57 protein-coding genes and 1 pseudogene (1 of these 58 cut by a window edge) are annotated in these 54,465 nt (G+C 71.7%); 17 read left to right on the forward strand and 41 right to left on the reverse strand.

Translation table 11 applies throughout. The features are described 5' to 3' along the window. From PKE79_RS03595 to PKE79_RS03635, 9 genes are all read right to left on the reverse strand, one after another. On the reverse strand, window positions 1–264 hold the beginning of the coding sequence (locus tag PKE79_RS03595) for a GNAT family N-acetyltransferase (protein WP_271172294.1). The gene continues 1,038 nt to the left of window position 1, outside the view; the window shows 264 of its 1,302 coding nt (coding positions 1–264); it begins with the start codon at window positions 262–264; its stop codon lies off the left edge, out of view. A gap of 104 nt (window positions 265–368) precedes the next feature. After that, the gene (locus PKE79_RS03600; RefSeq protein ID WP_271172295.1) at window positions 369–1,460 is read right to left on the reverse strand and encodes an ABC transporter ATP-binding protein; all 1,092 of its coding nucleotides are present in this window, start codon (window positions 1,458–1,460) and stop codon (window positions 369–371) included. After that, window positions 1,457–2,257 (reverse strand): ABC transporter permease, encoded by an 801-nt coding sequence (locus PKE79_RS03605; RefSeq protein WP_271172296.1) that lies wholly within the window; start codon window positions 2,255–2,257, stop codon window positions 1,457–1,459. The genes PKE79_RS03600 and PKE79_RS03605 overlap by 4 nt, the downstream gene beginning before the upstream one ends. Next, window positions 2,254–3,174, reverse strand: coding sequence for an ABC transporter permease (locus tag PKE79_RS03610; RefSeq protein ID WP_374727722.1), 921 nt, complete (start codon window positions 3,172–3,174; stop codon window positions 2,254–2,256). Before PKE79_RS03610 ends, PKE79_RS03605 begins: the two co-directional genes overlap by 4 nt. Then, complete coding sequence (locus PKE79_RS03615) at window positions 3,171–4,298, reverse strand: ABC transporter substrate-binding protein (protein ID WP_271172297.1); 1,128 nt, start codon at window positions 4,296–4,298, stop codon at window positions 3,171–3,173. The genes PKE79_RS03610 and PKE79_RS03615 overlap by 4 nt, the downstream gene beginning before the upstream one ends. Before the next feature lie 162 nt (window positions 4,299–4,460). Continuing rightward, window positions 4,461–4,709, reverse strand: coding sequence for a hypothetical protein (locus PKE79_RS03620; protein WP_271172298.1), 249 nt, complete (start codon window positions 4,707–4,709; stop codon window positions 4,461–4,463). Then, window positions 4,709–5,896, reverse strand: a complete 1,188-nt coding sequence (locus PKE79_RS03625; protein ID WP_271172299.1) for an inorganic phosphate transporter — start codon at window positions 5,894–5,896, stop codon at window positions 4,709–4,711. Before PKE79_RS03625 ends, PKE79_RS03620 begins: the two co-directional genes overlap by 1 nt. A 57-nt stretch (window positions 5,897–5,953) precedes the next feature. Then, window positions 5,954–6,214, reverse strand: coding sequence for an anti-sigma factor family protein (locus PKE79_RS03630; RefSeq protein WP_271172300.1), 261 nt, complete (start codon window positions 6,212–6,214; stop codon window positions 5,954–5,956). Continuing rightward, window positions 6,211–6,810 (reverse strand): sigma-70 family RNA polymerase sigma factor, encoded by a 600-nt coding sequence (locus PKE79_RS03635; protein WP_271172301.1) that lies wholly within the window; start codon window positions 6,808–6,810, stop codon window positions 6,211–6,213. Before PKE79_RS03635 ends, PKE79_RS03630 begins: the two co-directional genes overlap by 4 nt. A gap of 123 nt (window positions 6,811–6,933) precedes the next feature. On the opposite strand from PKE79_RS03635, the gene aroA reads away from it, so the two are divergent. Further along, window positions 6,934–8,292: a 3-phosphoshikimate 1-carboxyvinyltransferase gene (gene aroA / locus PKE79_RS03640; RefSeq protein ID WP_271172302.1), complete on the forward strand. Its 1,359-nt coding sequence runs from the start codon at window positions 6,934–6,936 to the stop codon at window positions 8,290–8,292. Then, complete coding sequence (gene rsgA, locus PKE79_RS03645; protein WP_271172303.1) at window positions 8,289–9,332, forward strand: ribosome small subunit-dependent GTPase A; 1,044 nt, start codon at window positions 8,289–8,291, stop codon at window positions 9,330–9,332. The genes aroA and rsgA overlap by 4 nt, the downstream gene beginning before the upstream one ends. A gap of 8 nt (window positions 9,333–9,340) precedes the next feature. Here the strand turns inward: rsgA and PKE79_RS03650 are convergent, their stop codons facing one another. Together PKE79_RS03650 and PKE79_RS03655 are read right to left on the reverse strand one after the other, a co-directional pair. Beyond that, window positions 9,341–10,498: an SseB family protein gene (locus tag PKE79_RS03650; RefSeq protein ID WP_271172304.1), complete on the reverse strand. Its 1,158-nt coding sequence runs from the start codon at window positions 10,496–10,498 to the stop codon at window positions 9,341–9,343. A gap of 84 nt (window positions 10,499–10,582) precedes the next feature. Then, the gene (locus tag PKE79_RS03655; protein ID WP_271172305.1) at window positions 10,583–11,773 is read right to left on the reverse strand and encodes an MFS transporter; all 1,191 of its coding nucleotides are present in this window, start codon (window positions 11,771–11,773) and stop codon (window positions 10,583–10,585) included. 45 nt (window positions 11,774–11,818) lie between these two features. Between PKE79_RS03655 and PKE79_RS03660 the strand changes: the two genes are divergently transcribed. After that, the gene (locus PKE79_RS03660) at window positions 11,819–12,508 is read left to right on the forward strand and encodes a GntR family transcriptional regulator (protein ID WP_271172306.1); all 690 of its coding nucleotides are present in this window, start codon (window positions 11,819–11,821) and stop codon (window positions 12,506–12,508) included. Here the strand turns inward: PKE79_RS03660 and PKE79_RS03665 are convergent. Continuing rightward, window positions 12,505–14,883: an ATP-dependent helicase gene (locus tag PKE79_RS03665; RefSeq protein WP_271172307.1), complete on the reverse strand. Its 2,379-nt coding sequence runs from the start codon at window positions 14,881–14,883 to the stop codon at window positions 12,505–12,507. The genes PKE79_RS03660 and PKE79_RS03665 overlap by 4 nt on opposite strands. Before the next feature lie 138 nt (window positions 14,884–15,021). Here PKE79_RS03665 and PKE79_RS03670 point away from each other — a divergent pair, with 138 nt between their 5' ends. Both PKE79_RS03670 and PKE79_RS03675 read left to right on the forward strand, forming a co-directional pair. Continuing rightward, window positions 15,022–15,672, forward strand: a complete 651-nt coding sequence (locus tag PKE79_RS03670; protein WP_271172308.1) for a GntR family transcriptional regulator — start codon at window positions 15,022–15,024, stop codon at window positions 15,670–15,672. A gap of 62 nt (window positions 15,673–15,734) precedes the next feature. Continuing rightward, window positions 15,735–16,400 (forward strand): GntR family transcriptional regulator, encoded by a 666-nt coding sequence (locus PKE79_RS03675; protein WP_271172309.1) that lies wholly within the window; start codon window positions 15,735–15,737, stop codon window positions 16,398–16,400. On the opposite strand, the gene PKE79_RS03680 is transcribed toward PKE79_RS03675, so the two are convergent. Further along, the gene (locus tag PKE79_RS03680) at window positions 16,393–17,415 is read right to left on the reverse strand and encodes a glycerophosphodiester phosphodiesterase family protein (RefSeq protein WP_271172310.1); all 1,023 of its coding nucleotides are present in this window, start codon (window positions 17,413–17,415) and stop codon (window positions 16,393–16,395) included. The genes PKE79_RS03675 and PKE79_RS03680 overlap by 8 nt on opposite strands. A gap of 176 nt (window positions 17,416–17,591) precedes the next feature. Between PKE79_RS03680 and PKE79_RS03685 the strand changes: the two genes are divergently transcribed. The 6 genes from PKE79_RS03685 (at window position 17,592) to PKE79_RS03710 (ending at window position 23,628) form a co-directional block, all read left to right on the forward strand. After that, on the forward strand, window positions 17,592–18,503 hold the full coding sequence (locus PKE79_RS03685) for a Bax inhibitor-1/YccA family protein (RefSeq protein ID WP_271172311.1): 912 nt from the start codon (window positions 17,592–17,594) through the stop codon (window positions 18,501–18,503). A 136-nt stretch (window positions 18,504–18,639) separates the two neighbouring features. After that, window positions 18,640–19,554 carry a phosphodiester glycosidase family protein gene (locus PKE79_RS03690; RefSeq protein ID WP_271172312.1) on the forward strand — a complete coding sequence of 305 codons (915 nt, stop codon included), beginning with the start codon at window positions 18,640–18,642 and terminating at the stop codon, window positions 19,552–19,554. Then, window positions 19,551–20,621 (forward strand): glycosyltransferase, encoded by a 1,071-nt coding sequence (locus tag PKE79_RS03695; RefSeq protein WP_271172313.1) that lies wholly within the window; start codon window positions 19,551–19,553, stop codon window positions 20,619–20,621. Before PKE79_RS03690 ends, PKE79_RS03695 begins: the two co-directional genes overlap by 4 nt. A 61-nt stretch (window positions 20,622–20,682) precedes the next feature. Continuing rightward, window positions 20,683–21,273: a DUF4956 domain-containing protein gene (locus PKE79_RS03700; protein ID WP_271172314.1), complete on the forward strand. Its 591-nt coding sequence runs from the start codon at window positions 20,683–20,685 to the stop codon at window positions 21,271–21,273. Beyond that, window positions 21,270–22,037: a polyphosphate polymerase domain-containing protein gene (locus PKE79_RS03705; protein ID WP_271172315.1), complete on the forward strand. Its 768-nt coding sequence runs from the start codon at window positions 21,270–21,272 to the stop codon at window positions 22,035–22,037. Before PKE79_RS03700 ends, PKE79_RS03705 begins: the two co-directional genes overlap by 4 nt. A gap of 16 nt (window positions 22,038–22,053) precedes the next feature. Then, entirely contained in the window at window positions 22,054–23,628 is a 1,575-nt protein-coding gene (locus PKE79_RS03710) for a carbohydrate-binding domain-containing protein (RefSeq protein ID WP_271172316.1), read from the forward strand. Window positions 23,629–23,950: 322 nt separating this feature from the next. On the opposite strand, the gene PKE79_RS03715 is transcribed toward PKE79_RS03710, so the two are convergent. Then, a complete protein-coding gene (locus PKE79_RS03715) occupies window positions 23,951–24,832 on the reverse strand; it encodes a formate/nitrite transporter family protein (RefSeq protein WP_271172317.1) in 882 nt (293 codons plus the stop codon). 169 nt (window positions 24,833–25,001) lie between these two features. On the opposite strand from PKE79_RS03715, the gene PKE79_RS03720 reads away from it, so the two are divergent. The 3 genes from PKE79_RS03720 (at window position 25,002) to PKE79_RS03730 (ending at window position 26,706) form a co-directional block, all read left to right on the forward strand. Next, window positions 25,002–25,382 carry an MmcQ/YjbR family DNA-binding protein gene (locus PKE79_RS03720; protein ID WP_271172318.1) on the forward strand — a complete coding sequence of 127 codons (381 nt, stop codon included), beginning with the start codon at window positions 25,002–25,004 and terminating at the stop codon, window positions 25,380–25,382. 122 nt (window positions 25,383–25,504) lie between these two features. After that, the gene (locus PKE79_RS03725; RefSeq protein ID WP_271172319.1) at window positions 25,505–26,122 is read left to right on the forward strand and encodes a ClpP family protease; all 618 of its coding nucleotides are present in this window, start codon (window positions 25,505–25,507) and stop codon (window positions 26,120–26,122) included. After that, complete coding sequence (locus tag PKE79_RS03730) at window positions 26,119–26,706, forward strand: ClpP family protease (RefSeq protein ID WP_271172320.1); 588 nt, start codon at window positions 26,119–26,121, stop codon at window positions 26,704–26,706. The genes PKE79_RS03725 and PKE79_RS03730 overlap by 4 nt, the downstream gene beginning before the upstream one ends. A 50-nt stretch (window positions 26,707–26,756) precedes the next feature. Here the strand turns inward: PKE79_RS03730 and PKE79_RS03735 are convergent, their stop codons facing one another. From PKE79_RS03735 to PKE79_RS03745, 3 genes are all read right to left on the reverse strand, one after another. Next, window positions 26,757–27,086 (reverse strand): helix-turn-helix domain-containing protein, encoded by a 330-nt coding sequence (locus PKE79_RS03735; RefSeq protein ID WP_271172321.1) that lies wholly within the window; start codon window positions 27,084–27,086, stop codon window positions 26,757–26,759. Window positions 27,087–27,145: 59 nt separating this feature from the next. Beyond that, on the reverse strand, window positions 27,146–28,336 hold the full coding sequence (locus PKE79_RS03740) for an MFS transporter (RefSeq protein WP_271172435.1): 1,191 nt from the start codon (window positions 28,334–28,336) through the stop codon (window positions 27,146–27,148). Between the two features lie 361 nt (window positions 28,337–28,697). Further along, window positions 28,698–29,978, reverse strand: coding sequence for an alpha/beta fold hydrolase (locus PKE79_RS03745; protein ID WP_271172322.1), 1,281 nt, complete (start codon window positions 29,976–29,978; stop codon window positions 28,698–28,700). Between the two features lie 45 nt (window positions 29,979–30,023). Between PKE79_RS03745 and PKE79_RS03750 the strand changes: the two genes are divergently transcribed. Beyond that, window positions 30,024–30,725, forward strand: coding sequence for a phosphotransferase family protein (locus PKE79_RS03750; protein ID WP_271172323.1), 702 nt, complete (start codon window positions 30,024–30,026; stop codon window positions 30,723–30,725). 4 nt (window positions 30,726–30,729) lie between these two features. Here PKE79_RS03750 and PKE79_RS03755 read toward each other — a convergent pair whose 3' ends face one another. Continuing rightward, window positions 30,730–31,299, reverse strand: coding sequence for a TetR/AcrR family transcriptional regulator (locus PKE79_RS03755; RefSeq protein WP_271172324.1), 570 nt, complete (start codon window positions 31,297–31,299; stop codon window positions 30,730–30,732). A gap of 85 nt (window positions 31,300–31,384) precedes the next feature. Here PKE79_RS03755 and PKE79_RS03760 point away from each other — a divergent pair, with 85 nt between their 5' ends. After that, the gene (locus tag PKE79_RS03760) at window positions 31,385–31,957 is read left to right on the forward strand and encodes a dihydrofolate reductase family protein (protein ID WP_271172325.1); all 573 of its coding nucleotides are present in this window, start codon (window positions 31,385–31,387) and stop codon (window positions 31,955–31,957) included. A gap of 52 nt (window positions 31,958–32,009) precedes the next feature. On the opposite strand, the gene guaA is transcribed toward PKE79_RS03760, so the two are convergent. The 12 genes from guaA to groES form a co-directional block, all read right to left on the reverse strand. Then, a complete protein-coding gene (guaA, locus tag PKE79_RS03765) occupies window positions 32,010–33,587 on the reverse strand; it encodes a glutamine-hydrolyzing GMP synthase (protein ID WP_271172326.1) in 1,578 nt (525 codons plus the stop codon). Further along, a complete protein-coding gene (locus PKE79_RS03770; RefSeq protein WP_271172327.1) occupies window positions 33,584–34,102 on the reverse strand; it encodes a DUF3817 domain-containing protein in 519 nt (172 codons plus the stop codon). Before PKE79_RS03770 ends, guaA begins: the two co-directional genes overlap by 4 nt. Window positions 34,103–34,193: 91 nt before the next feature. Next, window positions 34,194–34,889, reverse strand: coding sequence for a nucleoside/nucleotide kinase family protein (locus tag PKE79_RS03775; RefSeq protein ID WP_271172328.1), 696 nt, complete (start codon window positions 34,887–34,889; stop codon window positions 34,194–34,196). A gap of 2 nt (window positions 34,890–34,891) precedes the next feature. Then, window positions 34,892–35,722, reverse strand: a complete 831-nt coding sequence (locus tag PKE79_RS03780) for an SURF1 family cytochrome oxidase biogenesis protein (protein ID WP_271172436.1) — start codon at window positions 35,720–35,722, stop codon at window positions 34,892–34,894. Between the two features lie 65 nt (window positions 35,723–35,787). Next, window positions 35,788–36,906: a GuaB3 family IMP dehydrogenase-related protein gene (locus PKE79_RS03785; protein WP_271172329.1), complete on the reverse strand. Its 1,119-nt coding sequence runs from the start codon at window positions 36,904–36,906 to the stop codon at window positions 35,788–35,790. 56 nt (window positions 36,907–36,962) lie between these two features. After that, entirely contained in the window at window positions 36,963–37,238 is a 276-nt protein-coding gene (locus PKE79_RS03790; protein ID WP_271172330.1) for a DUF2277 domain-containing protein, read from the reverse strand. 88 nt (window positions 37,239–37,326) lie between these two features. Next, entirely contained in the window at window positions 37,327–38,829 is a 1,503-nt protein-coding gene (gene guaB, locus PKE79_RS03795) for an IMP dehydrogenase (protein WP_271172331.1), read from the reverse strand. A gap of 129 nt (window positions 38,830–38,958) precedes the next feature. Further along, complete coding sequence (locus PKE79_RS03800; RefSeq protein WP_271172332.1) at window positions 38,959–39,813, reverse strand: metal ABC transporter permease; 855 nt, start codon at window positions 39,811–39,813, stop codon at window positions 38,959–38,961. Further along, window positions 39,810–40,535, reverse strand: coding sequence for a metal ABC transporter ATP-binding protein (locus PKE79_RS03805; RefSeq protein ID WP_271172333.1), 726 nt, complete (start codon window positions 40,533–40,535; stop codon window positions 39,810–39,812). The genes PKE79_RS03800 and PKE79_RS03805 overlap by 4 nt, the downstream gene beginning before the upstream one ends. After that, window positions 40,532–41,437 (reverse strand): metal ABC transporter substrate-binding protein, encoded by a 906-nt coding sequence (locus PKE79_RS03810; RefSeq protein ID WP_271172334.1) that lies wholly within the window; start codon window positions 41,435–41,437, stop codon window positions 40,532–40,534. Before PKE79_RS03810 ends, PKE79_RS03805 begins: the two co-directional genes overlap by 4 nt. 600 nt (window positions 41,438–42,037) lie before the next feature. Next, window positions 42,038–42,982 (reverse strand): EamA family transporter RarD, encoded by a 945-nt coding sequence (gene rarD, locus PKE79_RS03815; protein ID WP_271172335.1) that lies wholly within the window; start codon window positions 42,980–42,982, stop codon window positions 42,038–42,040. A 151-nt stretch (window positions 42,983–43,133) separates the two neighbouring features. Continuing rightward, window positions 43,134–43,430, reverse strand: a complete 297-nt coding sequence (gene groES, locus PKE79_RS03820; protein ID WP_039394204.1) for a co-chaperone GroES — start codon at window positions 43,428–43,430, stop codon at window positions 43,134–43,136. A 147-nt stretch (window positions 43,431–43,577) separates the two neighbouring features. Between groES and PKE79_RS03825 the strand changes: the two genes are divergently transcribed. Then, on the forward strand, window positions 43,578–44,765 hold the full coding sequence (locus tag PKE79_RS03825) for a THUMP-like domain-containing protein (RefSeq protein ID WP_271172336.1): 1,188 nt from the start codon (window positions 43,578–43,580) through the stop codon (window positions 44,763–44,765). Window positions 44,766–44,768: 3 nt separating this feature from the next. Here the strand turns inward: PKE79_RS03825 and PKE79_RS03830 are convergent, their stop codons facing one another. The 11 genes and pseudogenes from PKE79_RS03830 to coaA form a co-directional block, all read right to left on the reverse strand. After that, window positions 44,769–45,113: a hypothetical protein gene (locus PKE79_RS03830; protein WP_271172337.1), complete on the reverse strand. Its 345-nt coding sequence runs from the start codon at window positions 45,111–45,113 to the stop codon at window positions 44,769–44,771. After that, window positions 45,110–46,177 carry a tRNA (adenosine(37)-N6)-threonylcarbamoyltransferase complex transferase subunit TsaD gene (tsaD, locus tag PKE79_RS03835; RefSeq protein ID WP_271172338.1) on the reverse strand — a complete coding sequence of 356 codons (1,068 nt, stop codon included), beginning with the start codon at window positions 46,175–46,177 and terminating at the stop codon, window positions 45,110–45,112. The genes PKE79_RS03830 and tsaD overlap by 4 nt, the downstream gene beginning before the upstream one ends. After that, complete coding sequence (gene rimI, locus PKE79_RS03840) at window positions 46,174–46,671, reverse strand: ribosomal protein S18-alanine N-acetyltransferase (RefSeq protein WP_271172339.1); 498 nt, start codon at window positions 46,669–46,671, stop codon at window positions 46,174–46,176. The genes tsaD and rimI overlap by 4 nt, the downstream gene beginning before the upstream one ends. After that, entirely contained in the window at window positions 46,668–47,321 is a 654-nt protein-coding gene (gene tsaB, locus PKE79_RS03845) for a tRNA (adenosine(37)-N6)-threonylcarbamoyltransferase complex dimerization subunit type 1 TsaB (protein WP_271172340.1), read from the reverse strand. Before tsaB ends, rimI begins: the two co-directional genes overlap by 4 nt. A gap of 51 nt (window positions 47,322–47,372) precedes the next feature. Beyond that, window positions 47,373–47,840, reverse strand: a complete 468-nt coding sequence (locus tag PKE79_RS03850) for a GNAT family N-acetyltransferase (protein ID WP_271172341.1) — start codon at window positions 47,838–47,840, stop codon at window positions 47,373–47,375. Then, the gene (locus PKE79_RS03855) at window positions 47,837–49,333 is read right to left on the reverse strand and encodes an APC family permease (protein ID WP_271172342.1); all 1,497 of its coding nucleotides are present in this window, start codon (window positions 49,331–49,333) and stop codon (window positions 47,837–47,839) included. Before PKE79_RS03855 ends, PKE79_RS03850 begins: the two co-directional genes overlap by 4 nt. Continuing rightward, a complete protein-coding gene (gene tsaE / locus PKE79_RS03860; protein WP_271172343.1) occupies window positions 49,330–49,836 on the reverse strand; it encodes a tRNA (adenosine(37)-N6)-threonylcarbamoyltransferase complex ATPase subunit type 1 TsaE in 507 nt (168 codons plus the stop codon). Before tsaE ends, PKE79_RS03855 begins: the two co-directional genes overlap by 4 nt. After that, window positions 49,833–50,954, reverse strand: coding sequence for an alanine racemase (alr, locus tag PKE79_RS03865; RefSeq protein ID WP_271172344.1), 1,122 nt, complete (start codon window positions 50,952–50,954; stop codon window positions 49,833–49,835). The genes tsaE and alr overlap by 4 nt, the downstream gene beginning before the upstream one ends. A gap of 131 nt (window positions 50,955–51,085) precedes the next feature. Beyond that, window positions 51,086–51,439, reverse strand: a pseudogene (locus tag PKE79_RS03870) (holo-ACP synthase); the annotation flags it as partial. A gap of 43 nt (window positions 51,440–51,482) precedes the next feature. Continuing rightward, on the reverse strand, window positions 51,483–53,336 hold the full coding sequence (gene glmS, locus PKE79_RS03875; protein WP_271172345.1) for a glutamine--fructose-6-phosphate transaminase (isomerizing): 1,854 nt from the start codon (window positions 53,334–53,336) through the stop codon (window positions 51,483–51,485). 150 nt (window positions 53,337–53,486) lie between these two features. Beyond that, entirely contained in the window at window positions 53,487–54,431 is a 945-nt protein-coding gene (gene coaA / locus PKE79_RS03880) for a type I pantothenate kinase (protein ID WP_271172346.1), read from the reverse strand. Window positions 54,432–54,465 lie beyond the last annotated feature (34 nt).

The following is a 54,465-nucleotide window of genomic DNA, read 5'->3' on the forward strand; positions in this document are numbered from 1 at the left end:
GACCGTCGCGACCGGGATCTCCGGCTCGGCGATCGACGCGTCGAACACCGCCGTGTACCGGCGGTCGGCGAGCTGGGTGTGCTGCTCGGTGAGCGACTCGTCGTTCACCTCCGGGCCGAGGAATCCGCGCGACACAGCTTGGAGCGTGCGGCCCAGCGCGTCGCGGTCCGCCCCGTCGACGAGCCGGTAGTCGAGGCCGGCGGCGGCGAGGCGCGCGTGAGAGGTCGGGTCGGCGGGAACAGTGCGTGCGTCGATGGGGCTCACCGCACCAGCCTACGGGCGGGCACGGACGCCGGGTCCGAGCCGCCGCCCGCGGCGGCAGGCGCGGAGCGGCGCAGGATGGCCCGAGGCGCGTCGCCCGAAGAGGGTCAGGCCCCGCGCGGGCGCACGACGACGGGCACGGCGTCGACCGACAGCGTCACCCGCTCGCCCACCTCGAGCCGCTCGGACGCGGCGTGCTGCACGCGGACGAGCGCCGCCGAGCCGTCGGCCGTCTCCACCCGCACGACCGAGCGGCGCATGCTGCCGAGGAAGGTCGATTCGACGACCGTGCCGAGCACGCTCCCGCCCAGGCGCACGTTCTCGGGGCGCACGAACGCCTCGACCGACCCGTCCACGGCGTCGCCCAGGATGGGCGCCCGCGTGCCCAGAACCTCGACGAACCCGCTCCGGGCGACGGCGGGGACGATGGACGAGAGCCCGACGAACGCGGCGACGCCGGGCGTCGCGGGGTGCAGATAGAGATCTTCCGGCGTGCCGATCTGCTCGATGCGCCCCGCGTCCATGACCGCGATCCGGTCGGATACGGCGAGCGCCTCCTCCTGATCGTGGGTGACGAACACCGTCGTGATGCCGAGCCTCAGCTGCAGGGCACGGATCTCGTCTCGCAGCTGCACCCGCACCTTCGCGTCGAGTGCCGACAGCGGCTCGTCCAGCAGCAGCACGCGGGGCTCGGTCACGATGGCCCTCGCGAGGGCGACGCGCTGCTGCTGGCCACCCGACAGCTGGTGCGGATACCGGTCGGCGAGATGCTCGAGCCCCACGAGCCGCAGCGCGTCGAGCGCGCGCCTCGCGGCCTCGACCTTAGCGACGCGGCGCCGCTCGAGCCCGAAAGCCGCGTTCTGCTGCACCGTGAGGTGTGGGAAGAGCGAGTACGCCTGGAACACCATGCCGAGGTCGCGTCGATTGGTCGGGACGGTCGACACGTCGGCACCGTCGATGCGGACGACGCCGCTCGTCGCCTGCTCGAGCCCCGCCAGGATGCGCAGGAGCGTCGTCTTGCCGCAGCCGGATGGACCGAGCAGGGACAGGAACTCGCCGGGGCGGATGTCGAGGTCGACGCCGTGGAGAACGCGCGTCGACCCGAACTCCTTCACCACGCCCTGGAAGGCGACCGGGACGCCCTGCCCTCGGGCCGCGAGCAGCGCGTTCTCGTCGGTGTCGATCGCGTCGATGGTCATGCAGAGGTCCTTCCGGAGCGGGCGCGCCCCGCGCGCCCGATGACGATGAGCAGTGCGAACGCGAAGACGAGCGACAGCAGCGAGAGGATGACCGGCGCCCACGGGTCCTGCTTGCCGACCACGACGAGGGCGGTCTGGAGGTTCTGACGGCCGAGGATCGAGGCGATCGTGTACTCGCCGAGCACGACGGCGACGGAGATGAGCGACGCGGCGAGGAGCCCCGGCCGCAGGTTGGGCGCGATCACCCGGAGGAGGGTGGTCCCCCAGCCCGAGCCGAGTGTGCGCGACGCCTCGGACAGGGTCCGGAGGTCCACCGCGTCGATGGAGGCCTGGATCGCGCGGTAGGCGAACGGCAGGACCGTGATGCCGTAGGCGAACGCCAGCGTCCACACCCCCGTGCCGATCGCACGTCCGATGCTCTGGTAGATCGGAGCGAGTCCGACCACCACGACGATCGCAGGGATGGAGATCGGCAGCAGCACGACGAACTCGAAGAGCTGTCGCAGGCGGGGGAAGCGGAGGTTCACGAGCACGACGGTGGGCGCGACGAGCGCGAGCACGATGACGACGGTGACCGCGGCGAGGAGGAGCGAGTTGCCGAGTCCGGTCCAGATCGGACGATAGGTCCCCGCGTTCTCCGGGTCGAAGAGGGCGGTCCAGTGCACGAGCGAGTAGCCCGCGCCGTCGCGCAGGGAGTACTCGACCATCGACGCGATCGGGATGGCGAACACGGCGAGGAGCACGACGCCGATGATCCAGCGCGCCGCGGCACTCGGAGCGAAGGGCGGGGCGCTCATCGCCGCCACCTCGCCGCTCGGCGCTGGATCGCGGAGTAGCCCCACATGCAGGCGGACACGACGGCGATCATGCCGAGCGCGAGGGCGCCCGCGAGGTTCTCGCGGCCGAGGACCGTCTCGCTCGTGAGGGCCGCGCGGATCTGCAGGGGCACGATCTGCGCTCCCTGGCTGGCGAGCGCGGCCGCCGTCGCGTACGAGGAGAAGGCGTTGGCGAACAGCAGAAGCAGGCTCGCGAGGAACGCCGGCGACAGAACCGGGATGCCGATCCAGCGCCAGAAGCCGAAGCGCGTGCCCCCGAGGGTGAGGTTCGCCTCGGCCCAGGCCGGCTGCAGCGCGTTCATCGCGGGCATGAACGTGATGACCATGAGCGGCACCTGGAAGAAGAGGTACGTCGGGACGAGGCCGGGCAGGGCGTACAGCCAGTTGCCGCCCGCGTGGATGTCGACACCCGCGAGGTCGAGGATGAGCCGGGTGATGAGCCCCTGCGCGCCGAGTGTCGCGATGAACGCGAACGCGAGCATGACGCCGCCGAACTGCGCGAGCACGCTCGCCGCGGCGTCGACCGTCGTGCGCGTTCGCCCGCCCTCGGGCAGGCCGAGCATCGCGTAGCAGGCCAGCGCACCGAGGACGGCGCCGACGATCGCCGTGAGGGCGGACAGCCAGATCGAGTTGCCGAAGGTCCGCAGGATCGTCGGCTCGAGCAGGCCGGCGATGTTGTCGAGGGTGAGCGCTCCGTCGCTGTCGAGGAAGCCCGTCCCGATGGCGATCGCCGTCGGGAGGAGGAGGAACACGAGGACGTACGCCGCGAAGGGGACCAGGCCGAGCGCAGCCGGGTCGAACCGCCGGCGTCGAGGGGCGGACGGAGGGGGCGCCGACGCGACGGTGGACGCCCCCTCCGCGAGGACTGCGGTCGTCACTCGACGGCCGCGGCCCAGGTCTCGCCGAGGAGGGTGCCCGCGGCCTCCGACTGCTCCTCCGTCGGCACGACCGTCTCCTCGGGCGCCTCGGGCAGCGCGGCGTAGAGCTCTTCGTCGATCGTTCCCGCCGCGGCCATGGCCTCGGCGCGGACCGGGCGAGCGCCGCCCTTCAGCCACAGGTTCTGGACCTCGTCGCTGTAGAGGAACTCCTGCCACAGGCGCGCGGCGGCCGGGTGCGGCGCGTCGGCGTTGATCGCCTGGTTGTAGTACCCCGCGTAGCCGACGCCATCGAGGACGACCGTCTTCCAGTCGGGGTTCTCGGCGCTGTGCGCGGCGTTCAGGTAGTCCCAGTCGAACACGACGGGGGTCTCGCCCGAGGCCACGGTCGCGGAGGTGACATCGACCTTGAGGAGGTTGCCCGCCGCGTTGAGCTCCGAGAAGAAGTCGATGCCGGGCTGGAAGTCGTCGAGCGTGCCGCCCGACTGGACCGTCGCGAGGCCCACGGCGGCGAACGCCGCGCCGGCCTGCGTGGGGTCGCCGTTGATCGCGACGGAGCCGGCGAACTCCGAGCCGAGCAGGTCGTCGAGCGAGGTCGGCGCGTCGAACGACGACGCGTCGTACCCGATCGACATGTACCCGCCGTAGTCGCCGACGAAGAGGCCCTCCGGGTGCTTGAGCTCGTCGGGGATGTCGTCCCACGTCTGCACGCGGTACGGCGCGAACGCGTCGGTGTTCTGCAGAGCGACGGTGAGGCCGAGATCGAACACATCGGGTGCGGTGTCGAGCCCGGCGTTCGCCTCGGCGGCCTGGATCTCCTCGGCGCTCGAGACGTCGGGCGACTGCTCCTCGATCGCGATCTCGGGGTAGCGCTCGGCGAACAGGTCGAGGATCTCGCCGTAGTTCGCCCAGTCGCGCGGCAGGGCGATCACGTTGAGCGCGCCCTCCGCCTTCGCGGCTTCCTCGAGCGCCTCGAACGATCCGAAGTCCTCGACGCTCGTCGCGGACGCCGCATCGATGCCGTCGGACGCAGCGGCGTCGTCGGAGCCGGCAGGGGCGCAGCCCGCGAGCGCGAGCGACGTCGCGGCGAGAAGGCCGAGGGCGGCGAGGGCAGGGCGTGGTGACATGGGGACCTCCGGAAGGTGCGGCAGGGAAGCGCGCTCGGGTGCGCGCAGGCGCGACCGTACGGAGGCGGGATGACGCGACACGCTCGCGTCGGTGGCCGGAGGGATGCGCGGGGGTGACGTGCGCGTGAACGCGCGGGCTCAGCGGGATGGCTGCCGAGGGCCTCAGGCCCCGAACATCTGCTTCCCGAAGACGATGACGACGATCCCGAACAGGGCGGCGGCGATGCAGAGCCCGAAGCACGCCCACGCGCCGACGCGGGCACCCGAGAAGCCGCCGACTCCGGGTTCGGGGGCCGTGGCGAGGAGGCGGACCCCGAGCGCGAACAGCGCGGGGAGGCCGGCGCCGAGCAGGAGCCCGGCGACGAGCACCTGGCCGACGGAGCCGAGGATCGCGGAGACGTCGATGGCCATCAGCGCACCACCTTCACGACGCTCGTCACGTTCGACGTGTCGACCGTGACGCCGTCGTCCTTCCAGTCGTCGTTGACGTTGTGGTGCGACACCTCATTGTGCGTGGAGCGCCAGTACATGTAGCCGGACAGCCCGATGAGCAGGGCGAAGACGATGAGGACGCCGATGAGGCCGGGGAACGCAGAGCCGATCCACCAGCACACGCCGCCGACAGCGGCCGCGGCCGGCAGCGTGATGATCCATGCGATTCCCATCCGCCCCGCGAGCTTCCAGCGAACCTCGGCGCCCTTGCGCCCCAGCCCGGTGCCGAGGATGGATCCGGTCGCGACGTGCGTCGTCGACAGCGGGAGGCCGAGGTGGCTCGAGGTGAGGATGATCGCCGCGCTCGACGTCTCCGCGGCCATCCCCTGCGGCGCCGACAGCTCGACGAGGCCCTTTCCGAGCGTGCGGATGATGCGCCATCCGCCCAGGTAGGTTCCGAGCGCGATCGCGAGGGCGCACGTCAGCTTCACCCAGAACGGGACGTCGTCCTCGGGGTTCACCGCCCCGTATGCGATGAGCGCGAGGAAGATGACGCCCATCGTCTTCTGCGCGTCGTTGGTGCCGTGCGCGAGCGAGACGAGCGACGCCGAGCCGAGCTGGCCCCAGCGGAAGCCGCGCTCGGACTTCTCCGCCGGCACGCGGGCGGTGATGCGGTAGACGAGCACGGTGCCGACGCCCGCGATGAGGGCCGCGATGAGCGGCGACAGCACGGCGGGGATGAGCACCTTGCCGACGATGCCGGCCCACACGACGCCGTTCGCGCCGTTCACGATGCCCCAGACGAACGCCGAGCCGACGAGCCCGCCGAAGAGCGCGTGGCTCGACGACGACGGGAGGCCGAAGAGCCAGGTCACGAGATTCCAGATGATCGCGCCGACGAGGCCGCAGAAGACGATGAGCATCAGCTCCTCGCCCTGCGCCTGGTTCAGGTCGACGACGTCTCCGCCGACCGTCTTCGCGACCTCGATCGAGAGGAACGCGCCGACGAGGTTGAGCACGGCCGAGAGGGCGACGGCCGCCTTCGGTCTCAGAGCCCCGGTCGCGATGGACGTGGCCATCGCGTTGCCCGTGTCGTGGAACCCGTTGGTGAAGTCGAATGCCAGGGCGGTGACGACCACCAGCAGGAGGACGAAGAGCTCTTCCACGTCGTCTATTGTCCACCCCGAGACTGTGTGCTCGACGCCACGGTCTCAGGGGCGGTCTCAGACCGCTGTGTGGGCCGCCTGCGCCGCGCGCAGCTGGGCGAGGACGTGGTCGCGGAGCTCCTCGGGGGCGACCTCCTCGCGGCAGGAGCGCTGGATGGCCTCGGTGAGCGTGCGCTCGACGAGGACCTCGCCCTGGCAGCTCGGGCAGCTGTCGATGTGCTCCTTGATGTCGGAGTGCTCGGTCCGGCACAGCTCGATCGCGCCTCGGAGGTACGCCTCGAGGTCGCGCCGTGCTTTCTCGCAGCCGCAGTCGGTCATTTCTTCGCTCCTGTCTCGGCGGCCGAGATCCCGCGCTCGGCCGCATACTCGGTCAGCATCCCGCGCAGGAGCCGCCGGCCACGGTGCAGGCGGCTCATGACGGTGCCGATGGGGGTCTTCATGATGTCGGCGATCTCCTGGTAGGCGAAGCCCTCGACGTCGGCGAGGTACACCGCCATCCGGAAGTCGTCGGGGATGGACTGCAGAGCGTCCTTCACGACCGAGGCGGGCATGCGGTCGATCGCCTCGGCCTCGGCCGAGCGGCTGCTCATCGCGGTCGTCGACTCGGCGCCGCCGAGCTGCCAGTCCTCGAGGTCGTCGATCGTGCCCTGGTAGGGCTCGCGCTGCTTCTTCCGGTACGTGTTGATGTAGGTGTTCGTGAGGATGCGGTACAGCCACGCCTTGAGGTTGGTCCCCTGCGTGAACGACGACCACGACGCGAACGCCTTGACGAACGTCTCCTGGACGAGGTCCGCCGCATCCGGCGGGTTCCGGGTCATCCGCATCGCCGCGCCGTAGAGCTGGTCCATGAAGGGGAGCGCCTGCTCTTCGAACTGCGCGCGCGCGTCTGCCGGGGAGGGCTGTGCGTCGCTCATGATCGGCAAGTCTAGGCGCGCCGCGTCGGCGCCGCCGCAGGGCCCCGCGTCGACGTCCTCACGCGGATTCGCAAGGGTGGCGAACATCCGGCTCCTCTCGTGCATTCAGTAGGGTGGAACGCGATGACTGCCCGTGGGTATTCCCCCGACGGCCATGGCGCCGTGAACAGACCGCAGGGCGCGTACGAGGCGCCCGTCGCCGAGCGTGCGCTGGACGCGACCCTGGCCGTGCCCGGGTCGAAGTCGCTCACGAACCGCGAGCTCGTGCTCGCGGCCATCGCAGACGGGCCGAGCACCCTGCACCGGCCGCTGCACTCGGACGACTCCCGCCGGATGATCGAGGCGCTCACCCAGCTGGGTGTCGGGATCGAGGAGGTCGAGGGCGACAGCCCGTTCGGGCCCGACCTGCACGTGACCCCTGCCGCTCCCCTGCGCGGCGGCGGCACGGTCGACTCGGGCCAGGCCGGCACGGTGATGCGGTTCGTCGCCCCGCTCGCGGGCCTCGCCGACGGCGACGTGCTCGTGACCGCTCACGAGAGCGCGCTGCACCGGCCGATGGGCGAGATGATCAAGGCGCTGCGCGACCTCGGCGTCGACATCGACGACGAGGGGCGCTGGTCGCTCCCGTTCCGCGTGCACGGACACGGCCATCTGCGCGGCGGGGAGATCGACATCGACGCCTCGGCGTCGAGCCAGTTCGTCTCGGGCCTCCTGCTCGCCGCCCCGCGCTTCGACGTCGGCCTGCGCCTGCGACACGTCGGCGCCCGCCTGCCCAGCGTCCCGCACATCGACATGACGATCGAGTCGCTCGCGCGGCGCGGCGTGCTCGTCGAGCGGTCGGGCCACGGCGAGTGGATCGTGCCGGCCGGCCCCGTGCGCGCCAAGGACATCGCGATCGAGCCCGATCTGTCGAACGCCGCGCCGTTCCTCGCGGCCGCCATGATCGCGGGCGGCCACGTGACGGTGACCGGATGGCCCGTGCACTCGACCCAGCCGGGAGCGCACCTCACGGAGATCCTCGCGCACATGGGCGCGCGCGTGACGCGGCGCTCGGGTGCGCTCACGGTCTCCGCGGGCAAGGGCCTGCACGGCGTCGACCTCGACCTCTCGGCGGTGAGCGAGCTCACGCCGACGCTCGTCGGGCTCGCGGCGTATGCGGACGGACCGTCGACCTTCCGCGGGATCGCGCACATCCGCGGGCACGAGACCGATCGCCTGGCCGCGCTCGCCCAGAACCTCCGCGCGGTCGGCGGCGAGGCCGAGGAGCTTCCGGACGGCATCCGCGTGTTCCCGCGGCCCCTCCGCGCGGGCACGTGGCGCGCGTTCCACGACCACCGCATCGCGACCACGGGCGCGCTCATCGGGCTGCGCACCCCGGGTGTCGTCGTCGACGACATCGGCACGACGGCGAAGACGCTGCCGGAGTTCGCCCAGCTGTGGGAGGGCCTCGTCGGCACGAGGTCGAGGAGCACCTCGGCGTGAGCTGGCTCGGCGACTCCGACGACCTCGACGACGAGTTCGACGAGTCGGATGTCCGTGTGCGGCCGAACCCGAAGGCCAACCGGCCGCGCACGAAGCGGCGCCCCGCACACGAGGACGCCCGCATCGCGCGGGTGCTCGGCGTCGACCGCGGGCGCTACACCCTGCTCATCGACGAGGACGGCCCCGACGAGCACGAGGCGACGGCCGCCCGCGCGCGCGAGCTGCGCCGCACGCCGATCGTCACGGGCGACCGCGCGCGCGTCGTGGGCGACACGTCGGGCCGTGAGGGCACGCTCGGGCGCATCGTCGGCATCGAGGAGCGCACGTCGCTCCTGCGTCGCAGCGCCGACGACACCGACCAGGTCGAGCGGGTCGTCGTCGCGAACGCCGACCAGATGCTCGTCGTCGTGGCCGCGGCCGATCCCGAGCCGCGCCCGCGCCTCGTCGACCGCTACCTCGTGGCGGCCCTCGACGCCGGCATCCGGCCGCTCCTCGTCGTCACGAAGACCGACCTCGCCGACCCCGAGGGGTTCCTCGCGCACTTCGAGGGCCTTCCCGACCTGCGCGTCTTCCGCAGCGCGCGCGGCGAGACGCCGGTCGCCGAGATCGGAGCGGCGCTCGTGGGCCATTCGACGGTCTTCGTCGGGCACTCCGGCGTCGGCAAGTCGACGCTCGTGAACGCCCTCGTGCCCGGCGCCGGCCGCGCGACGGGGCATGTGAACGAGGTGACCGGCCGCGGCCGGCACACGTCGTCCTCCACGGTGTCGCTGCGATACGAGGGCCGACGGGGCAAGGGATGGGTGATCGACACCCCGGGCGTGCGCTCGTTCGGGCTCGGCCATGTCGACCCCGCGAACATCCTCCGGGCGTACCCCGATCTCGACGCCGTCGCCGAGGAGTGCCCGCGCGGGTGCACGCACCTGCCCGACGCGCCGGACTGCGCGCTTAACGAGGCGGTCGCGGAGCGCCGGCTGCCCGCGCCGCGCCTGGACTCGCTGCAGCGCCTGCTCGAGACGTTCGCGGCGCGCGCGGAGTACTGAGCCCGACCCTACTCCTCCTCGAGGGCGAGCACCGGGGCGAGCTCGTCGCGCGTGAGCGTGATGAGCGGCCCCGCCGGGTCGATGAGCACGCCGCCCAGCTCCTCGTGGTCGCGGAGCATCTTCGCGAGCTTGACGACCTTGATCGGGAGCGCCTTCTCGCCGCGGCCCTGCGCGACGACCTCGAGGGGGTGCGAGTGCAGCTGCACGAGGCGCGTGCCGTCGGCCAGGCGCGCCTCGGCGATCCCCATCTTCGTCTGGTCCTCCGCGAGCGAGCCGACCGCGACCCAGAGCGGCGGGGCCTCCGCGAGCAGCGCGGCGACCTTGTGCGGGGTGTCGGCCTCGCGCGGCGCCGTGAGCAGCGCCTTGAGGCGGAACTCCGGGTCGGCCTGGTTCATCGCCTGCTCGATGATGTCGCGCGGCAGCACCACGCGGTGCGGTGCGGAGTTGTTGTCGATGATGATGCCGCCGAAGTCGCCCTTGAGCAGCTGCGTGAGCAGCGCCGCGACGGGCTGCGCGACAGCCGACGTCTCCGTGTCGCCATCGCTCTGGACGGCGTCGCGCAGGGCCTTGCCCGAGCTGAACGCGACCATGAAGTTCTGGTCGCCCACGCGCGCGATGCCGAAGGTGACGGGCTTCCCCTCCGCGATCTGCTGGCGCGCATCGCCCTTCACCCGCAGGAAGACGTGGCCCTGCAGCATCTGCCGCAGCACGCCCATGACCTGCGGGCCGGTCGGCTTCTCCGGGAGCGCCGCGAGCGCGTCGCGCAGCAGCGCGTTGTCGCGCAGGCCCGGCACGGTCTCGAGCTGGGTGGGCGGAGCGGCGGGCGCCTTGGGCAGCTCGGGGCGCGTGGGCGGGGTCGGCTCGGGCGCCGGGCGGCGCGTGACGGACGGCCCGGGCTGAGCGGGCGCAGACGGCGCGGCCGGGGCGGGCGCGGGCTCGTCGGACGGCGGGGCGATCTCGGGCCCCGAGGGCGCTCCCACGCCGCGGAACGCGGAGAACGAGATGCCGACCTCGGGTGTCTGCTCGGCGAGAGCCTCCGGCTCGGCAGGAGCCTCCGGCTCGGCGGGAGCGTCGGCCGCCGCAGCGGCCCCCTCGCCTTCGACCGGGGTCGAAGCGGCCTCCTCCGTCGCGGGGTCGGTCTTCTTCTTCCTCGAGAACAGGCCCATGCGCCCAGCCTACGGGTCGCCGACGGGCCCTCCGGCCGCTTCGCACGCCCTGCCCAGGTTGCGCGGCGGCGCATCCGCCGTCGCTCAGGCGGCGTGCTCGTCGTGCCGCGGGATGAGCGGATAGGCCGCGAGCGGCACGAGCGCCGTGAGCGCGAAGGCGAGCGGGAAGCCGACGGCCGTGATGAGCGCGCCCATCACGGGGCCGACGGCGGATGCCGCGACGAACTGCCCCGTGTTCTGGATGCCGAGCGCCTTGCCCGACCACGCCGATCCAGCCGCCTCCGCGACCGAGGTGAACGCGAGGCCGTTGTCGGCGACCGTGACGCTCGTGGCGATGACGAGGACGACCGCCGCGGCGGCGCCCGCCTCGAGCGCCGCCACGAGGGCGAGCGCGGCCATGACGACGACGCCGCTCACCGCGACCCAGCGCAGGACGCGCATGCGGCTGCCGACCCGATCGCTCAGCGCGCCGACCGCGATCCGCCCGAACGCGCCGACGAACTGCGACGCGGCGATGAGCGCGCCCGCCGCCGCGGCGTCCCACCCGAGTCCCGCGATCAACCACACCATCCCGAACGTCGACAGGAGGAACTGCGGGAAGACGAGAAGCAGCGACACCGCGTGCACGCGGGCCAGGAAGCCGCTGCGGCGATACGGGTTCGCGCCCGCGGGCGCTCCTGGCACGGCCGGGGTCCGGGGCGGGTTCTCGACGCCCAGGGCGCACAGCACGGCGAGGAGGCCGGTCGCGGCCGCCGACACGAGAAGCGGCGCCGCGATGCCGCCGACGTCGGCGAGCCCGGGCACGACGAGCGCGGCGACCGCGACGCCCAGCGGCTGCGACATCTGGCGGATGCCCATGGCGGTGCCCCGACGACGGCGCGGGAACCAGCCGACGACGATCCGGCCGCTCGCCGAGTTCACGCTCGCCGAGGCGGCCCCGCCGAGGAGGAGCAGGGCCCCGAAGCCGAGGACGTCGGAGACGGCCGACGCCGCCAGCGCGAACACCGCCGTCAGGGCGAGCCCGCCGGCGATGACCCACCGCTCGCCGTGGCGATCCGCGAGGTGCCCCCACAGCACGAGCGTCGTCACCATGCCCAGGGTGGGCGCGGCGGCGAGCGCGCCGGCCTCGGCCAGCGACATGCCGCGCTCGAGGTGCAGCAGCGGGATGAGGTACGCGGGCGTGCTGACGAGCATGGTCCCGGCCGCCTGCGCGAGCACGCCGAGCACGAGCATCCGCCAGGCCTTGACGGGTGCGCGGGCGATGATGTCGGTCATGGCTCCTCCTCGGTGTACCGTACTGGTATACCACTGGAGGATGCCATGCCGCACACCGACGACCGCGCGCCCTATGCGACCCTGCGCGCGGCCATCCTGTCGTTCGATCTGCTCCCCGGCGAGTCCCTCAGCGAGCGCGGGCTGGAGCCGCTGACCGGCGCATCGCGCACCCCGATCCGCGCCGCCCTCCTCCGCCTCGAGGGCGAGGGGCTCACGCGACGGGATGGTCGCGGGTGGCGGGTCGCGCCGATCGACCTCAGCGAGGTGCGCGCGGCCGTGGAGTTCCGCGAGGCCGTGGAGACCGGGGCCGTGGCCCTCGTCGTCGACCGGGCATCGGACGACGACCTCGCGGCGCTCCGCGCGCTCGCCGAGGAACCCGAGCACGACGACGAGGAGGCGGGCGTCCGCGACGGCGGCGACTTCCACGTCGCCCTCGCGCGCCTGTCGGGCAACGCGTTCTTCGCCGACGCGCTGGCCGACGTGATGACGCGTCTGAGCCGCACGCGATGGCTCGAGGTGCGCACGCCGCAGGCGCGCGCCCACGCGCGCGACGAGCATGCGGCCATCCTCGATGCGATCCTCGCGCGCGAGGCCGAGACGGCGACGGCGCTCGTCGCAGCGCACGCGCGCGGCACACGCGAGCGCCTCGTCGGCTTCCTCGAGGGCGAGCGGCGCCGCCTGCGGGGCCGCGGGATGGCGATCGTCGACGGCGGCGCGGAGCCGAGCGCGGGCTAGAGCTTGGCGATCGGCGCGACCTTGATGAGGAGCTTCTTGGCTCCGGCCTCGTCGAAGCGCACGTGCGCGATGCGCTTGGCGCCCTCCCCCGTGATCGCGTCGACGGTCCCCTCGCCGAAGTCGTCGTGGCGGATGCGGTCGCCCGCGGCGAGCTCGAGGTCTCCGTTGTCGCGCACCTTGTTCGTGACGAGCCCGGGGAAGCGGTCCATCGCGGTCGACTTCGGCTTGAGGCCCCCGCCGGCCGGCAGCGGCTTCACACCCCAGCGGTCGCTCGATCCGCCGGGTCGGCGCGCGTTGAGGGCGCGCGACTGGGTTCCGCCGCGGGAGTTCACGTCGCCGGGAGACTGCTTCCAGTCGATGAGGGCCGCCGGGATCTCCTGCAGGAACCGGCTCGGCATCGCGACCGTGACCTCGCCGAACTGCGCGCGGGTCATCGCGAGCGACAGGTAGAGGCGCTTGCGGGCCCGCGTGATCCCGACGTAGAACAGGCGCCGCTCCTCCTGCGGGCCGCCCGGCTCGCCCGCCGAGATGCGGTGCGGGATGAGGTCCTCCTCGACGCCCGTGACGAACACGGCGTCGAATTCGAGCCCCTTCGCCGTGTGCAGCGTCATGAGCGAGACGGCACCCGACTCGTCGTCGAGGTCGTCGGTGTCGGCGACGAGCGCGACCTCGGTGAGGAAGTCGACGATCGTGCCCTCGGGGTTGTTCCGCGCAAACTCGCGCGTGACGGCGACGAGCTCGTCGAGGTTCTCGACGCGCGCCTCGTCCTGCGGATCGCGGCTCATGCGCAGCGCGTCGAGGTAGCCGCTCTTGTTGAGGAGCACCTGCAGGCCCTCCGTGACCGCGGATGAAGGCGCCTGCTCCCCCGAGGCGGGGAACAGGATCCCGCTCGCCTCGCGGAGCACCTCGTCGAGCTGGGCGATCGCCTTCTGCAGCTTGGGGCCGAGCCCCATCTCCGCCGGGTGCGCGAGCGCGTCGCGGAACGACAGGCCGTTGTCGGCCGCGAATCGCGCGATCGTCGTCTCGGTGACGTCGCCGATGCCGCGCTTGGGCTTGTTCAGGATGCGCCGCACGGCCATCTCGTCGGCGGGGTTCGCCACGGCGACGAGGTAGGCCAGGGCGTCCTTGATCTCCGCGCGGTCGTAGAACTTCGTGCCGCCCATGATCTTGTAGGGCACCGCGGCGCGGATGAAGATCTCCTCGAGCGCACGGGACTGCGAGTTCGTGCGGTAGAACACGGCCATCTGCTGGTAGTCGATGCCCGAGCGCCGCAGCTTCTCGATCTCGTCGGCGACGAACTGCGCCTCGTCGTGCTGCGAGTAGCCCGTGAAGCCGACGATCTTCTCGCCCTCGCCCTGGTCGCTCCAGAGGCGCTTGTCCTTGCGGTCGAAGTTGTTGCGGATCACCGCATTCGCCGCGTCGAGGATGTTCTGGCTCGACCGGTAGTTCTGCTCGAGGAGGACGACCTTCGCGCCGGGGAAGTCGCGCTCGAACTCGGTGATGTTGCGGATGTCCGCCCCGCGGAACGCGTAGATCGACTGGTCCGAGTCGCCGACGACCGTGAGGGAGGCCGCCGGCTCGTCCTCGAACACCATGCCGCCGGCCGCTTCCGCCTGCACGGGCCGCGTCAGCTCGCGGATGAGCTGGTACTGCGCGTGGTTCGTGTCCTGGTACTCGTCGACGAGGATGTGGCGGAACCGCTTGCGGTAGACGTCTGCGACGTGCGGGAACGCCCGGAAGAGGAAGACGGTCTGCGCGATGAGGTCGTCGAAGTCGAAGGCGTTCGCCTTCTGCAGCTCGCGCTGGTAGTCGCCGAAGATCTCGACGAACTTCCGCTCGGCGGGGTCGTTCATGTTGGCGTCACGCGCGTACGACTCGGCGTCGGCGAGCTCGTTCTTGAGCTTGGAGATGCGCGACTGCACGCCGGCCGGGGTTAGCCCGAGCGCGTCGGCCTCGCGCTCGCGCACGAGGCGCTTGAGGAGCGCGCGCGAGTCGCCGGAGTCGTAGATCGTGAACGCCTTCGTGAAGCCGAACTGCTCGGCCTCGCGGCGCAGGATGCGCACGCACGCCGAGTGGAACGTCGAGATCCACATGCCGCGCGCGCTGTCGCCCACGATCTGCTCGACGCGCTCGCGCATCTCGCCCGCGGCCTTGTTCGTGAAGGTGATCGCGAGGATCTGGCTCGGCCACGCCTCCCTACTGCGCAGGAGCGAGGCGATGCGGTGCGTGAGGACCCGCGTCTTGCCCGACCCGGCACCCGCCACGATGAGCAGAGCGGGGCCGCGGTACTCGACGGCCTCGCGCTGCGGCGGATTGAGCCCCTTCAGCAGATCGTCGTCGGCGGCGGCGGAGAGGGGGAAGAGCGCGTCTGTCATGTCCCTTCGAGTGTAGGGCGGGCCCCTGACAAGGGCAGATGTACCCGTATTCCGGAGGAACAACACAGCTGGTGAGAGCGACATATCGCAGGTGCGAGGAGTAGTGTTCATCCGTTCGCATCGACTGGGGAGGTTACGATGCCGAATTTCACTGGGAAACTCGACCTATCGCCGACACGACTGGGCGACGCCGTGTACGACAGGATCGCGGCGGCCATCGTCGACGGCTCCTTCGCGCCCGGAGAGCGCATCCGCGACCTCGACATCGCCGAGAGCCTGGGGGTCTCGCGCATGCCGGTCCGCGAGGCTCTGCAGCGCCTCGAGCGGGAGGGGCTCATCGAGATGTCGGCGAGCCGCTTCACGCGCGTGACCGAGATCACGCCCGAGATGGTGACCGCGAGCATCGAGTTCGCGCGCTACCAGACCGGCGTGGCCGCGCGGATGGCCGTGGAGCGGATGGACGACGCCGCGCGCAGGCGCAGCCTCGAGCTGCTCGAGGACCTGCGAACGGCACTCGCCGCCGGCGATCGCGACCGCGCGCGCGAGAGCTACTTCGCGTGCTTCCTGTTCCTCGTCGACCAGACGGAGAACCCGGTCTTCCGCTCCGTCACGATGGACGCGCGGTTCGCACTCGAGCGCAACATCCGCAGCGGCAGCTTCGCGATCGCCGTCGACGACGCGGTGTCGGCGCTCTTCGACGAGCTGCGCGACGCGATCGAGAGCGCGGACGCGCTGCGGGCCGAGCAGAGCATCCTCGAGCTGTTCGACGCCACGACCTCGCGCGACTGACCCCACGACACTCTGTTGCACGAAGCGCCTCTGGCGCTACCGTGTGTCCAAGGGGGTCTGCCATGCAGCGATACAGGGGGCAGGTGCGTGTCGTCGAGCACGCCGGGGAGATGAAGCGCACGTCGGAGCACGTGCGCGAGGCGATCAGGACAGGAGCGCTGCCGCCGGGGGCACGGATCCGCGACGCGGTGATCGCCGACGAGCTCGGGATCCCGCGCGCGATCGTGCGCGTCGCGCTGCGCGAGCTGGAGCGCGTGGGGCTCGTCCGCGAGACCCGCAGCCGCTTCTACCGTGTCGCCGAGCACGCCCCCGACCGCTTCCACATCGCGATGGAGTGCCTGGGGATCGAGGTCGGGATCGGCCTCCATCTCGCGCTCGCGCGCGTCGACAGCGCCGCGCGGGTCCGCCTGGCGCAGCTGTTCCGCGCGCTCGCCGCACTGTGCGACGAGGGCCAGCACACGCCGGAGGTGCTCTACGGGGCCGCGCGGGTGGCCTTCGATGCGACCATCGAGGCCGCAGGCAACCCGTTCCTGCGCGTGTCCTTCGACCGCGCATGGGGTGAGCTCATGCGCAGCACGCGGGGCGGCCATCCGCTGCTGAACCCTCCGGAGTTCATCGCGGCACGCGCGCGCGAGGTCGCCACGGCCATCCAGGCGTCCGACGCCCGCACCGCAGAGCGGTGCCTCGGTCGGATCTTCCGGGCCGACATGAGCTCCTCCGTCAGCTGACGACGGGGGCGCGGAACACGTCCGCCCCCAGATCGGGATGGTCGACGAACACGCCGTCCACTCCGCTCGCGCGCACGAGCTCCCACTCGGCCGCGTAGTCGCCGAACGCCGCGCGCCCGCCCGCGCCGCGGAACTCCGGAACGAGGAAGGCGTTCTCGGGGCGGCAGGTCCAGGTGAACACCTGCAGCCCGCGGTCGTGCGCGTCGGCGACGAGCCGACCCGGCCCGGTCGCGCGCCCCGCGCCGTCGGGGCGGAGGATCATGCGCTTGTCGACGCTGATGCCGTCGACCACGCCGACGAGCTCGTCGAGACCGGCCGGCGTCGCGGTCTGCGCGTAGCTGCGCGCCGCATCGCCATCGCGCACGAGGAGGTCGAAGGCCGTCCCCCGGGCTTCGAGCAGGTGGATGTAGGTCCCGGGCACGCCGCGCGCACGCAGCCGCCGCAGCACCGTCTCCTCGAACGCCTCGACGATGAGCGGCAAGGAGCCGTCCAGCCAGCCCGCGGTGGCGAGGTCGCGCTCGATGAGGGGCACGAGATCGAGGCCGAGACGCTCGAAGTATGTCGCGTGCTTGATCTCGAGCACGACGCCGATCTCGCGCCCGTGCTCGGCGGACGCCGCGCGGACGAGCTCGAGCAGCTCGTCCAGCCGCAGGATGGGCTCGCCCCCGTCGAACGTCGCGCTCGCGGGCCGCAGGTCGGGGATCCGCTCGCGCGTGCGCAGGGTCGCGAGCTCGTCCCACGTGAAGTCCTCCGTGAACCAGCCGTCGAGCCGCTCGCCGTCGACGGCCTTCACCGTCCGACGGTCGGCGAACTCGGGATGGTCGGCGACATCGGTCGTGCCGGAGATCTCGTTCTCGTGCCGGACCACGAGCACGCCGTCGCGCGTGGCGACGACATCGGGCTCGACGGCGTCGACGCCCATCGCGAAGGCGAGGGCGTAGGACGAGCGCGAGTGCTCGGGCCGATACCCCGGTGCTCCGCGGTGGCCGATGACGAGCGGATGGCGACGGGGCATACGAGAAGGCTAGCCAGCGCGCGGGAACCGGGATTTCGCCGCGCGTGAACGCTTTCCGAATCACAGCCCTCCCATAGCATCGCGTGACTACTCTGGAGGGACAGCATCATCGTGGGGCTTCCACGAAGCTCGACGATGAGACCGCGCCGTCAGCAGACCATAGGAGTGACCGCATCATGGCCAGCCCCGGTTTCAACAATCCCGTCTTCTCCCCCGATCCGCGCGCGGTTCAGAGCTACCCCGGTGGCCCGCAGGCCGCGCAGTACGGAACGCCCACCACCCCGCCGCCCGCCGGCGTCCAGGCCGGGCAGTTCGCCCACATGGGCGTCGACGCCGCGGCGAACGCCCAGATGGAGGGCATGCTCGCCGCGCCGCCGGCCGGCGCACGCGAGACCGGCCGCATGACGGTCGAGGACACGATCTGGAAGACCGTGGGCCTGTTCGCGGTCATGCTCGTGCTCGCGACGGTCGGCTACTTCTGGACCTTCGCGCCGGCGATCGCGACCAACAACCTCGCCAACGCGTCGATGATGCCGTGGATCATCGGCATGATCGGCGGCGGCATCCTGGGCCTGGTGAACGCGTTCAAGAAGACGCCGAGCGTTCCGCTGATCTTCGCCTACGCGGCGTTCGAGGGGCTCTTCGTCGGCGGCATCTCCGCCTACTTCGAGCTCATCTGGCCCGGCATCATCATGCAGGCCACGCTGGCGACCGTCTCGGTCATCGGCGTGACGCTCGCTCTCTTCGCCAGCGGCAAGATCCGCGCCTCGGCCCGTGCGACCAAGATCTTCATGATCGCGATGATCGGGTACCTCGTCTTCTCGCTCCTCAACCTCGTGCTCTCGTTCACCGGGATCGTGGACGGCTGGGGTCTCCGGTCGGGATGGCTCGGTGTCGCGATCGGCGTGCTCGTCGTCATCATGGCGGCGTACTCGCTCGTGCTCGACTTCGACATGGTGCAGCAGGGCGTCCGCAACGGCGCCCCGCGCAAGTTCGGCTGGCAGGCCGCCTTCGGCATCATGGTCACGGTCGTCTGGCTGTACGTCGAGATCCTGCGCATCATCGCCATCCTCCGCGGCAGCGAGTAAGAAGCCGCGACGATCGAAGGCCGTCCCGCTCCGCGGGGCGGCCTTCGTCGTCTCTCCCGGCGTCTCCAGAGGAAGCCGGAGCCCCGTCATCCCGGTGCCATAGCGACCGCATAGCCGCGCGCTCGAGCATCGGGCCATGAGCGAACGACGGATCCTCTCACGCAGAGCCTTTCTCATCGGCGGGGCGACGGCTGTCGCCGGCGCCGGCACGGCCGCCTGGTGGGCGGCCGACCGATTCCTCATCCCGCATGTCGAGGTCGCGAGCGTCGCGGCGGCCGAGGAGGCGTCCGGCACCGCGGTCTCCGAGACGGCTTCGACCTCGAGTGCGAGCACCGTCTCGATCGAGACCGTCACGACGGGCACGGGCGCCGACACCCTCACCTTCTTCGTCGCGCACGTGACGCTGGGCGACCCGACCGACCTCCGCACGGCGTTCGCGCACGACCAGTTCGGCGAGAACGTGACGCAGCTCGTGTCGGAGATGGCCGAGGCGCACGGCGCCCGGTTCGCCGTCAACGGCGACTACTACGGCTTCCGCGACACGGGCATCCAGGTGCGCAACGGGGTCGCCTACCGCGATGCGGGGGCGCGCGAGGGCCTCGCCCTCTACGCCGACGGGCGCGCCGAGATCTACGACGAGACCGCGACCACGGCGCAGGCCCTCGTCGACGCAGGCGTCTGGACGACGCTCTCCTTCGGCCCGGCGCTCGTGCGCGACGGCGCCGTCGTCGAAGGCGTCGACGAGGTGGAGGTCGACACGAACTTCGGCAACCACTCGATCCAGGGCGAGCAGCCGCGCACCGCGATCGGCGTGATCGATGCGACGCACCTCGTCTTCGTCGTCGTCGACGGACGCGAGGAGAGGTACAGCCGCGGCGCGACCCTGCCCGAGCTCGCCGAGATCATGCAGGGCCTCGGCGTGCAGACCGCCTACAACCTCGATGGCGGCGGCTCGAGCGAGATGTGGTTCGATGGCGAGGTCGTCAACCGGCCCTCCAACGGCGGCGAGCGGGCGACGAGCGACATCCTCTACATCGGCGGCGCGGCGTGACCGTCGTCGCGATCCCCGCCTACGAGCCGGACCACCGGCTCGTCGACCTCGCCACGGCCCTGCATGAGCGCGATCCCTCGCTCGACATCGTCGTCGTGGACGACGGCAGCGGCGTGGCGTCGGCGCCCGTCTTCGCCTCGCTCGAGGCCGCAGGCGTCGAGGTGCTGAGCCACGGCGCGAACCGCGGCAAGGGGGCCGCGCTGCGCACGCTCTTCCGGCACGCACGCACGGCGCACCCCGATGCTCCCGTCGTCACCGCGGACGCGGACGGGCAGCATGCCCCCGACGACATCGTGCGGGTCGCGCGTGAGGTGGAGGGGAGCCCTGACGCGATCGTGCTCGGGGTGCGCGACTTCCGGGGCGACGACGTGCCGCTGCGCAGCCGTTTCGGCAACGCGGTGTCTGCGCGGATGTTCGCGGTCGCCACGGGCGTCCGGGTCGTCGACACGCAGACGGGGCTGCGGGGGCTGCCTGCTGCCGCGCTCCCGTGGGCGTCGCGCCTGCCGGGCGACCGCTTCGAGTACGAGGCGATCATGCTCCTCCGCTCGGCGCGGGCCGGCTTCCGGATCCTGCAGACGCCCATCCGGACGGTCTACCTCGACGAGAACCGCAGCTCGCATTTCCGCCCGCTGCGCGACTCGCTGCGCGTCGTGGCTCCGCTGGCTGCGTTCCTCGCGTCGTCGGTGCTCGCGGCAGCGGTCGACGCGCTCCTGCTCTGGCTGCTCCTCCTCGCGAGCGGATGGCTGCAGGGATCGATCGCGGGCGCCCGCCTCGTGAGCGCGAGCCTGAACTTCGCCGTGAACCGCATCTGGGTCTTCGGACGCCGTCGACAGCGCGCGCCCCTGCGCGTCGAGCTCGCGCGCTACGCCGCCCTCGCAGCGGTCGTGCTCGTCGCGAACGTGACCCTCATGACCATCCTCGACGCGCTCGGCGTGGGCCTCGTCATCGCCAAGGTCGTCACCGAGGCCGCGCTCTGGCTGGCCGGGTTCCTGGTGCAGCGCGCGTGGGTGTTCGCGCACGCGCGCGCAGCCGACCGAGCGCCGGTGAAACCCCTGGTCCTCGCTTGATTGGGGCATAGGAGGCCCATAGACAGCGCCGCTTCACTGAAGTGAACGAAAGGTGAACGACATGCCCGATCTCACGATGCTCGCCGTCGACCTGGCCGCCATCACGCTGCTCACGGTCGCCGTCTACTTCCACCGCCACCGGCGGCGCGATCTCGTCGTCGCATTCTTCGGCGTCAACATCGGCGTCTTCGCGGTCTCGAATGTGCTCGCTTCGGCCGAGGTGGCCGTCGGCCTGGGGCTGGGTCTGTTCGGCGTCCTGTCGATCATCCGCCTCCGCTCGAGCGAGATCTCTCAGCGCGAGGTCGCCTACTACTTCGCGGCGCTCGCCATCGGGCTGCTGACGGGTCTCGCGCCGACGTTCGACGTGCTCCCGACCGTGCTCGTCGCGGTCGTCGTGCTCGCACTCGCCGTCGTCGACCATCCCGCTCTGTTCGCCTCCTACCGGCACCGCACGGTCGAGCTCGACGAGGCCATCGGCGACGACGACCAGCTGCGGTGCGCCCTCGAGGAGCGGCTCGGGGGCGAGGTGCGGGCGTTCTCCGTCCAGCACATCGACTTCGTCAACGACACCACGCTCGTGGACGTGCGCTATCGCGTGCGCCCGGCCGCGGCCATCCGCATCTCCGCCGTCCGCGAGGAGGTGGCCGCGTGAGCCTCTCGGAGCGGTTCGCGGGCCGCTTCACCCCGCTGTCCCTCGACGAGCTCGTCGAGGAGGCCGAGCTGCTCACCCGCGTCGACCGCAAGTACCTCATGACGGCCGACGACGCCGTCCGGATCCTCGATCAGGTCGATCGACGCACCCGGGTCCTGGAGATCGACGGCGACCGCGCGTCGCAGTACGGCACGATGTACTTCGACACCCCCGATCTCCTGAGCTACCGCCTCGCCGCGCTCGGCCGACGGCGCCGCTTCAAGCTGCGTGCGCGGCACTACGTCGACACCGACGCGGCCTTCCTCGAGATGAAGACGCGTGGCAGCCGCGGCACGACTGTGAAGGAGCGGATCGCGCACCCCGCCGACGCGGTCGACCGCCTCACCGAGGAGGGCCGCGGCTACGCCGCCGAGGCCGTCGCGTCGCTCGGTCTCGACGCCGGCATCGCCGACGCGCTCACGCCGACGCTGCACACGGCCTATCGGCGCACGACGCTGCTCCTGCCCGAGGGCGCCCGCGCGACGATCGACACCGAGCTCGCGTGGGCCGATGCCTGGGGCGGACGGATGCACCGCCCCGACCTCGTGATCGTCGAGACGAAGTCCGCCGCTCGCGCGTCGTCACTCGACCGGCTGCTCTGGCGCGGAGGTGTCCGCCCGGTCGGCATCAGCAAGTTCGCCACGGGCCTTGCCGCCCTGCACCCCGATCTGCCCTCCAACAAGTGGAGCCGCGTGCTCCGCACCCACTTCGCACCCGCCGCCTGACCCGACAGGAGCCCTCATGAACACCGAACCCCGCCGCTCCGCCCGCACCGCGCGTGTGGGCCTCGGCCTCGCCTTCGCCCTCGCCGTCGCGGCCGTCACCGGCTGCTCCGCCATCGCGAGCGCGGCCACCGACACCGCAGCCGGCTCCACGTCGAGCTCCTCATCCGCTTCGTCGTCCACGGCGAGCTCGGCCTCGACCGGCGAGATCGCGAGCGTCACCGCCGTGAGCGACGCCAACGCCGACCAGACCGTCGTGAACGACGACGAGTGGTCAGCCGGCGACGCCGTCGACATCGCCCTGTCGGGAACCGAAGCCACGACGGATGCCCCGGGCGTGACGGTCGCGGACGGCACGGTGACCATCTCGGAGGCCGGCGTGTACCGTCTGTCGGGCGACTACACGGGATCGATCGTCGTGGCCGCGCCCGACGACGCGCAGGTCGTGCTCATCCTCGACGGTGCGACGATCGCGGCAGCCGATGCCCCGGCCATCCAGGTGACGACTGCCGACGACGTCGCGCTCTTCCTCGCCGAGGGCTCGACCAACGCCGTCGCGTCGACGGGCGCGTATTCCGCCGATGCCGACGCGAACGCCGCGATCTGGGCCGACGCGGATCTGACGATCTCCGGCACAGGAGCGCTCACCGTCGAGAGGGAAGCCGAGGACGGCATCGCGAGCAAGGACGACCTCGTCATCCTCTCCGGTGAGATCACCGTGACCGCCGCCGACGACGGGCTGAAGGGCAACGACTCGCTGACGGTCCGCGACGGCACGATCACCGTGGACGCCGGTGGCGACGGGCTCGCCTCCGATCAGGATGCGGACGAGACCCAGGGCTACGTCGAGATCGAGGGCGGCACGCTCGACATCACCGCAGGCAGCGACGGGATCGACGGCTACACCGACGTCGTCATCACGGGCGGAGACATCGCGATCTCAGCCGAGGAGGGCATCGAGGCCGGCACGATCGCGATCGGCGGCGGCGCCATCGACATCACGGCGACCGACGACGGCATCAACGGATCGGCGGGCTCGAGCTCCGACACGGCGTCGGGTGAGGAGATGCAGGGCGGCATGGGAGGAGGCGGCATGCAGGACTCCGGCGAGCTCGTGCTCATCGCGGGCGGCGAGGTCACGATCGACTCCGACGGCGACGGGCTCGACTCGAACGGCTCGATGGAGATCACGGGCGGCACGACGGTCGTCTACGGCCCGACGAGCTCGGGCAACGGCGCGCTCGACACGAACGGTTCGCTCACGATCTCGGGAGGCACGGTGCTCGCGCTCGACTCGGGCGGCATGAGCGGCTCCCCCGCGACGGAATCGGCTCAGGCCTGGGTCGCGGCTTCCGCGTCGGGCGCTGCAGGGTCGACCATCGAGATCGTCGCGGAGGACGGCACGGTGCTGTTCTCGACGACCGCCGAGAAGGACTTCGGGGCCGTCGTGTTCTCGAGCGCCGACGTCGTATCGGGTGCGTCGTATGACATCTCGGTCGACGGCGCCTCCGTCGCGACCGCGACGACCGGCCAGGCCCTCGCCGGCGGGATGGGCGGCGGAGGGATGGGCGGCCCGGGCGGCGAGCGCGGTTGAGCCGCCGCCCCGCACCAGGCCGTGCCCACCGTCCCCGGAATCGGACCCCTGGGGCACACGTCGCCCACTGAGGCCGACACGCGCACACCAGCCCCAGCCATCCGAATCCCGGACACCGGAACGACGCGACGTTCCCTCACCCACCGTCCCCGGAATCGGACCCGTGGGGCACACGTCGCCCACTGAGGCCGACACGCGCACACCAGCCCCAGCCATCCGAATCCCGGTACGCCCGAAGGAGCGAGCCCGAACGGCACACCCGAACAGGATGCCCGGACATGCGGGAGCCGGGACGCGCGAGGCGTCCCGGCTCCCGTCGGTCTCAGAGCTGGTCCGCGAGCTCGGCCGGCACCCGGGTCGGGGCGGCCGCGAAGCGCTTGCCGTTCGGCTTCACAAGCGCGACGCGCTTCGGGGCGGTCCGGCCGTGCGTGGCGTAGATCGTGAGACCCACGAACGAGAGGCCGCCCACGAGGTTGCCGACGACGGTGGGGATCTCGTTCCACACGAGGTAGTCCACGAGCGTGAAGTCGGCGCCGAGGAGCAGACCCGACGGGAACAGGAACATGTTCACGATCGAGTGCTCGAAGCCCATGTAGAAGAAGAGCATGATGGGCAGCCACATCGCGATGACCTTGCTCGCGACGCTGTCCGACAACATCGCCGCGACGACGCCGGTCGACACCATCCAGTTGCAGAGGACGCCGCGCACGAAGAGCGTCAGCATGCCCGAGGCGCCGTACTCCGCGTAGCCGACCGTGCGGCCGTGGCCGATCTCGCCGATGGCCTGGCCGATCGCGTTCGGCTCGGCGGCGAAGCCGTAGGTGAACACGATCGCCATGAGCACCGCGACCGTGAACGCGCCGAGGAAGTTGCCGAGGAAGACGAGCCCCCAGTTGCGCAGCACGCCGCCGCCCGAGACGCCAGGACGCTTGTCGAGCCAGGCCAGGGGCGCGAGCGTGAAGACGCCGGTGAGGAGGTCGAACCCGAGCAGATACAGCAGCACGAATCCCGCCGGGAAGAGCAGGGCACCCAGAAGCGGCTGACCCGTGTTCGTCGACACGGTCACGGCGAACGCGGCGCCCAGGGCGAGGATGGCCCCGCCCATGAACGCGCGGATGATCGTGTCACGGGTGGACATGAGGATCTTCGACTCGCCGGCATCGATCATGCGCGTGACGAGGTCGGCGGGCTTCACGTAGGACATGGCGACTCCGTGGATCTCGAGGGGTGCCTCCAGGATGGCGGCCCGACGTTTCGCGGGACGCGTCGCGGTGTTACGGGCGATGTCCGTTCCGGTCACGACCGACGACACCGGTCTGTGACTCCGCGCGGATGCGTACGCTGGCGGAGGACCGACGACGAGGAGAGTGCGGATGGACGGCGACGACCTGCAGCGCCACGCGGCCGAGCGCGCGGAGGAGCTTCCGGGCATGACGCTCGAGTACCCCTTCGGACCCGAATGGGAGGTCTTCAAGGTGCGCGGCAAGGTCTTCATGCTGCAGACCGTGCGCGGCGGAGAGGCGATGGTGAACCTCAAGGCGCGCCCCGAGGACGGGGAGGCGCTGCGCGCGACGTTCGCCGAGATCGCCCCCGGATATCACATGAACAAGCGGCACTGGATCACGGTCACGCCCGGCCCGGGGCTCACACCCGAGCTCGTCGACGAGCTCGTGACCGAGTCCTATCTCCTCGTCGTGCAGGGGCTCCCGCGGCGCACTCGGCCCGTCGACCCGGAGACGTTCGGGCGCGCCTGAGCACCGGGCGCGTCCTCGCGGCGCGGCCATCCGCTCTCGATCGGCGCGGCCATCCGCTCGGGGCAGATCCGCCCTGAGCCGATTCCCGCCCGGCGAGCGGATGGCGCGCGCACGCTGGGTGCATGGCAGACGAACCGAAGATCCCGCAGTTCACGGCGGAGGCCCGCCGTGAGCTCTACCACCGCCGCGTGCTCGTGCTCGACGGCGTGCTCGACGACGACAACGGCATGCTCCTCACGACGCAGATGCTCGCGCTCGCCGCCGAGGATCCGCAGGGCGAGATCGCGCTGTGGATCCACTCCCCCGGCGGCTCCGTGCCGTCGATGCTCGCGATCCGCGACGTGATGCGGCTCGTCCCGTGCGACGTCTCGACGCTCGCGATCGGCCTGGCCTGCAGCGCGGGGCAGTTCCTGCTCTCGGCGGGGACGCCCGGCAAGCGCCGCGCCCTCCCCCACGCCCGGATCCTGCTGCATCAGGGCTCCTCGGGCATCGGAGGCACGGCCGTCGACGTCGAGCTGCAGGCCGACGACCTCCGCCGGCTGCGCGACACGGTGCTCGGCCTCATCAGCGAGGACACCGGCCAGCCGCTCGCGCGCGTCTTCGAGGACTCGCTGCACGACAACTGGTTCACGGCGGAGGAGGCCAGGGAGTACGGCTTCATCGACGCGATCGTGAGCGGATTCCACGAGGTCATGCCCGAGCGGCGCGCCCGCATCGGGCTCGGAGCGGAGGCGGCATGAGCACCTACACGATCCCCAACGTCATCACGCGCGACGGCCGCGGCGAGCGCATCATGGACGTGTACTCGCACCTCCTCGCCGAGCGGGTCGTGTACCTCGGCACGCCCATCGACGCGGGCGTCGCGAACGCGCTCATCGCGCAGCTCCTGCATCTCGAGTCGTTCGCGCCCGACCGCGACGTGCAGCTCTACATCAACTGCGAGGGCGGCGACCCCGCGGCCATGCTCGGCGTCTACGACACGCTGCAGTACATCCGACCCGACGTCGCGACGACGTGCGTCGGCCAGGCCATCGGCGTCGGCGCCGTGCTGCTCGCGGCGGGGGCGCCCGGAAAGCGAGCCGTGCTCCCGCACGCGCGCGTCGTGCTCAACCAGCCGGCGGCGCAGGGGCGCGGGGCCATTCCCGACCTCATCCTGCACGCCGACGAGCTCGTGCGCGTGCGCGGCGACATGGAGGGCGTCCTGTCGCGCCACACCGGGCACGACGTCGAGACCCTGCGCCGCGACACGGACCGCGACCGCGTCTTCACCGCGCGCGCCGCCGTCGAGTACGGCCTCGCCGACGTCGTCCTGGAACGGCACTGAGGGCGGACGGCAGGATGGCCGGGGCGCGGCGATCGCGCCCCGGTCGGCCGTCAGGCGGCGAGGGCGAGCACCGCGCCCGGCGCCTGCAGCGTCGCGGGGGCCAGCGCCGTCGCGCGCAGGTCGTCCGCCACGCCGGCGGTCAGGTCGAGGAGCGTGCCGCCGAGAGCGCCGAGGATGGCCGCGACGATCTCGCTCGAGGGCTCCTTGCGCCCGCGCTCGACCTCGGAGAGGTACTGCACCGACACACCGGCGCGCCGCGCGACCTCGGCGAGCGTCTCCCCGCGCTCGTGGCGCATGCGCCGCAGCCGGTCGCCGACGAGATGTCGCCAGAGCGGATCCGGCTCGACGGGGCGCGACGGGAGCGGAAGCAGTTCGGCCATGCCCTCACGGTAGGCATCGCGGCTCGCGCGCGCACCCCTTTCCGCCCAGAGCAGAACGGCTACGCGCGCCGACGCTCGAGGAAGCCCGAGAGCGCGATCACGAGAAGACCCGCCACCGGCACGATGACGAGGCTCACCCTCAGCTCGGTCGCATCGGAGACCGTGCCGATGACGAGCGGTGAGATGAGGAACCCGAGGCGCATGAGCCACGTCACGACGGTGAGCCCGGTGCCGGGGCGCAGGCCCGGCAGCTCGTCGGCCGCATGCATGGCGGCCGGCACGAGCGTCGCGACGCCGAATCCCGCCGCGGCGAAGCCGACGAGGGTGAGCGGGACCGAGGGCCATGCGAGAGCCGACCCCATGCCGACCGCGACGAGCGCGCCGCCCGCGACCGCGACCATCCGCTGCCCGAACCGGTCGACGAGGCGGTCGCCGACGAGGCGGCCGATGAACTGGAACCCGATGAGCGCGATGAAGCCCATCGCCGCGAGCGCCGCGGGCGCGCCGAGCGATTCGCGCATGTAGAGGGTCGCCCAGGAGCTGCCGACCTCCTCGACGATCGTCCCGGCGATCGCGATGACCGCCAGCCCGGCCATGACGAGCGCGATGCGCGGCGTCCGGCGCGCGGTCGGTGCCGCTGCGGCGGTGGTCGGCGTCTCGGCGTCGCCCGACTCCTCCTCGGGACCGGGCAGGCAGAAGCGCAGCGCGACGATCGCCGTCGCGGCGAAGAGCGCCCCGGTGATCGCCAGGTGCACGCCGAGCGGGAGGCCGATCGCGATCGCTCCGGCCGACATGAAGCCGCCGACGACCGCGCCGAGCGACCAGATGGCGTGGAAGCCGTTGATGATCGAGCGCCCGTATCGCTTCTGCACGCGCAGGCCATGGGCGTTCTGCCCCACGTCGGTCACCGAATCGAGGACGCCCGCGAGGAAGAGGCCGAGGGCGAAGAGGATCGGCACCGGCGCGAGGCCGACCCCGAGCATCGTGGCGGCGAGGAGCACGGAGCCGATGACCGCGACGCGGCCGGATCCGAGACGGCGGATGATCGCGGCAGCGGCGAGCCCCGACAGGAGCGCGCCGACCGGCATCGCCGCGATGGAGGCGCCGTAGAGGGTATCGCTGAGACCCAGCGCGTCCTTGATCTCGGGGAAGCGCGGGATGACGTTGGCGTAGATCGCGCCGTTCGTGAAGAAGAGCGCGGACACCGCGCCGCGGGCCCTGCGCGCCTCGCGCGAGGGCGGGGAGGACATGCTCACCGGGTCTCCTGATCCAGCCGCGATCTGCGGATGTGTGTACAAGCGTACACGGGGTGGGCGGGGCGGGGTTGGGGGCCGGGTGCGGGGTTGGGGGGTCGGCGGGACCGTCCAGGTCGCAGTTCGCGTCCCCAACAGCCCGAATACGGACGGCAGCCGCGACCCGAACACCGGCGGCCGCCGCCCAGGTCGCAGTTCGCGTCCCCAACAGCCCCAATACGGACGGCAACTGCGACCCGAACATCGGCGGCGCCGCCCAGGTCGCAGTTCGCGTCCCCAACAGCCCCAATACGGACGGCAACCGCGACCCGAACATCGACGACGCCACCCCACGACCCGGACAGGCGCCACAGCCGGTTCAGGCGAGCGGTCCGCCCTCGGCGACGACGCGGTCGATGAGGGCGCGCACGATGCGCGGGTCCTGACGGAGCCCGTCGTGCTCGTACTCGTTCGTCACCCAGAGGTGGGTGTGTGGAACGGAGCGCGCGGTCTCCTCGGCCTGCGGGAAGTCGACGTACATGTCGTCGTAGTACATCGCGGCGGCGACCGGCACCTCGTTGCGCGCGAGCCGCGTCCGGTCGTACAGGCGCGGATGGTCAACGCGATCCGCGAGCGCATGCGCGGCATCGCGGAAGGGCCGCAGCGACGCGATCTCGTCGAACATCCACGGGAAGAACATCTCCCCCGTGAACGGCATCGGCCCGTCGGTCGCGGGCAGTCCGCCCCGCTCGTCACGTACCCGCTGAGCGGCCCACGCGGTCGCGCCGTCGCCATCCGCGTAGATCTCCTCCTGCAGGAGCGCGTACAGCGGTCCGCGCCAGTACTGCGTGGCGGCGTCGACTTCGGCGAGGAAGTGATCGCTCAGCACGCCCGGGCGCGAGAAGGCCTCGTCGAGGAGCCAGTGCATCCGCTCGAAACCCGGCTTCATGCCGAACTCGATGCCGAGCGTCTGCAGCCGGCGCGCGGAGAGCCGGTCGCCGCTGGGCAGGCGCACATCGGAGCCCTCGACGATGTCGACGATGCGCGCGAGCGTGTCGGCGTCCTCCGGGTAGCGACGGTAGAACTCGGCGGTCTTCGCCTCGACGCGCGGGATCGTGCGGCGGTAGACCTCGGCGGGATCGGGATCGACCGAGGTGAGCCCTCCTGTGACGTACGACGCGGCGAGGGCTTCGGGATGGAAGGACAGATACGTGAGCGTGAGGAAGCCTCCGTAGCTCTGCCCGAGCGTCTGCCAGCGCACACCGCCGAACACCGTGCGGCGGAGGTGCTCGAGGTCGGCGACGATCTGCTCAGCGCGGAAGAGGCGGATGTAGGCGGCCGCGTCGTCCGCGCTCATGCCGGCGATCGAGGCGCGTTCGACACGCGTGGAGCGCCCCGTGCCGCGCTGGTCGAGGAGCAGCAGCCGGTGCGTCTTCAGCACCTCGTCGATCCAGTCTCCGCCGCCGGGCATCGGGCGCGGCCCGGTGCCGCCCGGACCGCCCTGGAGGAAGACGAGCAGCGGTGCGTCGACGCGGTCGACGTGGGCGACCTCGCGGGCGAACACATCGATGGTGCGGCCGTCGTCGGGTGCGGTCCAGTCGAGGGGCACGGTGACGGTGTGATCGCGGATGAGCCGATCGCGCATGCGGTAGGACGTCATCGTCCCATTCTCGCGGGCGCGAGTCGCACGCGGCAGGATGGCGGGATGCGACAGGGAGCGGTCGGTCATGTGCGCGTCGTCATGCGAGGCGGACGCGCACTCGTCGAGAAGCGGATGGCGGATCCGGCCCGCCACGACACCGAGCTGCTCGCCCTGCGCGCGCTCGCGCAGACATCGATCCCCGCACCGGCGGTGGTCGACGCCTCCCCCGGTCGGATTCTCATGACGCTCATGCCGGGAGAGAGACTCGACGAGGCCGATGCGGACACGCGCCGCGAGGGAATGCGCGCGTCGGCAGTGCTGCTCCGCCGTCTCCACGAAACACCGGTGCCGCAGGGCCTGCCGGCGGCTCCGGACGATGCGCGCATCATCCGGAGCTACCGCGACGTGGGCGGGCCGCCGCTTCCGCTCTCCATCCCGGAAGCATCGGGGCCTGCCGCCTTCTGCCACGGGGACTGGACCGACGGCAACCTGCTCGTCGTCGACGGGCGCGTCTCCGCTGTGGTCGACTGGGAGGCCGCTCACGTCGGCGATCCGGTGCGTGAGCTGGCGCGCGCGGCGTGGGCAGCGAGCCGCAAGGACGCGCGATGTCTCGACGACATGACCGCCGCATACGGCGCGGATCGGGACCTGGTGCGCGCCTGGGCGGCCGTCCACGCGGCGGAGCTGTGGCTCTGGTTCGCCGAGGCGGGGCCGCCCGAGCACCTCGCCCGGCTGACCGCTGAACTGCGGTCGTGGCCACTGTGAGCGCTCAGCGCGGCAGGAGCCGATCGACGAGCTCGTCGATAACGTCGTCGATCGAGATGGCGGGGTCGATGCTCACCGTGAGGCGGTCAAGGATGAGCCCGTCGACCGCGTAGTGGAAGAGGGCGATCTCGGTGCGGCCTCCCGGAAGACCCGCCCCCTCGTTGAAGGCGACGTCGCCCGCGAACCCGGCCCGCATCCATCCACCCAGCGACTCCGCGACGGATGGCCGACGCGCGGCCTCGAGTCGGAGCTCGAGGAGCGCGAGAGTGACATCGCGGTCAGCGAGAAGGCGCTGCACGATGTCGCGAAGGTAGTCGGCGAACAGCTCCCGCGACGGCGCGCGGGAGGCGAGCCTCGCGTGCACGGCGGGATCCGGCGTCAGCCGCTCACCGATGCGCGCGACGAGCCCGTCGACGAGCGCCTCGCGCGACGTGAAGTAGTTCGACGCCGTGCCCCGCGGGGCGCCGGCTTCCGCGTCGACAGCGCGGTGGGTCAGGCCCCGCGCACCCTCCCGCGCGAGCACGCGCAGTCCAGCGTCGGCGAGCGCAGCCCGCCGCTCCTCGTTCCTCGCCATGCTCCCACCCTAGCGAAACCACGACATCCGTTGTACATTGGTCCCGCACCCACGACATCCGTCGTGGATAACGGAGGGAGATCCCATGCGCGAACTCGTCTACTACGTCGCCGTCACGCTCGACGGCTACATCGCAGCGCCAGACGGGGGCTTCGACGCATTCCTCGTCGAGGGCGACCATGCGCCCGTGCTCCAGCGCGAGTTCGGGGACGCGCTTCCGAGTCTCGGCCTGACCGCCCTCGGGATCTCGGCCCCGCGGACCCGGTTCGACACCGTCGTCATGGGGTGGAACACCTACACGCCGGCGCTCGACATCGGGATCACGAGTCCGTACGCCCACCTCCGTCAGATCGTCGCGAGCCGTCGGGATCGCCGCGTTCCCGACGAGATCGAGATCACGGCAGATCCTCTCGAGCGCGTGCGAGAGCTCAAGCAGGAGGACGGGCTGGAGATCTACCTCTGCGGCGGCGGAGATCTCGCAGGCCAGCTCATCGACGAGATCGACCGCCTCGTCCTCAAGCGGAACCCGTTCGCCTTCGGCAGCGGAGTCCCCCTGTTCGGATCGGCCCCGTACGAAGCCCGGCACTTCGCGCACGAGCGGACCCGTGCGTTCGACTCGGGCGTCGTCGTCCAGGAATACGTGCGCGACAACCTCTGAACGGCGAAGGCCGCCGCTGCGGGTGCAGCGGCGGCCTTCAGCGGGGGCGGGATCACTCCCACTCGATCGTCCCCGGGGGCTTCGAGGTGACGTCGAGCACGACGCGGTTCACCTCGCGCACCTCGTTCGTGATGCGGTTGGAGATCTTCGACAGCACGTCGTACGGCAGACGCGTCCAGTCGGCGGTCATCGCGTCCTCGCTCGAGACCGGACGCAGCACGATCGGATGGCCGTACGTGCGGCCGTCGCCCTGCACACCCACCGAGCGGACGTCCGCGAGCAGCACGACGGGGCACTGCCAGATCTCGCTGTCGAGGCCCGCCGCGCTCAGCTCCTCGCGCGCGATGGCGTCGGCGTCACGCAGGATCTCGAGACGGTCAGCGGTGACCTCGCCCACGATGCGGATGCCAAGGCCGGGCCCCGGAAAGGGCTGGCGGCCGACGATCGCCTCGGGGAGGCCGAGCTCGCGGCCGATCGCGCGCACCTCGTCCTTGAACAGGGTGCGCAGCGGCTCGATGAGCTCGAAGTCGAGGTCGTCGGGCAGACCGCCGACGTTGTGGTGGCTCTTGATGTTCGCCGTGCCGGCGCCGCCGCCGGACTCCACCACGTCGGGGTAGAGGGTGCCCTGGACGAGGAAGCGGATGGGCTCGCCCTCGGCCTTCGCCTCCTCGACGAGCTCGCGCTGCACCTTCTCGAAGGCGCGGATGAACTCGCGGCCGATGATCTTGCGCTTCTCCTCGGGGTCGGTGACGCCCGCGAGGTGGCCGAGGAAGGTGTCGGCCGCGTCGACCGTGATGAGGCGGACACCCGTCGAGGCGACGTAGTCCTTCTCGACCTGCTCGCGCTCTCCCTTGCGGAGAAGCCCGTGGTCGACGAAGACAGCGGTCAGCTGGTCGCCGATCGCGCGGTGCACGAGGGCCGTCGAGACCGCCGAGTCCACGCCGCCGGAGAGGGCCGAGATGACGCGCGCCGAGCCGACCTGCTCCCGGATGCGCTGCACCTGCTCCTCGATGACGTTGCCGCTGTTCCAGTCGGCGGGGAGGCCCGCGGCCTTGTGCAGGAAGTTCTCCAGCACGTTCTGGCCGAAGTCGGAGTGCTTCACCTCGGGGTGCCACTGCACGCCGTAGAGGCAGCGCTCGTCGTTCCCGAAGGCGGCGACCGGCGTGACGGCCGTGGAGGCCAGCACCTGGAAGCCCTCCGGCGCCTGGGCGACCTGGTCGCCGTGGCTCATCCACACGTTCTGCTCGCTGGGCTGGCCGCCCAGCAGGACGCCGCCGTCGCCGACGACGGCCGCATCGGTCGCGCCGTACTCGCGCAGACCGGTGTGGGCGACCTCGCCGCCGAGCGCCTGGGCCATGACCTGGAAGCCGTAGCAGATGCCGAGCGTGGGGATCCCGAGCTCGAAGACGCCGGGATCGAGGGAGGGTGCGCCGGGCTCGTACACCGACGACGGCCCACCCGAGAGGATGATCGCGACGGGGTTCTTCTCGGCGACCTCTGCGGCCGTGATCGTGTGCGGCACCAGCTCGCTGTAGACGCCAGCTTCGCGCACGCGACGTGCGATGAGCTGGGCGTACTGCGCGCCGAAGTCGACGACGAGGACGGGGCGCGCAGCGGTGTCTGCGCTCATCGGGGGACCTCCTGGGTCGGTGCGGACGGAGTCGAGGGGCCGGAGGCGGCCTTGGCGGCCCGCTTCTCGGCGGCGGTCTCCTCGCGCTGGGCGAGGTAGCGCTTGACGTCGCGGGCGACGAAGTACTCCATGAAGAAGGAGAGGAACGGCACGACGCCGCCGCCGGCGAGCAGCAGGAAGCGCCAGAACGGCCAGCGCATGAGGCTCCACACGCGGAAGCACGCGAAGAGGTACACGACGTAGAACCAGCCGTGGACGATGAGGATGCCGAGCGACAGGTTGATGCCGTCACCGGTCGAGATGAGCTCCCCCGTCGGGCTCGGGACGACCTCGCGGAACGCGAAGAGGCCCTGGGAGTCGAGGAAGAACAGCTCGACGGCCAGCTGCGGCGTGTACTTCAGCACCATCTCGGCGCACAGGAGAAGCAGTCCGACGCCCGTGATGACCGAGCAGACCTGGTAGAAGCGGAGCGCCCGGCGGATCTGGGGGAAGGATGAGACCCGCGGCTGTGGCATACCTCGATTCTAGTGGGGGCGCACCTGGCGGTTCGCCGATGGGCGGATGGCCGCGGCCGCCGCGCGGGCAGGGCACCGTCCGCCGTCGACGTCAGCCCGTCGGCGGCCCCAGCGACTCGCCGGTGATCCCCGAGACAACGAGGTCGGCGCGGACGCGCGATCCCTCGATCAGCACGGCGTTCGCGCCGTCGACGTCGCGTGCCCACGCCGCGGCCGCCTCGGGCGTCCGCCCGTGCCGTGTGTGCCGCGCGACAAGCCGTGACTCGCGCTCGGCAGGGGGCGTCGCGCAGAACCAGACCTCATCCATCCGATCCCGGACGCCGAGCCACGGCTCCCGGTCGATGAGCAGGTAGTTGCCCTCGACGATGACGACCCGAGCCGTCGGCTCGATCGCGATCGCCCCGGCCACGCCCTCGTCGACGTCGCGCTCGAACGCGGGCGCGTAGACCGTGTGATCCGTCTCGCGGCGGACCCTGTCGAGGAGCGCGACGAATCCCCAGCCGTCGAACGTGTCGATCGCTCCCTTGCGGTCGCGCAGGCCCAGGCGCTCGAGCGTCGCGTTCGCGAGATGGAACCCGTCCATCGGCAGCGCGACCGCACTGCCCTCGTGGCGCGCGTTGAGCGCCGCCACCAGGGCCGCCGCGAGGGTGGTCTTCCCTCCCCCGGGGCTGCCCGCGACCCCGAGCAGGAACCGCCGCCGGGTGCGCGCGGCGAGCTCGATCCGCCGGGCGAGCTCCTCGACGCGCTCAGCGGGCGGGCCCGTGCGCCGGTCAGCTTCGGAGGCCACGGCTACTCGTCGTCGGGGTCGCCGCCCGCGAGCTCCTCGAGCTCGCGCTCCCACGCGTCCTTCGCGAGGCGATACCAGAGGTAGAACGAGAAGGCCGCGAACACCGCCCACTCGACCGCGTAGAAGAGATTCAGCCAGTTGACCGGCCCCGCCACCTCGGGAGCCGGCGACGAGATCGCCGTCAGCTCCGTCTCGACGAGGCCCGCGATCGGGTCATCCGAGGTGAGGTACGGGCGGTAGACGTCGATCCGCTCGCCGTCGATCTCGGTGTCGTGCCACCGGCTGAGCAGCGCGGCAGGCGACATCCGCGTCATCTCGTCCACGTCGTCACCCGGCGGCAGCTGCGGCCCCTCGTCGGAGATGACCCGCCCGGTGAGCGGCGTCGGCTGCCAGTCGACGACGTGCCGCAGCTCGGGGGCGACGTACTTCTCCTCCGCGCGCTCCTCGAGTGCGGCCACGGCGGCGTCGGCGTCCTCGCGGGCGGCGGTCCAGCCGAGCGCGACGGCGATCGACCGGCTCTCGGGGTAGACCGCGAGGGCGAACTGCCCCGTGACCCAGTAGCCCTCGACACCGTCGTCGAAGCGCGACGAGACGACGATGAAGTCGCCGGGCACCCACTGGCCTTCGAGGGAGACCTTCTGGCCGACGAGCGCGTCGTCGAGGTACTGCCCCGGCCGCACGACCTCGTCGATCGGGCGGATGATCTCGGTCGCGCCGTCCTCGGGGGGATCGGTGTCGATCGCGCGCGCGAGCTGCCACTGCAGGAGCCACGAGAACACGCCGGCCACGACGAGGCACAGCAGCAGCATCGCGATCCAGCGCGGCCGCAGCATGACCTCGCGCAGCGTCGGCGGGAAGACCTGCGTCTCGCTCGCAGCGGGTGGCGCGGGATCGGCCATCAGTGCACAGGGTTCACGACGACGTCGACGCGCTGGAACTCCTTCAGGTCGGAGTATCCCGTCGTCGCCATCGACTTGCGCAGCGCCCCGATGAGGTTCGCCGTGCCATCCGCCACGAGGGCGGGCCCGTAGAGGACCTCCTCGAGCGTGCCGACCTGGTCGACCTTCACGCGGTGGCCGCGCGGGAGCTTTGGGTGGTGCGCCTCGGGTCCCCAGTGGTAGCCGTTGCCGGGTGCATCGGTCGCGCGGGCGAGCGCGACGCCGAGCATCACCGCGTCCGCGCCCATGGCGAGCGCCTTCACGATGTCGCCCGAGGTCCCCACGCCGCCGTCGGCGATCACGTGCACGTAGCGTCCGCCCGACTCGTCGAGGTAGTCGCGGCGCGCGCCTGCCACGTCGGCGACCGCGGTCGCCATGGGCGTGGTGACGCCGAGGGTCGCGCGGGTCGTGGACGCCGCTCCCCCGCCGAATCCGACGAGCACGCCGGCCGCGCCCGTGCGCATGAGATGGAGGGCCGCAGTGTACGTGCCGACGCCGCCGACGATGACCGGCACGTCGAGCTCGTAGATGAACTCCTTGAGGTTCAGCGGCTCAGCCGCGCTCGAGACGTGCTCGGCGGACACCGTGGTGCCCCGGATCACGAACAGGTCGACGCCCGCGGCGACGACCGTCTCGTAGAGCTCCTTCGTGCGCTGCGGCGACAGCGCGCCGGCCACCGTGACGCCGGCGTCGCGGATCTCGGCGAGACGCGCCGTGATGAGCTCGGGCTTGATCGGCTCGGAGTAGAGCGCCTGCATGCGGGCGGTCGCGGAGCGCTCGGGCAGCGACGCGATCTCCGCGAGCAGCGGCTCCGGGTCCTCATAGCGCGTCCACAGACCCTCGAGGTCGAGGACGCCGAGGCCGCCGAGCTTGCCCAGCATGATCGCGGTCTGCGGGCTCACAACCGAGTCCATCGGCGCGCCGACGACGGGCACGTCGAACGTGTACGCGTCGATCGCCCACGTCGTGGAGACGTCCTCGGGGTTGCGCGTGCGCCGCGAGGGCACGACCGCGATGTCGTCGAACGTGTACGCGGGTCGACCCCGCTTGCCGCGGCCCAGCTCGATGTCACTGCTCACCCGCCCAGCCTACCTGGCCGGGTGACGGCCATCCGGATCCGCGCCGCGGCGCGCGATCAGGCCGCGTAGCGGCCGGAGGCGATGGCCTTCGCGCGCTTCTTCTCGGCCTCCTCCTCGCGGTTCTTGGGAGGTGTCGTCGCGACGAGCTCGGCGAGCAGGTGCTGGGTGGCGTGGGCGATCTCCGCGACCGCGCGGTCGAACGCCTCGCGGTTCGCCATCGACGGCTTCGTCGTGCCGGCGATCTTGCGGACGTACTGCAGCGCCGCCGCGTGCACCTCCTCGGAGGTCGCGGCGGGCTCGAAGTTGTGGAGGGTGTGGATGCTTCGGCACATACCCGCACGGTACGCCCGGGGCTCGGAGGGGTCCAGGGGCGTCGACGACGAAGGCCCCCGCCGGAGCAGGGGCCTTCTGTCGAGCGGCTCAGCGCTTGTAGTTCGGCGCCTCGACGACGATCTGCACGTCGTGCGGGTGCGACTCCTTGAGACCCGCCGAGGTGATGCGGACGAACTTGCCGCGGGTCTTGAGCTCGTCGATCGTGCGCGCACCGACGTAGAACATCGACTGGCGCAGCCCGCCGACGAGCTGGTACACGACGGCCGAGAGGGGCCCGCGGTAGGGCACCTGGCCCTCGATGCCCTCGGGGATGAGCTTGTCGTCGCTCGGGACGTCGGCCTGGAAGTAGCGGTCCTTCGAGTACGAGGTCTGCTTGCCGCGCGTCTGCATGGCGCCCAGCGAGCCCATGCCGCGGTACTGCTTGAACTGCTTGCCGGCCTGGAACACGATCTCGCCCGGCGACTCCTCCGTGCCCGCGAGCAGCGACCCGAGCATGACCGTGTCGGCGCCGGCGACGAGCGCCTTCGCGATGTCGCCCGAGTACTGGAGGCCGCCATCCGCGATGACGGGCACGTCGGCGGCGCGCGCCGCGAGCGACGCCTCGTAGATCGCGGTCACCTGCGGCACGCCGACACCGGCGACGACGCGCGTCGTGCAGATCGAGCCGGGGCCGACGCCGACCTTGACCGCGTCGACGCCCGCCTCGATGAGCGCCTGGGCGCCCTCGCGCGTGGCGATGTTGCCGCCGATCACGTCGATGTGCGCGAACGACTCGTCCGACTTGAGACGGCGGACGATGTCGATGACGCCCTGCGACTGCCCGTTGGCCGTGTCGACGACGATGACGTCGACACCCGCGTCGCGCAGCGCCTCGGCGCGCTCCCACGCGTCGCCGAAGAAGCCGATCGCGGCGCCCACGCGGAGGCGCCCCTGGTCGTCCTTCGTGGCGAGGGGGTACTTCTCGCTCTTGTCGAAGTCCTTGATGGTGATGAGGCCGGCGAGCCTGCCCTCGTCGTCGATGAGCGGCAGCTTCTCGACGCGGTGCTCGGCGAACAGGGCGATGACCTGCTCGGCCGCGATGCCGACGGGGCCGGTGATGAGGCCCTCGCTCGTCATGACGTCCTTCACGCGCGTGACGGGGCGCTGGATGTCGGAGACGAACCGCATGTCGCGGTTCGTGATGATGCCGATGAGGCGGTTGTCCTCGTCGACGACGGGCAGACCCGAGATGCGGTACTTCGCGCACATCGCGTCGACCTCGGCGATCGTCGCGTCGGGCGAGGTCGTGATCGGGTCGGTGATCATGCCCGACTCACTGCGCTTGACGCGGTCGACGGCCGCGGCCTGGTCGGCGATCGAGAGGTTGCGGTGGAGGATGCCGATGCCGCCCTGGCGGGCGAGCGCGATCGCCATCCGCGCTTCGGTGACGGTGTCCATCGCGCTCGAGAGGAGCGGGATGGCGACCCGGATGCGGCGGGTGAGCCGCGACGACGTGTCCGCTTCGCTGGGGATGACGTCGGTGTGCCCCGGGAGGAGCAGCACGTCGTCGTAGGTGAGGCCGACGAAGCCGAACGGGTCGTGTTCTGTCATTGGGGGTGTCTCCTGCCGACGCGGTGTGGGCTGCTCCGGTACGGGAGGGATCGCCGTCCCGTGCGCCGATTCTATCGGCGCGCCCGGAGAGCGGCGCCGTCTCGCTCACACCCCGCGCACAGGAAAGCCTCAGGCGGCGCGCGCCCGCGCCATCCGCCGTCCGACCACTCCATGACGTGGGCTGAAGAGGTAGACGAGAGTGAAGACGACGCCCTGGACGAGGATGACGAGCGCCCCCGACGCGGCATCCAGCCAGTAGCTGAGGTAGATGCCGATCACCGAGCAGGCGGCCGACAGGATCGGCGCGATGACGAGCATCCGCCCGAATCGGTCGGTGAGGAGGTGCGCGGTCGCGCCCGGGATGATGAGCATCGCGACGACGAGGATGACGCCGACCACCTGGAGCGCGACCACCGCGGTCAGCGCGAGGACGCCGAGCAGGATGGCGCCCAGCAGACGGGGCGAGAGCCCGATCGCGAACGCATGGGTCGGGTCGAATGCGTAGAGCGTGAGATCGCGTCGCTTCACGAGCAGCACGACGAGGGCGACCGCGGCGAGCGCGCCGATCTGGATGAGGTCGCCGTCGGAGACGCCGAGGATGTTCCCGAAGATGATGTGGTTGAGATCGGTCTGACTCGGCGTCACGGAGATGAGGGCGAGCCCGAGCGCGAAGAGGGTCGTGAAGACGATGCCGATCGCGGCGTCCTCCTTCACGCGGCTCGTGTCGCGGAGCACGCCGATGAGCGCGACCGCGAGCAGCCCGAAGGCGAGCGCGCCGAGCGCGAACGGCGCGCCGAGGATATACGCGATGACGACGCCCGGCAGCACTGCGTGCGAGACGGCGTCGCCCATGAGCGACCATCCGACGAGCACGAGCCAGCACGACAGCAGGGCGCAGACGACCGCGGCGACGACGGTCGCGGCGAGCGCGCGGACCATGAAGTCGTACTGAAGCGGCTCGAGGAGGAGGTCGAGGGGGTTCATGCGGCCTCCCCGAGCCCGAAGGCGCGTGCGAGGTTCTCCGGCCGCAGCGCCTCGCCGACCGGGCCGTGGAAGAGGGGCCGGCGCAGGAGGAGGATGGCCTCGTCGGCCAGCTCGGGAAGCGCGTGCAGGTCATGGGTCGAGACGAGCACCGCACAGCCGTCGGCCGCGAGCTCGCGGAGGAGCCGCACGATCGTCGCCTCGGAGCGCTTGTCGACCCCGGCGAAGGGCTCGTCGAGCAGGAGGATCCGCGCCTCCTGCGCGATGCCGCGCGCGACGAACGCGCGCTTGCGCTGACCTCCCGACAGCTGGCCGATCTGGCGGTCTGCGAAATCGACGAGGTCGACCCGCTCGAGGGCCTCCTCGACGGCCGCGCGATCATCGGGGCGGGCCCGCCGCGTCAGGCCCTGGCGCCCGTAGCGCCCCATCATGACGACGTCGCGCACGGAGACCGGGAACGCCCAGTCGACGTCCTCGCTCTGCGGCACGTAGCCGACGATGCCGCGCCGACGGGCGACAGCGGGCGACCCGCCCTCGATGCGGACGCTGCCGGCGTCGGGGCGGATGAGCCCGAGCGCGGTCTTGAAGAGCGTGGACTTGCCCGACCCGTTCATCCCGATGAGGGCCGTCACCTTCCCGGCCTCGAGGGTCGCGGACGCGGCGTCGAGAGCGAGGATGTCGCGGTAGCGGACTGTGATGTCGGCGAGCTCGATCGCGGGACTCATCCGGTCAGCCCCTCGACGATGAGCGACGCGTCATGCCGGATGAGGTGGAGGTAGGTGGGAACGGGCCCCTCCGGCTCGGAGAGGGAGTCGACGTAGAGCGTGCCGCCGAACGCCGCGCCCGTCGCCTCGACGACCTGCTGCATGGGCTTGTCCGACACCGTCGACTCGCAGAACACGGCTCGGACGCCGTTCTCCTCGACGAACTCGATGGCGGCGGCGATCTGCTGAGGCGTCGCCTGCTGCTCGGCGTTGACGGGCCAGATGTACGCCTCGGTGAGCCCCGCGTCACGCGCGAGGTACGAGAACGCCCCCTCGCATGTGACGAGCGCCCGCTCGTTCTCCGGCAGCGGCGCGAGCGCGTCGACGAGCTCGTCCTGCACGGCCTGCAGCTGCTGCGCGTAGGCCTCTCCGTTCGCCGCGAAGTCGTCGGCGTGCTCGGGGTCGAGCTCGCTGAACGCCTCGACCATGTTGTCGACGTACACCTGCACGTTGACGGGGCTCATCCAGGCGTGCGGGTTGGGCTTGCCGGCGTACGCATCGCCGGCGATGTCGATGGGTTCGACGCCCTCCGACACGACGACGTGCGGCACGTCGACGGAGTCCACGAACTGCGCGAACCACGCCTCGAGGTTGAGGCCGTTGTCGAGGATGAGGTCGGCGTCGGCGGCACGCCGGATGTCGCCTGGCGTCGGCTCGTAGCCGTGGATCTCGGCCCCGACCTTCGTGATCGACTCGACCGAGAGGTGCTCGCCCGCGACATTGCGGGCGATGTCGGCGAGCACGGTGAAGGTGGTGAGGACGACCGGGCGGTCGTCATCCTGGGGCGCGGCGCCCCCGGCGCACCCCGAGAGCAGGGCGACCGCCGCGAGGACGGCACCGCCCCGGACGAGATTTTTCGGCATACCGAAAAAGTAGCTTTTCGGTGAACCGAAAACAAGGCGCTTGCGGATGGGCGCCGAGGCGCGGTAGGCGGATGGCACGACACGGAGTCGCGGCTGGCGGCTGGCGGCACCGGGCGCGGCCGTGAGCGCCGTCACGCCGTCCGCCGCACGCCGTCACCGGAATCGGACCCGTGGGGCACGAGTCCGTCACCGGAATCGGACCCGTGGGGCACGAGTCGCCTCCTGCGCACGACACGCGCACACACGCCCCAGCCATCCGAATCCGCGTCCCTCAGCAGGTGACGACCGCAGCCAGCACCGTCACCGGAATCGGACCCGTGGGGCACGAGTAGCCTCCTGCGCACGACACGCGCACACCAGCCCCAGCCATCCGAATCCGCGTCCCTCAGTAGGTGACGACCGCGGTCACAACCGTCGAGTCACCCGCCCACTCGCCGCGAAACGCGGTGACCGGGCGCCGATTCGACGCGAAACGGGGAATGACTCGCTGGCTCTTGCCGCGAAACGCGGCGACCCGCCACCCCTTTGCCGCGAAACGCGGCGACCCGCCGCCGCGCTTCGACCCCAGAACGCCGCCCCAGAACGCCCCAGAAACCCGCCTCAGGCGACGGGCTCGGGCTCCAGGGCCGGTCGGGGGCGACGGGCGTGCCGGATCATGTCCACGCTCAGCACGACGAGCGCGACCCAGACGATGCCGAAGCCGATCCACCTCTCGAGCGGCATGGGCTCGTGGAGCACGACGACGCCGACGAGGAACTGCAGGATCGGCGCGATGAACTGCAGGAGCCCCACCGCCGTCAGCGAGATGCGCCGGGCGCCTGCCGCGAAGAGCAGCAGCGGCACGGCCGTGGCGACGCCCGCGAGCGACAGCATCACGGTGTGCAGCGTGCTGACGGTTCCGTAGGTCAGCCCCGCCGTCGCCGCGAAGACGACGAGCTGCACGACCGCGACCGGCGCGAGCCACATCGTCTCGAGCGCGAGGCCGCTGACCGCGTCGACCGCGCCGCCGATCCGGTTCTTGACGAGCCCGTAGAGGCCGAACGACGTGCTGAGGATGAGCGCGATCCACGGCACGGAGCCGTATCCGACCACGATCACGACCACCGCCGCCGCCGCGATGCCGACCGCGGCCCACTGGGCGGGGCGCAGCCGCTCATGCAGCACGAGCACCGCGAGGACGACCGTCGTGATCGGGTTGATGAAGTACCCGAGGCTCGACTCCACGACGTGCCCGGTGAGGGTCGCGATGAGGAAGGTCTGCCAGTTGACGTAGATGAGGACGCCGGCGATCGCGGTCCACAGCGCGAGACGGGGGTTCCGCAGCACCGCGATCATCCGGCCCCATCCGCGCGCGACGGTGAGCAGGATGGCGCAGAAGACGAGCGAGAGGAGGACGCGCCAGGCGACGACCTCCCAGGGGCCGGTCGGCGCGAGGAAGACGAAGTAGAGCGGGAGCACACCCCACAGCAGGTAGGCGCTGAAGCCGTACCCCGTGCCGAGCGCCCGCTCGCGTTCCGAGGATCCAGTGGCGGAGAGCGTGGTCACCGATCCAGCCTAGGTCGGCAGGCGGTCCGCGAGGGCGCCCGGGACGGTGCCGCGGCGGTCATCCTCCGGCGCATTCCTGCCACGCGGTCATCCCCGCGCATGCAGAAGGGCCCGACGCCGAAGCGCCGGGCCCTCCAGGAAAGGCGTGTCGTCAGCGGACGACGACCGCGAGCACGTCGCGGGCCGAGAGCACCAGGTACTCGTCGGCGCCGAACTTGACCTCGGTCCCGCCGTACTTGCTGTACAGGACGCGGTCGCCGACGGCGACGTCGAGCGGAACGCGGTTGCCGTTGTCGTCAATGCGGCCGGGGCCCACGGCCACGACCTCGCCCTCCTGGGGCTTCTCCTTGGCGGTGTCGGGGATGACCAGACCGCTGGCGGTGGTCTGCTCGGCCTCGACCTGCTTGATGACGATGCGGTCCTCGAGCGGCTTGATGGAAACCGACACGGTGTACCTCTTCTTTCGTTGCTTCGACGGAAGACTCAGTTCGCACTCTCATGACGAGAGTGCTAACGCCAGTGTAGGGCGGGACCTGGCACTCCCGCAACGCGAGTGCCAATTCGAGGACACAGGATGACACGCGAGAATGGACGCATGGAGCAGGGAGAACTCGACGCGCTGCTGACCGCCGAGGGCCTGGCCCTGCTCGACGCGCTGGACCCCGTGGAGACGACGGCGGATGTCGCCCGCACGGTATCGCGCCTCCGGGCCGCGGGCCACTCCCCCGACCTCGTCTCGGCGGTCGTCGGCCAGGTGCGTCTGCGGTCGCGGGCCGAGACGAAGTTCGGCCCCTTCGCGGCGCGCATGCTCTTCACCCGCGCGGGGGTCGAGCAGGCGACGCGGATGGCCGTGGCCGCGCACCATGCAGGGCGCATGCGCGCGGCGGGAATCGAGCGCGTGGCCGACCTCGGCTGCGGCATCGGCGGCGACGCGCTCGCGTTCGCCGGCGTCGGGATGGAGGTGCTCGCAGTCGACGCGGACCCTGTGACGGCGGCCCTCGCGGCCTACAACCTGCGGCCGTTCGGGGATGCCGTGGAGGTGCGCTCCCAGCGCGCCGAGGAGGTCGACCTCTCCGGCTGGGACGCCGTCTGGCTCGACCCCGCGCGTCGCACGAGCGGTCATTCCGAGACTCGCCGGGTGTCGCCATCCGACTACTCCCCCGCGCTCGACTGGGCGCACGCGCTCGGCGAGCGGATGCCCGTGGGCATGAAGCTCGGGCCGGCTCACGATCGCGAGGCGCTCCCGGACGAGGTCGAGGCGCAGTGGGTGAGCGTCGACGGGTCGACCGTCGAGCTCGTGCTCTGGTCGGGGGCGCTCGCGCGTGACGGCGTGCGGCGGTCCGCGCTCGTCATCCGCGGCGACGCGTCGCACGAGCTCACCGCTCCCGCCGACACCGAGGACGAGCCGGTGCACGAGCTCGGGGCGTTCCTGCACGAGCCCGAGGGCGCCGTCATCCGCGCGCGCCTCGTCGGCGAGGTCGCCCGATCGCTCGAGGCCGGCCCGATCGCTCCCGGCATCGCGTATCTCACGGGCGATGCCGCGCTGACGACGCCGTTCGTCTCGTCGTTCCGCGTCCGCGAGACGCTCCCCGCCGACGTCAAGGCGCTCGCGAAGGCGCTCCGCGCCCGCGGGATCGGCACCCTCGAGATCAAGAAGCGCGGCGTCGACGTCGATCCGGCGCTCCTCCGGAAGAAGCTCAATCTGCGCGGCGACGCATCGGCGACGCTGTTCGTGACGCGCATCGGCGGCCGGCGCGCCGCCATCCTCGCGGACCGCGTGTAGCGGCTACGCGGCCGGCAGCTCGATGACGGGCGCCTCGCCGAGCTGACCGAGGATCCAGAGCGCCCAGACGCCGCAGTAGGCGATCGCCACGACGCCGAACCCGAACCCCCACCAGGCGAGAGCCCGGTCGGCATGTCGGCGGACGAGCGCGATGACCGCGAGCACGACGGCGATGAGCGCGAGCGGCGCGACCCACGGCGTGAACCACGACATCGTGAGCGCGAACATCCCGAGCACGAGCGACGGGCTCGAGAGCGAGACGCGGCGGCGCGGCCGGTCGGAGCGGGACGGCACCGCGTTCAGCAGCTCGTCGTCGTCGAGCTGCGCCGCGTCCTCCGGCTCGGTCATGGTCTGCGCGCGACCTGGATGTCGGTGACGGGCAGGGTCGAGTCCGCTCCGAACGCGAGCGTCGAGGGCTCGTGGCCCGACTGGATGAGCTCGGAGGCGAGCGCGGCGATCATCGCGCCGTTGTCGGTGCAGAGCCGCAGCGGCGGGATACGGACGGTCACGCCCGCGGCCTCGGCGCGCGCGAGAGCGACCTCGCGGAGACGGCGGTTCGCGATCACGCCCCCGCCGAGGAGCAGTCGCGGCACGTCGTGCTCCGCGCACGCATCCAGTGCCTTCGTCACGAGCACGTCGACGACGGCCTCGCGGAAGCTCGCCGCGACATCCGCCATCGGGATGTCCTCGCCCTCGGCCTCGCGCTGCTCGGTCCACCGCGCGACGGCGGTCTTGAGGCCCGAGAACGAGAAGTCCCAGCGGTGCTTCTCGCGGTCGCTCGCGCGCGAGAGGCCCCGGGGGAAGCGGATGGCATCGGGATCGCCGCCGACGGCAGCGCGGTCGATCTCCGGCCCGCCGGGGTACGGCAGTCCGAGGATGCGCGCGACCTTGTCGAAGGCCTCCCCCGCCGCGTCGTCGACCGTCTCGCCGAGCAGCTCGACATCGCTCGTGAGGTCGCGGACGAGCAGCAGCGAGGTGTGCCCGCCCGAGACGAGCAGGGCGACGGTCGGGTACTCGAGCGGCTCGCTGTCGTCGGCGAGGATGTCGGCCGCGATGTGCCCGACGAGGTGGTTCACGGCGTAGAGCGGCTTGCCGAGCGACACGGCGAGGGCCTTGGCGGCGCCGACCCCCACCATGAGCGCGCCCGCGAGGCCCGGCCCGCTCGTGACCGCGACGGCGTCGAGATCCGCGAGCCGGATGCCCGCCTCGGCGACGGCCTGCTCGATCGCCGGCTGCAGCGCCTCGAGGTGCGCGCGGGCGGCCACCTCCGGCACGACGCCGCCGAAGCGCGCGTGCTCGTCCATGCTGCTCGCGATCGTGTTGGACAGGAGGGTGCGGCCGCGGACGATCCCGATGCCGGTCTCGTCGCAGCTCGTCTCGATGCCGAGCACGAGGGGTTCGGCGCGGTTCATGAGCAGGCTCCTGCATCGGTCGGGTCGGGGATGCGCGCGGCGCGCCACGCGGGGACGTCGAGCTTCATGACGATCGCGTCGACGTCGTCGGGCTGGTAGTAGCGCGGGCGCCGGCCGAGCTCGGCGAACCCCTCGCTGGCGTAGAGCGCCTGGGCGACCGGGTTGTCGGCGCGGACCTCGAGGAACACCTCGCGGACGCGGCGGCGATCGGCCTCCTCGAGGAGGAGACGCAGCAGCGCCCTGCCCTGCCCGCGGCCGCGCGCGCTCTCGGCGATCGCGATCGTCTGGACGTCCGCGTCCTTCGCGCCCGGGAGCGATCGCAGACCGGCGTAGCCCGCGACCTGACCGGCCTGCTCGAGCACGAGGTAGTGCGCGTGCTCCGACGCGAGCTCCTCGCGCATCATGCCCTCGCTCCAGGCGTCGGTCGGGAAGGCGCTGCGCTCGAGCGCCATGATCGCGTCGAGGTCGGCGACGGTCGCCTCGCGGATGCTCACGAGCCCACCCGCTTCCGCGGCGCGGGCGCCGTGACGTCGGGCGAGCGCAGGTACAGCGGCTCGGTCGCGCCGCGCGTCTCGCCCGCGCGGAGGCGGATGGCCGCGAGCCGACCCAGCGCGCCGATCGGGATGCGCGTGGCGAGAACGAACCGGTCGCCGTCGAGGTCGCGCAGCGGCGCGAGCAGCGGGTCAGCGGAGAGGTCTGCGTCGCGCGGGCGCAGCTCGGGTCCGGCGATGCGGCGCGGCAGACCCCATCCGTCGAGGTCGCCGTAGACCGAGATGGCGTTCTCCCTGCGGCGCGCGTCGGTCGCGACGGCGAATCCGCCCGTCGGGAAGGCGATCGTCAGCTCCGCGGCGACCGCGTCGTGGCTCGCGATGCCGAGCACGGGAACACCGCGGCCGAGGGCGAAGGCGCGCGCGGCGGCGATCCCGATGCGGAGGCCCGTGAAGGGCCCCGGCCCCATTCCCGCGGCGACATGCGTGATGCGGTCCGGCCCGACGCCCGCGTCGGCGAGCGCGCGCTCGAGGAGCGTGCCGATCACCTCGGCGTGGCCGAGGGCGTTCTCGCTCTCGGCCTCCGAGAGGATCTCGCCGTCGGGCGCGACGACGGCCGCGCCCGAGCCGATGGAGGTGTCGACGGCCAGGATCATGCTCTCCAGCGTAGTTTCCCGCCGGTCACGGAATGCCGGGAACGCGCGCCCTCAGTCGAGGGTCTTGTGCATCCGGATGGCGCTGATCTCGAACCCGAGCGACGTGTACAGACGCCGGGCGGCGGTGTTCGAGCCGAACACGTTGAGCCCGATCGACCGCGCTCCCTGCGAGCGGGCGTGCTCCTCCCCGAGCTGCATGGCGGCCCGGCCCAGCCCGCGACCGCGGTGCGCCTCGTGGATCTGGATGTCCCACACCCACCAGGCGGTGTCATCCGGGCTCGGATCGGGCCCGATCCACAGCCACCCGACGACCTCGTCGCCCTCGACGACGTCGAACACGCGGTGGCCGGCGACGAGCTGCCCGTCAGGGAAGGCGCGCTCGACGCTCTTCTGCGCGTTCTCGCGCGCGACGTCGGGCGCCTCCCCGGCCGCCATGAGCTCGTCGGCATACGCGTCGCGGCTGCGGTCGATCCAGGCAGGCAGCCCGGAGGGGTCCATATCGCGGAGGGTGAGCGTCATCCCGGAAGTCTGCCAGCGCGGGGCGCGGCGCGGAAGCCGCTCGCCTCGCCCGCGATCGCCGCACGGTAGGCGCGCTCGTCGAGCGCCCCGATCCGCGAGTGCCTCCGGCCGTAGGCGAGGTAGATCGCGATGCCGACGGCCATCCAGCAGCCGAACGCGATCCAGGTGCCGCCCGAGAGCTGCGTCATGAGCGCGAGGCACGTCACGGCGCCGAGGACGGGCACGACGGGGAAGAGCGGCACGCGGTACGTGCGCGGCAGGTCGGGGCGGCGGTATCGCAGGACGATGACGGCGACGTTGACGACCGTGAAGGCCGCGAACGTCCCGATGCTCGTCGCGTTCGCGAGCTCGCCGAGGGGCACGATGCCCGCAGCGACGGCGATCACGGCGCCCGTGATGAGGGTGCCGGCCACGGGCGTGCGGGTCGTCGGCGAGATGCGCCCGAAGACGCGCGGCACGAGCCCGTCGCGCGACATCGTGAGGAGGATGCGCGTCTGCCCGTACAGCACGGTCAGCACGATGCTCGCGAACGCGATGAGCGCGCCAATCGAGAACACGACGCCGAACCACGGCTGGCCGGTCACCTCGGCGAGCACCGTCACGAGTCCGTGGTCGCGGAACCACGGCGCCTCGCGCGCGCCGACCGCCGCGATCGCGACGACGACGTAGATGGCCGTCACGAGGCCCATCCCGAGCAGGATGGCGCGCGGCAGGTCGCGCGCGGGGTCTCGCGCCTCCTCGCCCGCGGTCGAGGCCGCGTCGAACCCGATGTAGGAGAAGAACAGCACGGCCGCGGCGCCCGTCACGCCCGGGAAGAACGCGTCGAACATGCCGTCGAAGTGATCGACGCGGAATGCGGTGAACGCGACCGCGGAGAAGAAGAGCAGGACGCCGACCTTGAGCGCGACGAGCACGGTGTTGATCCAGGCGGCCTCGCGCACGCCGCGCAGGAGCAGCACCATCGCGAGGATCACGAGGAGGAACGCGCTGAGGTTGAACACGCCGCCCTCGGCCGACGGATCCGAGGCGATCGCGGCCGGCAGCGAGAGCCCGAAGATCGCGAGGGTCTCGTCGACGTACTGCCCCGCGCCCGATGCGACCGCGGCGACCGAGACGCCGTACTCGAGGACGAGGCACCAGCCCACGACCCAGGCGACGCCCTCGCCGAGCGTGACGTACGCGTACGAGTAGCTCGAGCCCGACACCGGCACGGCGCCCGCCATCTCGGCGTACGACAGGGCGGAGAGCAGAGCGGGGACGGCCGCGAGCAGCACGCTCATCCAGATGCCGGGACCGGCATGCGGGATCTGCTCGGCCAGCAGAGCGAGGATGCCCGTGCCGAGCGTCGCGCCGACAGAGATCATGGCGAGCTGGATCATCGAGAGGTGGCGCCCCAGCGTCGCGGATCCCTCGCTCGACTGCCCGGCCTCGGCGACGAGCATGCCGATCGTGCGGCGGCGCAGGAGCTGGCCGCCGAGAGAGGCGCGGGTCATGCGGCGGTGCGCTTCTCGATCACGACGATGCGCGGCGCGTCGGCGTCGAGCTCCGCGGAGGCGCGCGAGAGATCGCCGCACATCGTGTCGGAGCCGCGTCCGCCCATGGGGCGAGTGATCTCGACGTCCCACCAGACCTCGCGCAGGCCCTCGATCTTGTCGCGCCCCCACTCCATGACGACGACCGATCCGTCGACGTCGATGTCGAGGTCGTCGAGCTCGAGCGCCGACGAGAGGCGGTACGCGTCTGCGTGGACAAGCGGCGCCCCGCCGACGAGGGACGGGTGCGTGCGCGCGATGACGAAGGTCGGGCTCTGGATGGGCCCGCGCACGCCGAGCGCATCGGCGAGGCCGCGCGTGAGCGTCGTCTTGCCGGCGCCGAGCGGCCCGGTCAGGACGACGAGGTCGCCCGCCTCGAGGTGCGCGCCGATGCGGCGGCCGAGGTTCTCCATGTCAGTCGCCGTGGGCACGTCGTGCCTGCCGAGCAGCTCGTCGGGGATCATCCCTTCACCCTCCGTGCCACGCGCGGTCCGATGCGCGTGACGATCTCGTAGTTGATCGTGCCCGCCGCGTCCGCCCACTCCTCGACCGCGGGAGCCCCCGCAGCGGGGTCGCCGAAGAGGATCGCCTCGTCGTCGACGGCGACCGGATGGTCACCCGCATCGACGACGAACTGGTCCATCGCGATCCGCCCGACCACGGGCATCCGGCGCCCGCCGATCACGACCGGCGCGCGGTTCGAGGCCTGGCGCGGGATGCCGTCGGCGTAGCCGAGCGGAACGAGGGCGAGCGTCGTCTCCCCCGCCGTGCGATGGACGTACCCGTATGAGACGCCCTGGCCGGCGGGCACGCGGCGCACGGCCGCCACCCGGCCGCGCAGGGTCATCGCGGGCCGCAGCCCAAGGTCGGCCGACGTCGCGTCGTCGAACGGCGAGAGCCCGTAGATGCCGACGCCGACGCGGACGGCGTCGAAGCGGGCGGCGGGCAGGCGGATGGCGGCGGCTGTCGCCGCGATGTGGCGGATGCGCGGCGAGAGCCCCGCCGCCTCGGCCTGCGCGAGCGCGCCCTCGAAGACGCGCACCTGCGCGAGGTCGTCGGCCTCGCTCGTGCCGGAGAGGTGGCTGAAGACCCCCTCGACGACGATGCGGCCGGCCTGCGCGAGGCGCGCGGCCTCCGCGAACGCGGCGGGCCAGTCGGCGGGGGCGAGCCCGTTGCGCCCGAGGCCGGTCTCGAGCTTGAGGTGCACGCGCGGCACCTCGTCGCCGATCGCCGCGGCGGCGATCGCCGCGAGCTGCGGGATGCGCGAGACGCCGAGCTCGACCCGCGCGGCCACCGCGGCGGCGAAGTCCTCGACCGGGTCGTGCAGCCACGCGAGCACGGGCGCGTCGATGCCCGCGGCGCGCAGCGCGAGCGCCTCGGGGATCTCGGCGACCCCGAGCCGCGTCGCCCCTCCCTCGAGCGCCGCACGCGCCGCGGTCTCGGCGCCATGGCCGTAGCCGTCGGCCTTCACGACCGCGATGAACTCGCGCGTCCCCGTCACCTCGCGCAGATGCCGCACGTTGTGCACGATCGCCGCGCGATCGATGACGGCCTCGCGCAGCGCGCGCTCCTCGCCGCTCACGGGGTCGTCTCGCCTGCGGTCGACGTGCCCGCGCCATCCGCGACATCCGAGCCATCCGCCTCGTCGCCGTCCGCCTCGTCGAGGGGCGATTCGACGCCCGCGCTCACGACGTCGACCGCGACAGGGCCCGCCTCCCCTTCGGCCGTGACGTAGGCGATCGCGAGCCCCGCATCGTGCGACAGCGAGAGGTGCAGCGCCGTGATCCCGAGGGCGGCGACGGTCTGCGCGGTGGCGCCGGTGAGCTCGAAGCGCGGCGCCTCGCGCTCGCCGAGCCGGGCGACCTCGATCTCGGTCCACGTCACGCCGTCCGAGCCGCCGAGGGCCTTGATGAGCGCTTCCTTCGCGGCGTAGCGCGCGGCGAGCGAGCGCAGCGGCAGGCCGCGCTCGTGCTCCGTGAACAGGCGGTCGCGCAGGCGCGGCGTGCGCATGATCGTGCTCTCGAACCGCGGGATGTCGACGAGGTCGACGCCGATGCCGACGATCATCCTTCTCCCTTCCGCCGTGCCCGTGCTGCGCGCTCCGACGCGCCTACTCGACCGTGACCGACTTCGCGAGGTTGCGGGGCTGGTCGACGTCGAGGCCCTTCGCGGTCGCGAGGCCCATCGCGAAGATGTGCAGCGGCACGACGGCGAGGATGGGCTCGAACAGCGGCGCCGCGAGCGGCACCCGGAGCACCTCGTCGGCGAAGGGCAGCACGGCCGCGTCGCCCTCCTCCGCGACCGCGATCACGCGGGCGCCGCGGGCGCGGATCTCCTCGATGTTCGAGATGACCTTCGCGTGCAGCGTCGCGCCCTGACGCGGCGACGGCACCATCACGAACACCGGCTGACCCGGCTCGATCAGCGCGATCGGGCCGTGCTTGAGCTCGCCCGCGGCGAACCCCTCCGCGTGGATGTACGACAGCTCCTTGAGCTTGAGCGCACCCTCCAGCGCGATCGGGTACCCCACGTGACGGCCCAGGAACAGCACCGACCGCGTGTCCGACATCCACCGCGAGAGCTGCTCGATGCGCTCCTGCTCGTTCTCCAGGATCCACCGGATCTTCTCCGGCAGCGCCTCCAGCTCCGCGATCGCCGCACCCGCGACCTCCGCCGACAGCGCGCCCCGCACCCGCCCCACGTGCAGCGCGAGCAGGTACAGCGCCGTGATCTGCGCCACGAACGCCTTCGTCGACGCCACCGCGACCTCCGGCCCCGCGTGCGTGTACACGATCGCGTCCGACTCCCGCGGGATCGTCGCACCCTGCGTGTTGCAGATCGACAGGGTCTTCGCGCCCAGACGCGCGGCCTCCTTCACCGCCATCAGCGTGTCCATCGTCTCGCCCGACTGGCTGATCGACACCACGAGCGTCTCCGGCCCCACGATCGGGTCGCGGTACCGGAACTCGTGCGCGAGCTCCACATCCACCGGGATCCGCGCCCACTGCTCGATCGCGTACTTCCCGACCAGACCCGCGTAGTACGCCGTCCCGCACGCCAGCACGATCACCCGGCTCACGCCCTGGAACAGCCCGTCCAGGCCATCCAGCTCGGGGATCACGATCTGCCCGTCCTGCACCCGCCCCAGCACCGTGTTCGCGACCGCCTCGGGCTCCTCCGAGACCTCCTTGGCCATGAAGCTCGACCAGCCGCCCTTGTCCGCAGCCGCCGCATCCCACGACACCTCGAACGGCTCGACCTCCACGACCGCGCCGTCGAAGTCCGTCACCGACACGCCCTCCGGCGTGATCGACACGATTTGATCCTGCCCGATCGCCAGCGCACGACGCGTGTGCTCCACGAACGCCGCCACGTCCGACCCGAGGAAGTTCTCCCCCTCGCCCAGACCGATCACCAGCGGCGAGTTCCGCCGCGCGCCCACGACCAGGCCCGGGTGATCCTCATGCATCGCCAGCAGCGTGAACGCGCCCTCGAGCCGCGAGACCACCGCCCGGAACGCCGCAGCCAGATCCCCGCCCGCAGCCCGGTACTCCCGGCCCAGCAGCACCGCCGCGACCTCGGTGTCCGTCTGGCTGCGGAACGAGAACCCCTCCGCCTCCAGCTCCGCCTTCAGCGCAGAGAAGTTCTCGATGATGCCGTTGTGGATCACCGCCAGCCGGTCGTCATCCGCCAGATGGGGATGCGCGTTCAGATCCGTCGGACCCCCGTGCGTGGCCCACCGCGTGTGCCCGATCCCCGTCGTGCCGGCACCCAGCGGAGCCTCATCCAGCGCCTCCCGCAGACGTGCCAGCTTGCCCGCCTTCTTCCGCATCCCCAGCGACCCCTCGCGGTCGATCACGGCGATGCCCGCGGAGTCGTACCCCCGGTACTCGAGCCGAGCAAGACCCGCGAGAAGGATGTCCTGGCTTTCCCGAGGACCGACGTATCCGACGATTCCGCACATGCGCTCAATCCTAGGGACGCCATCCTGGGAACCCTGGCAGGCCGCCGCCCCGGGCGCGGCTACGGGCGCACGACGAGCACGGGAGCGTCGACCGCGAGCACGGCGCGCATGGCGGGCGTCGCGACTCGCCCCACGCCGCCCCGGCCGCTTCTACAGCTTGCGCAGGAGCACACTCTCGACGTTGTGGTCGGCGCCCTTGTTGAGCACGAGCGTCGCGCGGTGCTTCGTCGGCGCGACGTTCTCGACCAGGTTCGGCAGGTTGATGTCGTTCCAGATGCCCCGGGCGGTGCTGATGGCCTCCTCGTCGCTGAGGTGCTGGAAGACGTTGAAGTACGACGACGGGTTCGAGAACGCGCCCTCCCGCAGCGCGAGGAAGCGGTTGACGAACCACTCCTCGATGTGCGCGGCGTCGGCGTCGACGTAGATCGAGAAGTCGAACAGGTCGCTGACCGCGACGTCGTTCGGCGTGGGCGGCGGCTGCAGGACGTTGAGCCCCTCGATGATGAGCACGTCGGGCCGCCGCACGACGACCTGCGCGTCGGGCATGATGTCGTACTTCATGTGCGAGTAGAACGGGGCGCGCACCTCGTCGGCACCGCTCTTCACGCGCGTGACGAAGTCGACGAGAGCACGGCGGTCGTACGACTCGGGGAAGCCCTTGCGGCTCATGATCCCGCGCCGCTCGAGCTCGGCGTTGGGGTAGAGGAAGCCGTCCGTCGTGACGAGCTCGACGCGCGGGGTGTCCGGCCACCGGCTGATCAGCTCGCGGAGCAGGCGCGCGACCGTCGACTTGCCGACTGCGACCGAGCCCGCGACCCCGATGACGAACGGGGTCGTCGGGTCCTCCTCCTGGAGGAACGTCGACACCTCCGCGCCGATCCGGCGCACACCGCTCGCCCAGATGCTGAGCGTGCGGCTCAGTGGCAGGTGGACGTCTCGCACCTCGGCGATGTCGAGCCGGTCGCCAAGCCCGCGCAGCTGGACGACCTCGGTCTCGGTGAGCGGCTGATCCATGCCCGCCGCCATCCGCGCCCACTCGGCGCGGGGGATCTCGCGGTACAGCGAGAGGGAGGCGGGAACGGCTGTCGGACTCATCCGCAACATCGTACCGGGGCGGATGGCCGGGGCC

The sequence above is a fragment of the Microbacterium barkeri genome, assembly GCF_027921765.1.
Classification (GTDB): Bacteria; Actinomycetota; Actinomycetes; order Actinomycetales; family Microbacteriaceae; genus Microbacterium; species Microbacterium barkeri.

What these genes read in the sequence shown, in the direction of transcription:
- PKE79_RS03805 (WP_271172333.1), bottom strand. Translation starts at nt 40,535, where the DNA reads ATGAGTCCCGCGATCGAGCTCGCCGACATCACAGTCCGCTACCGCGAC.
- PKE79_RS03675 (WP_271172309.1), top strand. Translation starts at nt 15,735, where the DNA reads ATGCAGCGATACAGGGGGCAGGTGCGTGTCGTCGAGCACGCCGGGGAG.
- PKE79_RS03755 (WP_271172324.1), bottom strand. Translation starts at nt 31,299, where the DNA reads ATGGCGAGGAACGAGGAGCGGCGGGCTGCGCTCGCCGACGCTGGACTG.
- PKE79_RS03750 (WP_271172323.1), top strand. Translation starts at nt 30,024, where the DNA reads ATGCGACAGGGAGCGGTCGGTCATGTGCGCGTCGTCATGCGAGGCGGA.
- PKE79_RS03630 (WP_271172300.1), bottom strand. Translation starts at nt 6,214, where the DNA reads ATGACCGACTGCGGCTGCGAGAAAGCACGGCGCGACCTCGAGGCGTAC.
- PKE79_RS03650 (WP_271172304.1), bottom strand. Translation starts at nt 10,498, where the DNA reads ATGGGCCTGTTCTCGAGGAAGAAGAAGACCGACCCCGCGACGGAGGAG.
- coaA (WP_271172346.1), bottom strand. Translation starts at nt 54,431, where the DNA reads ATGAGTCCGACAGCCGTTCCCGCCTCCCTCTCGCTGTACCGCGAGATC.
- PKE79_RS03615 (WP_271172297.1), bottom strand. Translation starts at nt 4,298, where the DNA reads ATGTCACCACGCCCTGCCCTCGCCGCCCTCGGCCTTCTCGCCGCGACG.
- PKE79_RS03715 (WP_271172317.1), bottom strand. Translation starts at nt 24,832, where the DNA reads ATGTCCTACGTGAAGCCCGCCGACCTCGTCACGCGCATGATCGATGCC.
- PKE79_RS03745 (WP_271172322.1), bottom strand. Translation starts at nt 29,978, where the DNA reads ATGACGTCCTACCGCATGCGCGATCGGCTCATCCGCGATCACACCGTC.
- PKE79_RS03620 (WP_271172298.1), bottom strand. Translation starts at nt 4,709, where the DNA reads ATGGCCATCGACGTCTCCGCGATCCTCGGCTCCGTCGGCCAGGTGCTC.
- PKE79_RS03760 (WP_271172325.1), top strand. Translation starts at nt 31,385, where the DNA reads ATGCGCGAACTCGTCTACTACGTCGCCGTCACGCTCGACGGCTACATC.
- PKE79_RS03635 (WP_271172301.1), bottom strand. Translation starts at nt 6,810, where the DNA reads ATGAGCGACGCACAGCCCTCCCCGGCAGACGCGCGCGCGCAGTTCGAA.
- PKE79_RS03605 (WP_271172296.1), bottom strand. Translation starts at nt 2,257, where the DNA reads ATGAGCGCCCCGCCCTTCGCTCCGAGTGCCGCGGCGCGCTGGATCATC.
- PKE79_RS03600 (WP_271172295.1), bottom strand. Translation starts at nt 1,460, where the DNA reads ATGACCATCGACGCGATCGACACCGACGAGAACGCGCTGCTCGCGGCC.
- PKE79_RS03850 (WP_271172341.1), bottom strand. Translation starts at nt 47,840, where the DNA reads ATGACGCTCACCCTCCGCGATATGGACCCCTCCGGGCTGCCTGCCTGG.
- PKE79_RS03660 (WP_271172306.1), top strand. Translation starts at nt 11,819, where the DNA reads ATGCCGCACACCGACGACCGCGCGCCCTATGCGACCCTGCGCGCGGCC.
- PKE79_RS03855 (WP_271172342.1), bottom strand. Translation starts at nt 49,333, where the DNA reads ATGACCCGCGCCTCTCTCGGCGGCCAGCTCCTGCGCCGCCGCACGATC.
- tsaD (WP_271172338.1), bottom strand. Translation starts at nt 46,177, where the DNA reads ATGAACCGCGCCGAACCCCTCGTGCTCGGCATCGAGACGAGCTGCGAC.
- PKE79_RS03735 (WP_271172321.1), bottom strand. Translation starts at nt 27,086, where the DNA reads ATGGCCGAACTGCTTCCGCTCCCGTCGCGCCCCGTCGAGCCGGATCCG.
- PKE79_RS03690 (WP_271172312.1), top strand. Translation starts at nt 18,640, where the DNA reads ATGAGCGAACGACGGATCCTCTCACGCAGAGCCTTTCTCATCGGCGGG.
- tsaE (WP_271172343.1), bottom strand. Translation starts at nt 49,836, where the DNA reads ATGATCCCCGACGAGCTGCTCGGCAGGCACGACGTGCCCACGGCGACT.
- PKE79_RS03810 (WP_271172334.1), bottom strand. Translation starts at nt 41,437, where the DNA reads ATGCCGAAAAATCTCGTCCGGGGCGGTGCCGTCCTCGCGGCGGTCGCC.
- PKE79_RS03800 (WP_271172332.1), bottom strand. Translation starts at nt 39,813, where the DNA reads ATGAACCCCCTCGACCTCCTCCTCGAGCCGCTTCAGTACGACTTCATG.
- PKE79_RS03710 (WP_271172316.1), top strand. Translation starts at nt 22,054, where the DNA reads ATGAACACCGAACCCCGCCGCTCCGCCCGCACCGCGCGTGTGGGCCTC.
- PKE79_RS03680 (WP_271172310.1), bottom strand. Translation starts at nt 17,415, where the DNA reads ATGCCCCGTCGCCATCCGCTCGTCATCGGCCACCGCGGAGCACCGGGG.
- aroA (WP_271172302.1), top strand. Translation starts at nt 6,934, where the DNA reads ATGACTGCCCGTGGGTATTCCCCCGACGGCCATGGCGCCGTGAACAGA.
- guaB (WP_271172331.1), bottom strand. Translation starts at nt 38,829, where the DNA reads ATGACAGAACACGACCCGTTCGGCTTCGTCGGCCTCACCTACGACGAC.
- PKE79_RS03655 (WP_271172305.1), bottom strand. Translation starts at nt 11,773, where the DNA reads ATGACCGACATCATCGCCCGCGCACCCGTCAAGGCCTGGCGGATGCTC.
- PKE79_RS03730 (WP_271172320.1), top strand. Translation starts at nt 26,119, where the DNA reads ATGAGCACCTACACGATCCCCAACGTCATCACGCGCGACGGCCGCGGC.
- PKE79_RS03720 (WP_271172318.1), top strand. Translation starts at nt 25,002, where the DNA reads ATGGACGGCGACGACCTGCAGCGCCACGCGGCCGAGCGCGCGGAGGAG.
- PKE79_RS03670 (WP_271172308.1), top strand. Translation starts at nt 15,022, where the DNA reads ATGCCGAATTTCACTGGGAAACTCGACCTATCGCCGACACGACTGGGC.
- PKE79_RS03770 (WP_271172327.1), bottom strand. Translation starts at nt 34,102, where the DNA reads ATGCCACAGCCGCGGGTCTCATCCTTCCCCCAGATCCGCCGGGCGCTC.
- PKE79_RS03790 (WP_271172330.1), bottom strand. Translation starts at nt 37,238, where the DNA reads ATGTGCCGAAGCATCCACACCCTCCACAACTTCGAGCCCGCCGCGACC.
- glmS (WP_271172345.1), bottom strand. Translation starts at nt 53,336, where the DNA reads ATGTGCGGAATCGTCGGATACGTCGGTCCTCGGGAAAGCCAGGACATC.
- PKE79_RS03685 (WP_271172311.1), top strand. Translation starts at nt 17,592, where the DNA reads ATGGCCAGCCCCGGTTTCAACAATCCCGTCTTCTCCCCCGATCCGCGC.
- PKE79_RS03780 (WP_271172436.1), bottom strand. Translation starts at nt 35,722, where the DNA reads ATGCTGCGGCCGCGCTGGATCGCGATGCTGCTGCTGTGCCTCGTCGTG.
- guaA (WP_271172326.1), bottom strand. Translation starts at nt 33,587, where the DNA reads ATGAGCGCAGACACCGCTGCGCGCCCCGTCCTCGTCGTCGACTTCGGC.
- tsaB (WP_271172340.1), bottom strand. Translation starts at nt 47,321, where the DNA reads ATGATCCTGGCCGTCGACACCTCCATCGGCTCGGGCGCGGCCGTCGTC.
- PKE79_RS03830 (WP_271172337.1), bottom strand. Translation starts at nt 45,113, where the DNA reads ATGACCGAGCCGGAGGACGCGGCGCAGCTCGACGACGACGAGCTGCTG.
- PKE79_RS03740 (WP_271172435.1), bottom strand. Translation starts at nt 28,336, where the DNA reads ATGTCCTCCCCGCCCTCGCGCGAGGCGCGCAGGGCCCGCGGCGCGGTG.
- PKE79_RS03725 (WP_271172319.1), top strand. Translation starts at nt 25,505, where the DNA reads ATGGCAGACGAACCGAAGATCCCGCAGTTCACGGCGGAGGCCCGCCGT.
- PKE79_RS03700 (WP_271172314.1), top strand. Translation starts at nt 20,683, where the DNA reads ATGCCCGATCTCACGATGCTCGCCGTCGACCTGGCCGCCATCACGCTG.
- PKE79_RS03665 (WP_271172307.1), bottom strand. Translation starts at nt 14,883, where the DNA reads ATGACAGACGCGCTCTTCCCCCTCTCCGCCGCCGCCGACGACGATCTG.
- PKE79_RS03825 (WP_271172336.1), top strand. Translation starts at nt 43,578, where the DNA reads ATGGAGCAGGGAGAACTCGACGCGCTGCTGACCGCCGAGGGCCTGGCC.